The 42,341-nt window shown below is 58.6% G+C and carries 45 protein-coding genes; 31 read left to right on the top strand and 14 right to left on the bottom strand.

Features of this window, described 5'->3' with window-relative positions; all coding sequences use genetic code 11:
* Positions 1-493: 493 nt before the first annotated feature.
* Both AC1RO5_RS06905 and AC1RO5_RS06900 read right to left on the bottom strand, forming a co-directional pair.
* A complete protein-coding gene (locus AC1RO5_RS06905; RefSeq protein WP_493173827.1) occupies positions 494-1,714 on the bottom strand; it encodes a CaiB/BaiF CoA transferase family protein in 1,221 nt (406 codons plus the stop codon).
* Between the two features lie 13 nt (positions 1,715-1,727).
* The gene (locus tag AC1RO5_RS06900) at positions 1,728-2,909 is read right to left on the bottom strand and encodes an acyl-CoA dehydrogenase (RefSeq protein WP_493173825.1); all 1,182 of its coding nucleotides are present in this window, start codon (positions 2,907-2,909) and stop codon (positions 1,728-1,730) included.
* 157 nt (positions 2,910-3,066) lie between these two features.
* Between AC1RO5_RS06900 and AC1RO5_RS06895 the strand changes: the two genes are divergently transcribed.
* From AC1RO5_RS06895 to AC1RO5_RS06850, 10 genes are all read left to right on the top strand, one after another.
* Complete coding sequence (locus AC1RO5_RS06895) at positions 3,067-3,966, top strand: LysR family transcriptional regulator (protein ID WP_493173823.1); 900 nt, start codon at positions 3,067-3,069, stop codon at positions 3,964-3,966.
* A 434-nt stretch (positions 3,967-4,400) separates the two neighbouring features.
* Complete coding sequence (locus AC1RO5_RS06890) at positions 4,401-5,522, top strand: Re/Si-specific NAD(P)(+) transhydrogenase subunit alpha (protein WP_007940761.1); 1,122 nt, start codon at positions 4,401-4,403, stop codon at positions 5,520-5,522.
* 15 nt (positions 5,523-5,537) lie between these two features.
* Positions 5,538-5,861 carry an NAD(P) transhydrogenase subunit alpha part 2 gene (locus AC1RO5_RS06885; protein ID WP_007940759.1) on the top strand — a complete coding sequence of 108 codons (324 nt, stop codon included), beginning with the start codon at positions 5,538-5,540 and terminating at the stop codon, positions 5,859-5,861.
* Entirely contained in the window at positions 5,861-7,309 is a 1,449-nt protein-coding gene (locus AC1RO5_RS06880; RefSeq protein ID WP_493173816.1) for an NAD(P)(+) transhydrogenase (Re/Si-specific) subunit beta, read from the top strand. Before AC1RO5_RS06885 ends, AC1RO5_RS06880 begins: the two co-directional genes overlap by 1 nt.
* A 188-nt stretch (positions 7,310-7,497) precedes the next feature.
* Positions 7,498-8,991, top strand: a complete 1,494-nt coding sequence (gene scpC / locus AC1RO5_RS06875) for a succinyl-CoA:acetate CoA-transferase ScpC (protein ID WP_493173813.1) — start codon at positions 7,498-7,500, stop codon at positions 8,989-8,991.
* Positions 8,992-9,316: 325 nt separating this feature from the next.
* Complete coding sequence (locus AC1RO5_RS06870; protein ID WP_018927231.1) at positions 9,317-9,532, top strand: DUF1127 domain-containing protein; 216 nt, start codon at positions 9,317-9,319, stop codon at positions 9,530-9,532.
* A 337-nt stretch (positions 9,533-9,869) separates the two neighbouring features.
* Positions 9,870-10,187 (top strand): DUF2388 domain-containing protein, encoded by a 318-nt coding sequence (locus tag AC1RO5_RS06865; RefSeq protein ID WP_493173811.1) that lies wholly within the window; start codon positions 9,870-9,872, stop codon positions 10,185-10,187.
* Positions 10,188-10,294: 107 nt separating this feature from the next.
* Positions 10,295-10,612 (top strand): DUF2388 domain-containing protein, encoded by a 318-nt coding sequence (locus AC1RO5_RS06860; protein ID WP_493173809.1) that lies wholly within the window; start codon positions 10,295-10,297, stop codon positions 10,610-10,612.
* 27 nt (positions 10,613-10,639) lie between these two features.
* Positions 10,640-10,960, top strand: a complete 321-nt coding sequence (locus AC1RO5_RS06855; protein WP_018927234.1) for a DUF2388 domain-containing protein — start codon at positions 10,640-10,642, stop codon at positions 10,958-10,960.
* Complete coding sequence (locus AC1RO5_RS06850; RefSeq protein WP_493173807.1) at positions 10,957-12,918, top strand: DUF7844 domain-containing protein; 1,962 nt, start codon at positions 10,957-10,959, stop codon at positions 12,916-12,918. Before AC1RO5_RS06855 ends, AC1RO5_RS06850 begins: the two co-directional genes overlap by 4 nt.
* 289 nt (positions 12,919-13,207) lie before the next feature.
* Here the strand turns inward: AC1RO5_RS06850 and trpA are convergent, their stop codons facing one another.
* Together trpA and trpB are read right to left on the bottom strand one after the other, a co-directional pair.
* Positions 13,208-14,020 carry a tryptophan synthase subunit alpha gene (trpA, locus tag AC1RO5_RS06845; protein ID WP_493173805.1) on the bottom strand — a complete coding sequence of 271 codons (813 nt, stop codon included), beginning with the start codon at positions 14,018-14,020 and terminating at the stop codon, positions 13,208-13,210.
* Entirely contained in the window at positions 14,020-15,255 is a 1,236-nt protein-coding gene (trpB, locus tag AC1RO5_RS06840; protein ID WP_007940749.1) for a tryptophan synthase subunit beta, read from the bottom strand. The genes trpA and trpB overlap by 1 nt, the downstream gene beginning before the upstream one ends.
* A gap of 112 nt (positions 15,256-15,367) precedes the next feature.
* On the opposite strand from trpB, the gene AC1RO5_RS06835 reads away from it, so the two are divergent.
* On the top strand, positions 15,368-16,261 hold the full coding sequence (locus AC1RO5_RS06835) for a LysR family transcriptional regulator (RefSeq protein ID WP_493173803.1): 894 nt from the start codon (positions 15,368-15,370) through the stop codon (positions 16,259-16,261).
* On the opposite strand, the gene AC1RO5_RS06830 is transcribed toward AC1RO5_RS06835, so the two are convergent.
* Entirely contained in the window at positions 16,258-16,584 is a 327-nt protein-coding gene (locus AC1RO5_RS06830) for an ElaB/YgaM/YqjD family protein (protein WP_493173801.1), read from the bottom strand. The genes AC1RO5_RS06835 and AC1RO5_RS06830 overlap by 4 nt on opposite strands.
* 156 nt (positions 16,585-16,740) lie before the next feature.
* On the opposite strand from AC1RO5_RS06830, the gene AC1RO5_RS06825 reads away from it, so the two are divergent.
* Together AC1RO5_RS06825 and AC1RO5_RS06820 are read left to right on the top strand one after the other, a co-directional pair.
* Positions 16,741-16,956 carry a dodecin gene (locus tag AC1RO5_RS06825; RefSeq protein WP_018927240.1) on the top strand — a complete coding sequence of 72 codons (216 nt, stop codon included), beginning with the start codon at positions 16,741-16,743 and terminating at the stop codon, positions 16,954-16,956.
* 129 nt (positions 16,957-17,085) lie between these two features.
* On the top strand, positions 17,086-17,310 hold the full coding sequence (locus AC1RO5_RS06820; protein ID WP_018927241.1) for a DUF1161 domain-containing protein: 225 nt from the start codon (positions 17,086-17,088) through the stop codon (positions 17,308-17,310).
* Between the two features lie 64 nt (positions 17,311-17,374).
* On the opposite strand, the gene AC1RO5_RS06815 is transcribed toward AC1RO5_RS06820, so the two are convergent.
* Positions 17,375-18,376 carry an LLM class flavin-dependent oxidoreductase gene (locus AC1RO5_RS06815; protein WP_064615703.1) on the bottom strand — a complete coding sequence of 334 codons (1,002 nt, stop codon included), beginning with the start codon at positions 18,374-18,376 and terminating at the stop codon, positions 17,375-17,377.
* A 240-nt stretch (positions 18,377-18,616) separates the two neighbouring features.
* Between AC1RO5_RS06815 and AC1RO5_RS06810 the strand changes: the two genes are divergently transcribed.
* Both AC1RO5_RS06810 and AC1RO5_RS06805 read left to right on the top strand, forming a co-directional pair.
* On the top strand, positions 18,617-19,048 hold the full coding sequence (locus AC1RO5_RS06810; protein WP_493173799.1) for an OsmC family protein: 432 nt from the start codon (positions 18,617-18,619) through the stop codon (positions 19,046-19,048).
* A 174-nt stretch (positions 19,049-19,222) separates the two neighbouring features.
* Entirely contained in the window at positions 19,223-19,456 is a 234-nt protein-coding gene (locus AC1RO5_RS06805; protein ID WP_493173797.1) for a DUF1161 domain-containing protein, read from the top strand.
* Positions 19,457-19,462: 6 nt separating this feature from the next.
* Here AC1RO5_RS06805 and AC1RO5_RS06800 read toward each other — a convergent pair whose 3' ends face one another.
* Together AC1RO5_RS06800 and AC1RO5_RS06795 are read right to left on the bottom strand one after the other, a co-directional pair.
* Complete coding sequence (locus AC1RO5_RS06800) at positions 19,463-19,882, bottom strand: PA0061/PA0062 family lipoprotein (RefSeq protein ID WP_493173795.1); 420 nt, start codon at positions 19,880-19,882, stop codon at positions 19,463-19,465.
* A gap of 40 nt (positions 19,883-19,922) precedes the next feature.
* Complete coding sequence (locus AC1RO5_RS06795; protein WP_019651186.1) at positions 19,923-20,339, bottom strand: PA0061/PA0062 family lipoprotein; 417 nt, start codon at positions 20,337-20,339, stop codon at positions 19,923-19,925.
* 59 nt (positions 20,340-20,398) lie between these two features.
* Between AC1RO5_RS06795 and AC1RO5_RS06790 the strand changes: the two genes are divergently transcribed.
* Positions 20,399-21,490, top strand: coding sequence for an aminopeptidase (locus AC1RO5_RS06790; RefSeq protein WP_493173793.1), 1,092 nt, complete (start codon positions 20,399-20,401; stop codon positions 21,488-21,490).
* Positions 21,491-21,528: 38 nt separating this feature from the next.
* Here the strand turns inward: AC1RO5_RS06790 and AC1RO5_RS06785 are convergent, their stop codons facing one another.
* Positions 21,529-22,179, bottom strand: coding sequence for an HAD family hydrolase (locus AC1RO5_RS06785; RefSeq protein WP_493173792.1), 651 nt, complete (start codon positions 22,177-22,179; stop codon positions 21,529-21,531).
* Positions 22,180-22,224: 45 nt separating this feature from the next.
* Positions 22,225-22,770, bottom strand: a complete 546-nt coding sequence (locus AC1RO5_RS06780) for a gamma carbonic anhydrase family protein (RefSeq protein ID WP_493173790.1) — start codon at positions 22,768-22,770, stop codon at positions 22,225-22,227.
* A gap of 62 nt (positions 22,771-22,832) precedes the next feature.
* On the opposite strand from AC1RO5_RS06780, the gene prlC reads away from it, so the two are divergent.
* The 3 genes from prlC to AC1RO5_RS06765 all read left to right on the top strand — a co-directional run bounded on the left by prlC (position 22,833) and on the right by AC1RO5_RS06765 (position 27,348).
* Entirely contained in the window at positions 22,833-24,923 is a 2,091-nt protein-coding gene (gene prlC / locus AC1RO5_RS06775; RefSeq protein WP_493173788.1) for an oligopeptidase A, read from the top strand.
* Complete coding sequence (locus AC1RO5_RS06770) at positions 24,920-25,207, top strand: YheV family putative zinc ribbon protein (protein WP_493173786.1); 288 nt, start codon at positions 24,920-24,922, stop codon at positions 25,205-25,207. Before prlC ends, AC1RO5_RS06770 begins: the two co-directional genes overlap by 4 nt.
* 107 nt (positions 25,208-25,314) lie before the next feature.
* Entirely contained in the window at positions 25,315-27,348 is a 2,034-nt protein-coding gene (locus tag AC1RO5_RS06765; protein ID WP_493173784.1) for a M3 family metallopeptidase, read from the top strand.
* A gap of 7 nt (positions 27,349-27,355) precedes the next feature.
* On the opposite strand, the gene AC1RO5_RS06760 is transcribed toward AC1RO5_RS06765, so the two are convergent.
* Together AC1RO5_RS06760 and AC1RO5_RS06755 are read right to left on the bottom strand one after the other, a co-directional pair.
* On the bottom strand, positions 27,356-28,003 hold the full coding sequence (locus AC1RO5_RS06760) for a dual specificity protein phosphatase family protein (RefSeq protein ID WP_493173782.1): 648 nt from the start codon (positions 28,001-28,003) through the stop codon (positions 27,356-27,358).
* A gap of 255 nt (positions 28,004-28,258) precedes the next feature.
* Positions 28,259-28,564: a hypothetical protein gene (locus AC1RO5_RS06755; protein ID WP_493173780.1), complete on the bottom strand. Its 306-nt coding sequence runs from the start codon at positions 28,562-28,564 to the stop codon at positions 28,259-28,261.
* A gap of 242 nt (positions 28,565-28,806) precedes the next feature.
* Between AC1RO5_RS06755 and AC1RO5_RS06750 the strand changes: the two genes are divergently transcribed.
* The 3 genes from AC1RO5_RS06750 (at position 28,807) to AC1RO5_RS06740 (ending at position 32,499) form a co-directional block, all read left to right on the top strand.
* A complete protein-coding gene (locus tag AC1RO5_RS06750) occupies positions 28,807-29,865 on the top strand; it encodes a PA0069 family radical SAM protein (protein WP_493173778.1) in 1,059 nt (352 codons plus the stop codon).
* Positions 29,866-30,109: 244 nt separating this feature from the next.
* On the top strand, positions 30,110-30,841 hold the full coding sequence (locus AC1RO5_RS06745) for a carbonic anhydrase (RefSeq protein WP_493173776.1): 732 nt from the start codon (positions 30,110-30,112) through the stop codon (positions 30,839-30,841).
* Between the two features lie 131 nt (positions 30,842-30,972).
* Positions 30,973-32,499, top strand: a complete 1,527-nt coding sequence (locus AC1RO5_RS06740; RefSeq protein ID WP_493173774.1) for a SulP family inorganic anion transporter — start codon at positions 30,973-30,975, stop codon at positions 32,497-32,499.
* 112 nt (positions 32,500-32,611) lie between these two features.
* Here the strand turns inward: AC1RO5_RS06740 and AC1RO5_RS06735 are convergent, their stop codons facing one another.
* Positions 32,612-33,262: a hypothetical protein gene (locus AC1RO5_RS06735; protein WP_493173772.1), complete on the bottom strand. Its 651-nt coding sequence runs from the start codon at positions 33,260-33,262 to the stop codon at positions 32,612-32,614.
* Positions 33,263-33,634: 372 nt separating this feature from the next.
* On the opposite strand from AC1RO5_RS06735, the gene coxB reads away from it, so the two are divergent.
* The 4 genes from coxB to AC1RO5_RS06715 all read left to right on the top strand — a co-directional run bounded on the left by coxB (position 33,635) and on the right by AC1RO5_RS06715 (position 38,081).
* On the top strand, positions 33,635-34,762 hold the full coding sequence (gene coxB / locus AC1RO5_RS06730) for a cytochrome c oxidase subunit II (protein ID WP_493173770.1): 1,128 nt from the start codon (positions 33,635-33,637) through the stop codon (positions 34,760-34,762).
* 82 nt (positions 34,763-34,844) lie between these two features.
* A complete protein-coding gene (gene ctaD, locus AC1RO5_RS06725; RefSeq protein WP_493173768.1) occupies positions 34,845-36,437 on the top strand; it encodes a cytochrome c oxidase subunit I in 1,593 nt (530 codons plus the stop codon).
* 165 nt (positions 36,438-36,602) lie between these two features.
* Positions 36,603-37,160, top strand: coding sequence for a cytochrome c oxidase assembly protein (locus tag AC1RO5_RS06720; protein WP_493173766.1), 558 nt, complete (start codon positions 36,603-36,605; stop codon positions 37,158-37,160).
* Between the two features lie 33 nt (positions 37,161-37,193).
* Positions 37,194-38,081, top strand: a complete 888-nt coding sequence (locus AC1RO5_RS06715; protein ID WP_493173764.1) for a cytochrome c oxidase subunit 3 — start codon at positions 37,194-37,196, stop codon at positions 38,079-38,081.
* 15 nt (positions 38,082-38,096) lie between these two features.
* On the opposite strand, the gene AC1RO5_RS06710 is transcribed toward AC1RO5_RS06715, so the two are convergent.
* Positions 38,097-38,300: a twin transmembrane helix small protein gene (locus AC1RO5_RS06710; RefSeq protein ID WP_019651201.1), complete on the bottom strand. Its 204-nt coding sequence runs from the start codon at positions 38,298-38,300 to the stop codon at positions 38,097-38,099.
* A gap of 70 nt (positions 38,301-38,370) precedes the next feature.
* On the opposite strand from AC1RO5_RS06710, the gene AC1RO5_RS06705 reads away from it, so the two are divergent.
* Genes AC1RO5_RS06705 through AC1RO5_RS06685 form a run of 5 tightly spaced genes read left to right on the top strand, consistent with a single transcriptional unit; the run spans position 38,371 to position 42,279 of the window.
* Positions 38,371-39,111, top strand: coding sequence for an SURF1 family protein (locus AC1RO5_RS06705; protein ID WP_493173762.1), 741 nt, complete (start codon positions 38,371-38,373; stop codon positions 39,109-39,111).
* On the top strand, positions 39,077-39,670 hold the full coding sequence (locus tag AC1RO5_RS06700) for a PA_0111/PP_0108 family redox-active disulfide protein (protein WP_493173760.1): 594 nt from the start codon (positions 39,077-39,079) through the stop codon (positions 39,668-39,670). The genes AC1RO5_RS06705 and AC1RO5_RS06700 overlap by 35 nt, the downstream gene beginning before the upstream one ends.
* A gap of 10 nt (positions 39,671-39,680) precedes the next feature.
* Positions 39,681-40,760, top strand: a complete 1,080-nt coding sequence (locus tag AC1RO5_RS06695) for a COX15/CtaA family protein (protein ID WP_493173758.1) — start codon at positions 39,681-39,683, stop codon at positions 40,758-40,760.
* Positions 40,748-41,647 (top strand): heme o synthase, encoded by a 900-nt coding sequence (gene cyoE / locus AC1RO5_RS06690; protein WP_493173756.1) that lies wholly within the window; start codon positions 40,748-40,750, stop codon positions 41,645-41,647. The genes AC1RO5_RS06695 and cyoE overlap by 13 nt, the downstream gene beginning before the upstream one ends.
* Positions 41,644-42,279, top strand: coding sequence for an SCO family protein (locus tag AC1RO5_RS06685; protein ID WP_493173754.1), 636 nt, complete (start codon positions 41,644-41,646; stop codon positions 42,277-42,279). The genes cyoE and AC1RO5_RS06685 overlap by 4 nt, the downstream gene beginning before the upstream one ends.
* The last annotated feature ends 62 nt before the right edge of the window (positions 42,280-42,341 follow it).

Below are 42,341 nucleotides of genomic sequence, written 5' to 3'. Positions count from 1 at the left end.
TTGTTAAAGAGCGGTTGGTTAAGATCTTTCGTCTCAACCGAGGCGCGCATTCTACAGCAGCCTCTGTTGCTGTCAAGCGGTTATTTTCAGAAGCTTTCAAAGTTTCCTTTGCAACTTCAACCACTTGCGCTTCCGATCTCTCGTTAGCGGGAGGCGAATTCTACAGCGTTAGTCGCTGCTGTCAACACCTCTTTTTCTCCGCTTTCGACCGAGAAGATCGAACCGTCAATAAGGCGACAACACTCTGCCTTACCAACTCCTTCAGGCTTCGATGATCTGAAGCGTAACCGCTGCCGAAAACTGCGTAACTCATTGTTTACCAAGGAGTTTTTCGTTTCTACTGCGCCGGAAGTGGGGCGAATTATAGACGTCCAGAATCTGCCGTCAACCTCTAATTTGGCTTTTCTATCAATAGGTTGCAGAAAACCGGAAAACCGCCCGTTTTCCTCCTATATAGGAGAGCAAAACCACTCCATCTATATAGAAGAGGACTTCAGAGCACCCCCGCCTCTTTGAAAGCAGCGACTGCACCAGCATCCAGACCCAATACCCGCTGCAAAACCTCCAGCGTATGCTCACCCAATAAAGGAGGTGCACTACGGTACTCCACTGGCGTCTCGGACAGGCGTATCGGGCTCGCAACTTGCGGTACGATCCCGGCCAAAGCATGCGGCAGCTCAATAGCCAACCCACGAGCCTGAACCTGAGGGTCGGCAAACACCTGAGCCAGATCATTGATCGGCCCACACGGCACGCCTGCCTGCTCCAACCGCATCACCCATTCAGCAGTGGTCTTGAACACGGTCGCCTGGCGGATCAGCGGGATCAGCACCGCCCGATTTGCCACCCTTAACTTATTGGTCGCAAAACGCGGATCATCCGCCCACTGCGGCTGCCCGGCCACCTCCGCAAATTTGCGGAACTGCCCATCATTACCCACAGTGAGGATGAAATCGCCATCGGCTGTAGGAAAGTCCTGATAAGGCACGATATTCGGATGGGCGTTGCCCAGGCGTTTAGGCGCAATGCCCGTAGTCAGGTAGTTCATAGCCTGGTTCGCCAGACACGCCACCTGAACGTCCAGCAATGCCATATCAATGTGCTGACCGCCACCGCCATGATCCCGATGAGCCAGCGCAGCCAGGATCGCTACTGTTGAATAGAGCCCAGTCAGAATGTCTGTCAGCGCCACGCCGACTTTCACCGGGCCTGCACCTTCATCACCTTCGGGGCGACCGGTCAAACTCATCAGACCGCCCAAGCCCTGGATCATGAAGTCATAACCCGCACGCTTGGCATACGGGCCGGTCTGACCGAACCCGGTGATCGAGCAATAGATCAGCTTCGGATTGGCCACCTTTAGCGACTCGTAGTCCAGCCCATATGCCGCAAGACCACCGACCTTGAAGTTCTCGATGAGGATGTCCGACTTCGCCGCCAACTCACGCACCAGCTGCTGACCCTCTGGCCGCGTGAAGTCGATGGTCACCGATTGCTTGTTGCGGTTGGCGGACAAGTAATAGGCCGCCTCGCTGGTGTTCTCGCCATAGGCGTCTTTAAGGAACGGAGGTCCCCAGGCGCGCGTGTCATCGCCATTACCCGGACGCTCGACCTTGATGACGTCAGCGCCAAGGTCCGCAAGGATCTGCCCGGCCCAAGGCCCGGCGAGCACCCGCGACAAATCCAGTACCCGTAGATGCGAAAGCGCGCCCATGGCCGTTCTCCTGTTAATAGAACGCCTGGATGCCGGTCTGCGCGCGACCGAGGATCAACGCGTGGACGTCATGCGTACCTTCATAGGTATTCACCACTTCCAGGTTGACCAAGTGGCGAGCCACACCGAACTCATCGGAGATACCGTTGCCACCCAGCATGTCGCGAGCCATGCGAGCGATGTCGAGGGACTTGCCGCAGGAGTTGCGCTTCATCATCGAAGTGATCTCGACCGCGGCAGTACCTTCATCTTTCATACGCCCCAGACGCAGGCAGCCTTGCAGCGCCAGAGTGATTTCGGTCTGCATGTCGGCCAGCTTCTTCTGGATCAACTGAGTGGCCGCCAATGGACGACCAAACTGCTGACGATCCAGGGTGTACTGACGAGCGGTGTGCCAGCAGAACTCGGCAGCGCCCAGTGCGCCCCAGGAAATGCCGTAACGCGCCGAGTTAAGGCAGGTAAAAGGGCCCTTCAAACCACGGACATCCGGGAAGATGTTCTCTTCAGGAACAAACACGTTGTCCATGACGATCTCGCCGGTGATAGATGCTCGCAGGCCAACCTTGCCATGAATCGCCGGGGCGCTCAGACCTTTCCAGCCCTTCTCCAATACAAAGCCGCGAATATCGCCCGCATCGTCCTTGGCCCAAACCACGAATACATCAGCGATCGGGCTGTTGGTGATCCACATCTTGCTGCCGGTGAGGCTGTAGCCACCTTCCACTTTGCGTGCACGAGTAATCATCGCACCCGGGTCGGAACCGTGGTTGGGCTCGGTCAGACCGAAGCAACCAATCCATTCACCCGTGGCCAGCTTCGGCAAGTATTTCTGCTTCTGTGCTTCAGTACCGAATTCATTGATCGGAACCATGACCAGAGAGGACTGCACGCTCATCATCGAGCGATAGCCGGAGTCGACACGCTCGACCTCACGGGCAATCAGGCCGTAGCTGACGTAGTTCAAGCCACTGCCACCGTATTGCTCAGGGATGGTCGCACCCAGCAGACCCATTTCACCCATCTCACGGAAAATCGCCGGGTCAGTCTTCTCATGACGGAAAGCTTCGAGAACACGCGGTGCGAGCTTCTGCTGAGCGAATTGCTCGGCCGTGTCGCGAATCATGCGCTCTTCTTCAGTGAGCTGTTGATCCAGCAGCAGGGGATCGATCCAATTGAAGCTAGCTTTACCGCCCATGAGTGAGCCCTCTCGAATCGGGTCAAATAACGTGGATTGATCCTAGGCCGGGTTCGGCGTCCCGGCAAACGAGGATTTTGCATACTGTTGTGCTAATTTCTCACTTCGAAATGTCGCAGAATCGACTTTATGCGATGCATTAGTGAGGTTGACGTACATGCGCAGGAAGATCCCCAGCACAACAGCCCTGATCAGCTTTGAAGCGGCAGCGCGCCACGAGAGCTTTACCAAGGCTGCCCAGGAGCTTTCTCTCACTCAGGGAGCGATTTGCCGACAGATCGCCAGCCTCGAGGAGTTCCTCAATGTCGAACTGTTCCGACGTTCGCGGCGCGGAGTGAAGCTGACAGAAGCCGGGCTTTCCTACAGCCGCAGGGTGGCCACCCAACTCGACGCGGTTGAACGGGACACCTTGTCAGTGATGGGCCAGCAAGGTGCCAATGCGATCGAACTGGCGGTGGTTCCGACCTTCGGCACTCAATGGCTGCTGCCACGACTCAAGGACTTCCAGCACAAACACCCGGAGGTGACGGTCAACCTTACAAACCGTACGCGCCCCTTCCTGTTTGCCGACACAGACTTCGATGCCGCCATTTATTTCGGCGACGCCGACTGGCCGGGTACCGAGTCCCACAGGCTAATGGGCGAGAATCCGATGCCAGTGTGCAGCCCCACGTTGCTGGGCCAAAAAACCAACCTGAGCCCCGGTGAAATCGCCGAGTTGCCCTTGCTGCAACAGACCACCCGCCCTTATGCCTGGCGCCAATGGTTCAACTCCCAGAACCTGAATGTCCCGCGAGACATGACAGGACCGCGTTACGAGCTATTCTCCATGCTCGCCCAAGCGGCGATGCATGACATGGGGATCGCGCTGATTCCGCCATTCCTGATTCAGCGCGAATTGGCGGAGAAGCGTCTGGTCATTGCCAATGCTCAAGCACTATCGAGCATCAAGGCCTACTACCTGATGATTCCTGATCGAAAGGTCGAATCAGCCTCTTTGAAGGCATTTCGCGACTGGCTGGTGAATCAGGCACACAGCTACAACCTAGAAGGATAAAGGCTTACACCCATTAGTTGACTACGTAGTCAGCAATACAAAAGCACTACAGATATAAGTATTTGTCGCATATTGACAGACTGTACCGACAAACAGCACAAACGTCCCACAAGCGTTTGAGTACGTGGCTTTGAGCCTCTATTGGCAAGCAATGACAACCTATTCACCGTGCGGATGTGTAAATTCTTGAATTTTGGCAAAAATCCTTAGAGGCCACGGCCTGCAAGGGATTTAACGGAAAGGTGCGACATTCAGTCACGGGGTGACTTGTAGTTAATTTTCCGTCACCCGTCATAATCCCTTGAAGGGCACAAAGTTCGCCTGCAAAATGCCGCGCCCCGCCCTGATTTGGCGGGATCGTGCTGATCGGCCGCCCCAGCCGCACCATCCGAAGTGCCTGGGTTTACTCAATAAGATCACGCAGGAGATTTGACGTGCACATTGGTGTTCCTCTCGAAACCCAGACGGGTGAAACACGGGTTGCTGCAACCCCGGAAACCATCAAGAAGCTGATCGGCCAGGGTCATAAGGTCACTGTACAAAGCGGCGCCGGCATTAACGCCAGCGTTGTCGACAGTGCTTATGAAGCGGCAGGCGCAACCATTGGCAGCGCCAACGATGCGTTTGGTGCCGAGCTGATTCTCAAGGTGGTCGCCCCCAGCGACAGCGAACTGACGCTGATCAAGAGCGGCACCGTCGTGGTGGGCATGCTCAACCCGTTCAGCAATGAAACCATCGCCAAACTGGCCGAATGCGGTATTACCGCGTTTGCGCTGGAAGCTGCGCCACGCACCTCCCGCGCCCAGAGCCTGGATGTGCTGTCCTCCCAAGCGAACATCGCCGGTTATAAGTCCGTGCTGCTGGCCGCTCACTACTACCCACGCTTCATGCCGATGCTGATGACCGCCGCGGGTACCGTGAAAGCGGCGCGCGTGCTGATTCTCGGCGCCGGTGTGGCCGGTTTGCAGGCGATTGCCACTGCAAAACGTCTGGGTGCCGTGATCGAAGCGTCCGATGTGCGTCCTGCGGTGAAGGAGCAGATTGAATCCCTGGGTGCGAAATTCGTCGACGTACCGTACGAAACCGATGAAGAGCGCGAATGCGCCGTCGGTGTCGGCGGTTATGCGCGCCCCATGCCGGCCAGCTGGATGCAGCGTCAGGCCCTGGCCGTACACGAACGCGCCAAGCAGGCTGACATCGTCATCACCACGGCACTGATCCCGGGCCGCAAGGCGCCGACGCTATTGAGCGCCGAAACCGTGGCGCAGATGAAGCCAGGCTCGGTGGTTATCGACCTCGCCGCAGCCCAGGGCGGCAACTGTCCGCTGACCGTGGCGGATCAGGTCGTGGTCTCGAATGGCGTGACCATTGTCGGCCCGACCAACCTGGCCGGTGCGGTCGCGGCAGACGCTTCGGCGCTGTACGCACGCAACCTGCTGGACTTCCTGAAGCTGGTCTTCAACAAGGAAGGCCAGTTCGAAGTGAACCTAGAAGACGACATCGTCGCCGCGTGCCTGATGTGCCGCGACGGCCAAGTCATCCGCAAAAACGCCTAAGCAGGGATTCAGACGATGGAAGAGCTTATCTCCCCCGGTATCTACAACCTGATCATCTTCGTGCTGGCGATTTATGTCGGTTATCACGTGGTCTGGAACGTTACACCTGCACTGCACACGCCGTTGATGGCAGTGACCAACGCCATTTCGGCGATTGTGATCGTCGGCGCGATGCTGGCGGCCGCTTTGACCGTAACACCACTGGGCAAAACCATGGGCACCCTGGCGGTGGCTCTGGCGGCCGTGAACGTGTTCGGTGGTTTCCTGGTCACCCGTCGCATGCTTGAGATGTTCAAGAAAAAAGCCCCGAAAGCCGTACAAGAAGAGGCGCCCAAGTAATGAGCATGAATCTGGTAACGACGCTGTATCTGATCGCGTCGATCTGCTTCATCCAGGCCCTCAAAGGCCTGTCGCACCCGACCACGTCGCGGCGCGGCAACGTGTACGGCATGCTTGGCATGGCCCTGGCAATCCTCACCACCATCGGTCTCATCTATAAGCTGGCGGCGCTCTCTATTGAGCAAGGCGGTGCTACCGCCGGCATCGGCTACGTCATCGTCGGCCTGCTGGTAGGCGGCACCGCCGGTTCGATCATGGCCAAGCGCGTTGAAATGACCAAGATGCCGGAGCTGGTCGCCTTCATGCACAGCATGATCGGCCTGGCAGCGGTGTTCATCGCCATTGCAGCCGTCGTCGAACCGCAGTCGCTGGGCATCGTCAAACAGCTGGGCGATTCGATTCCGGCGGGTAACCGTCTGGAGCTGTTCCTCGGCGCGGCCATCGGTGCAATCACCTTCTCCGGTTCGGTGATCGCATTTGGCAAGCTGTCGGGCAAGTACAAGTTCCGCCTGTTCCAGGGCGCACCAGTACAGTTCAGCGGTCAGCACAAACTGAACCTGCTGCTGGGTCTGGCGACGCTGGCGCTGGGCGTCACGTTCATGCTGACCGGCAACTTCAGCGCCTTTGCGCTGATGCTGATCCTGGCCTTCGTGATGGGCGTACTGATCATCATCCCGATCGGCGGCGCCGACATGCCCGTCGTGGTGTCGATGCTCAACAGCTACTCCGGCTGGGCAGCAGCGGGTATCGGCTTCTCGCTGAACAACTCGATGCTGATCATTGCCGGCTCGCTGGTGGGTTCGTCCGGTGCGATCCTCTCGTACATCATGTGCAAGGCGATGAACCGTTCGTTCTTCAACGTGCTGCTCGGCGGTTTCGGCAACACCGCGGACGCTGGCCCGGCGGGCTCCAAAGAAGCCCGTCCGGTGAAATCCGGCTCGGCGGACGACGCCACCTTCCTGCTGACCAACGCCGACACCGTGATCATCGTTCCAGGCTACGGCCTGGCGGTAGCACGGGCGCAGCACGCGCTTAAAGAGCTGACCGAGAAGCTGACCCATCGTGGCGTGACCGTGAAGTATGCGATTCACCCGGTTGCCGGCCGGATGCCCGGCCACATGAACGTCTTGCTGGCCGAGGCCGAAGTGCCTTACGACCAGGTGTTCGAGATGGAAGACATCAACTCCGAGTTTGGCCAGGCCGACGTGGTGCTGGTGCTCGGCGCCAACGACGTGGTGAACCCGGCGGCCAAGAACGACCCGAAATCGCCGATTGCCGGCATGCCGATTCTCGAAGCGTTCAAGGCCAAGACCATCATCGTCAACAAGCGCTCGATGGCCAGCGGCTATGCCGGCCTGGACAACGAGCTGTTCTATCTGGACAAGACCATGATGGTTTTCGGCGACGCCAAGAAAGTCATCGAAGACATGGTTAAAGCCGTCGAATAAAACCCTTCGGCAACCTGAACGCCCCGACTCGTCGGGGCGTTTTTGTTTGCGTCTGTTACCGATCCTGTAAAGGTGTTTTGCCTGAAAGCACCGGAATAGACGCCTCGAATGCGACCTTGGTAGCGGGACGGGCATCGCTCGAATTCACTAGACTGCGCACCTTGCTTCCGTTGCCCGAGATAACAATCATGTACCGTGACCGTATTCGCTTTCCTTCATTGTTGGACAAGGTAATGAGCGCCGCCGACGCTGCCGCTCTGATTCAGGACGGCATGACCGTCGGCATGAGCGGCTTTACCCGAGCCGGCGAAGCCAAGGCCGTGCCTCATGCACTGGCCGAGCGCGCCAAGGTCACGCCACTGAAAATAAGCTTGATGACCGGCGCCAGCCTGGGCAACGACCTCGACAAACAGCTGACTGAAGCCGGTGTACTGTCGCGACGCATGCCGTTCCAGGTGGACAGCACTCTGCGCAAGGCGATCAATGCCGGCGAAGTCATGTTCATCGACCAGCACCTGTCGGAAACCGTAGAGCAGCTGCGTAACCAGCAACTCAAGCTGCCGGACATCGCGGTGATCGAAGCCGTGGCGATCACCGAGCAGGGCCATATCGTGCCGACCACCTCGGTGGGCAACTCGGCCAGCTTCGCGATTTTCGCCAAACACGTGATCGTCGAGATCAATCTGGCGCACAACCCGAATCTCGAAGGCTTGCACGACATCTATATCCCTACCTACCGGCCGACCCGCACGCCTATTCCACTGGTGAAGGTCGATGACCGCATCGGCAGTACCGCCATTCCGATACCACCGGAAAAAATCGTCGCGATCGTGATCACTAATCAATCCGACTCGCCCTCTACTGTGCTGCCGCCGGACGCAGACACCCAGGCCATCGCCGACCACCTGATCGACTTCTTCAAGCAAGAAGTGGCTGCCGGGCGCATGACCAACAAGCTCGGCCCGCTGCAAGCCGGCATCGGCAGTATCGCTAACGCGGTGATGTGCGGCTTGATCGACTCGCCATTCGAAGACCTGACCATGTACTCCGAAGTGCTGCAGGATTCGACTTTCGATTTGATCGACGCCGGCAAGCTGAGCTTTGCTTCGGGCAGTTCGATCACCCTGTCGAGCCGGCGCAATGCCGATGTATTCGGAAATCTGGAGCACTATAAGGACAAGCTGGTACTGCGCCCCCAGGAAATCTCCAATCACCCCGAAGTGGTGCGGCGCCTGGGCATCATCGGCATCAACACCGCGCTGGAGTTCGATCTGTACGGCAACGTCAACTCCACCCACGTCTGCGGCACGCGGATGATGAATGGCATCGGCGGCTCGGGCGACTTCGCACGCAATGCGCATCTGGCGATCTTTGTCACCAAGTCGATCGCCAAGGGCGGCGCGATTTCCAGCGTGGTCCCCATGGTCAGCCACGTCGATCACACAGAACATGACGTCGACATTCTCGTGACCGAGATCGGCTTGGCCGACCTCCGAGGCCTGGCGCCGCGTGAGCGTGCCCGCGTCATCATCGACAACTGTGTTCACCCGGACTATCGCCCAGCCCTGAATGACTACTTCACTGCTGCTTGCGCGGTCGGCGGGCACACCCCGCATATCCTGCGTGACGCACTGAGCTGGCACATGAACCTGGAAGAAACCGGGCGCATGCTGGCGGTGTAATTGATACAGATAGCAGCTGACGCAAACACAGTTTCGTCAGCTCGCTGTTGCAGCATTCTTTTCAATCAAAAACTGTACTGCTGTACCGGTCTTTTCCTACCGTAATTGCCTACCTTTTCCAGCCAAACGCCTATTGATGCACCATAATGGTGCTGATAGGTACAGTTGCCTCAATTTAGACCAGTACACCACCGTTTAACAGTTAACTGGTCTCTCACAATACAGGTGAACTGTATCTACAGAGACTGGCCAAACGAGAGGATCATTGGCATCAGTCAAAGTTAAACCACTACCTAATCCCGCCATAAGCGGAAGGATGTCAACCATGGAACGTACACTCAGTTCCGAGCTGTTCTTCGAAGACACTGCTGCAAAAACCCAGGCTTCCCTGCCTTTGCGCGTTATCGCCAACCTGATGCTGTGGCAGCGCCGCATCTCCAGCCGCCATCAACTGGCTCGCCTGGATTCGCGTCTGCTGGCTGACGCCGGGATTAGCGAAGCACAACGCTACGAAGAGCTGAGCAAGCCGTTCTGGCGCTAAGTTAGCGTCGCTGGCTCTGACCCACCGGGTCCACCGCCAGCAACCCGAATTGAATAAACAAAACCCGTCGTGGGAAACCACGACGGGTTTTGTCGTTTTAGGCTTCATATTGGGTCGTATAGAAGAGAAAATCGCCAACAGGTACAGTTTTCAGGAATATAAGTTATCACCAGTACAGTTTAATCTAAGTGTGTCTGCGCTTGCCTGCGTAACAGACAGGACTGTTCTAACCGACATGCTCAGGCCTAATATCCAGATAGAACGTGGCGAACGCTTTAAGACGACAGGCGTCTGATCCTGTGCCACCTCTCTATCGATCTATCCAAAGGAGCTACTCATGTCCCGTCTTCGTTTGCTCAGCGCTGCCGCCCTGCTTGCCATGGCCGCCAATGCCCACGCCAGCAGTTTTATCGTAACCACCGACTCCATCGTTAATGGCCTGAAGGCTTCCTCCGACGCGACTTCGGATGTTTCGTCCTCCTTTCGTGACGACAAAATCGTCCGTGCTGCCCGTGACGACGCGGCCAGTTTCGTTGCCAGTGAAGGTGCCATCCGTGGCGTGAAGCTGGAAAGCGCACTCGACCATATCCGCCAACAGGCTCCGCAACTGAATGCGACCGACGCACAGCTGGCTCAAGCCATCCTGACGATCTAAGCAACTGCGCCGAACCGGGACACGCCCATCGTGTCCCAATGTTTCGGCGCTGGCTCTAGCCTGGGCATTGCGCTAGCCTTGGGGCTCGCTTTCAGCTATCGAGCCTCATGCATTTTCTTTCAAATCTGTTGATCACCCCGGTTTTTCTCGCGGCCTGCTGGTCGGGTTCGGCCCATGCTTTCGACGCTTTCAACCTGTCTACACAAGGCACCGTAGCCAGTGGTTACGCCACCAGCATGGTGACCTCCGCCCCCTTCGACCATAAACTGCTGATCGCCGCCCGGGATGACGCTGCAGCGTTCATCGCCAGTGACGGCCAACTGCGAGGAGCACAACTGGAATCGGCCTTGATCTATCTGCGCCGGACCCAGCCAAAACTTCATGCCAGCGACCTTGAACTGGCGCAGGCAATTCTCGTCCAATAGTTATCCTTGTTTTTCCGGAGTCACTCCATGCGTAGCCCGCTGATTGCTGCCACCCTTGGCCTGCTGTTGTTGGCCGACGTGGCCCAGGCGCACACCCTGGTAGCCACCAGTAACATGATCATTCGTGCCTCCCAGCGCACGCTTGATTTCACTTCCGATACCACCACGTCCATCCGCGATTCGAAGATCGTCCGTGAAGCCCACGACGATGCGGCCAGTTTCGTCGCCAGCGAGGGTGAAATCCGTGGTGCACACCTGGAAGCGGCCTTCGACACCTTGCGCACCCGCGTACCGGAAGCCCGCGACGCCAGTGATCAGGTTCTCGCCGAAGCCATCCTCGCACTGTGAAATCACTAAGCGCCTGGCTGCTGGCCGGGGTTGTGTTGCTGCTTGGCAACACGGCTCAGGCCAGCCTGCAATTACGCCTCAAGACCGACGGCCTGAGCCCCGCGCAACAGCAGGCCAGTCAGGCGCTGCTCGATGAAGCCATGCAGGCGTTGCCGCCACGCTTCATCGAGAAACTGGACCGGCACATCGATGTCGGCTGGACCGACAAGATGCCGAGCAATGCCTATGGCCAGGCATCGCTGGTGTCCGAACTCGACCTTAATCGCAACCTGCTCGCCAGCCTCACCGACGGCAGCGCCGCGACCAAAAAAACTTATCGTCCCCACGGCACAGTGCGCCAGGAAATGCTCGCCACGGTGTTGCACGAGCTCACCCACATCTACGACCGCGCACGCCTCTGGCCGGACGCCGAGCGCACACTGATCCAGCGCTGCACACAACGTAACAGCAGCTCCGGGCTGATCGGCATCCCGGATCAGTGCCGCGGACAGACCGACCGACGCTGGACCCTCAGCGACGACCCTCGCCTGCTCGATCTGGCCGGCTGGCCGCAATACGTCGGTCGGCGCGGTGAGCGCGAACAGCACAACCGGCAGATTGCCCGCAGCCCGGACATCTACGAGACGAGCAGCCCGAAGGAGTTCGTCGCGGTCAACATGGAGTACTTCCTCCTCGACCCAAGCTATGCCTGCCGTCGGCCTGCGCTGTATCGCTACTACAAAGAACACTTCGGCTGGGCGCCCGCCGCCAAAGACAAATGCGCCCAACCATTCGCCTTCCTCAATGCGGGTAACGATTTCGCCAAACAGCCCTTGGGCCAGGTCGATCCGGAACGGGTGTATGCCGTCGACTATCTGCTGGCAGAAGCCAACCAGAACTGGGTCAGCCGCTGGGGTCACAGCATGCTGCGACTGGTGATCTGCGCGCCCGGTCGGCCTCGCGGGCCGGATTGCCGCCTCGATCTGGATCAACATCTGGTGCTGTCCTACCGCGCTTTCGTCGGTGACGTACAGTTGTCGAGTTGGGATGGGCTGGTGGGCAAATACCCATCGCGCCTGTTTGTGTTGCCGCTGGCCCAGGTGATCGACGAATACACCAAGACTGAACTGCGCAGCCTGGCCTCGGTGCCGCTGAACCTGTCGCGCAGCGAGATCGAAGACGTGGTGGAACACGCCGCCGAGATGCACTGGAGTTACGACGGCAATTACTTCTTCCTGTCCAACAACTGCGCCGTGGAAAGCCTGAAACTGCTGCGCAGCGGCAGCAATAATACCCAACTGACAGGGCTCGACAGCATCATGCCCAACGGCTTGCTGGAAGTGCTCAAGGGCCGCGGACTGGCGGATACCAGCGTGCTCGACGACCCTCGCGAAGCGTTACGCCTGGGCTATCGCTTCGACTCCTTTCGCGAGCGTTATCAAGCGATGTTCGAAGTGCTGAAAAAGCATTTGCCGATCAATCAGGAAAAGGTCGAAGACTGGCTGGCATTGAAAGCTGATGAGCGCCGCAAATGGATTGACCAGGCGGACCTGCGCACCAGCGCGGCATTGCTGTTACTGGAGCAGGCGAGCTTCCGCCAACAATTAGTGTTGGCCCAGGACGAAGTCAAACAGCGCTACCTGGGCGCTCGGGAATTGAACAACGGCGGCATGGATAAAGCCAACGCGACCTTGCAGCAGATTCTCGCCAACAGCGGCTTCCTCAGCCGTCCGGCCGAACTGCTCGGCACTGGTGGCTATGGTTTGCCGCAGCCAAACGAATGGAAACGCCTGGAGTCGGAAAGCAACCTGCGTCAGAAGCAGCTTCAAGTGCTGACCGGGGACCTCGACAAGGAAGTGCGAGCGCTGCTCGAGCCGAGCCGCGCTGCTGAAATGGCCGCCAACGAAGAGAACCTGAAGCAGGTTGGCGAACATTTGAGGAAGTTGCACAAGGCTGCGGGCGGGTTGGAGTTGCCCTGAAGCATAGGACCCCGAAAGAGCAGAATCTCTGTGGCGACGGAGCTTGCTCCCGTTCGGCGGCGAAGCCGTCGTCCTATGGTGTCTGGTCGATTTCGGGGGCCGCTTCGCGCCCCAGCGGGAGCAAGCTCCCTCGCCACAGCCGGTCTCGTGATTGCTAGTTGTGGATCAATACAAGACCCCATCGAGACATACAGCAAAAAGGGCTTCAGAACGTAGTCCTGAAGCCCTCGGTCTTGCTGTTTAGTCTGTCCCGCGAGGCGCTAATTGCTCGGTCTCAGGAACTTTACCTTCAGCTGACCCGCGCCTTACGCACGCCATCGGACAAGGCCGCACACAGGCTGAGTACGCCCTCTACAGCCTGATCCGGAGTTGAGGCATTGGCGATGTGATCGATCAGCGCCGATCCCACCACCACACCATCGGCCAGACGCGCGATGGACGCTGCCTGTTCCGGTGTGCGAATACCGAAGCCGATGCTGATCGGCAGATCGGTATGGCGACGCAGACGGGTGACGGCTTCTTCGACATGTTCCAGAGTCGCCGCGCCCGCACCGGTCACACCCGCCACCGACACGTAGTAAACAAATCCGGAACTGCCATTCAGAACGGTCGGCAGACGCACATCGTCAGTCGTCGGAGTGGTCAGACGGATAAAGTCCAGGCCCGCCGCCTGTGCCGGGTCGCACAATTCAGCGTTATGTTCCGGCGGCATGTCGACCACGATCAGGCCATCGACACCGGCTTCTTTGGCTTCGGCAATGAAACGTGGCACGCCGTACATGTGAATCGGGTTGAAGTAGCCCATCAGCACCAGCGGAGTCTCGCTGTTGCCTTCACGGAACTCGCGAACCATTTGCAGGGTTTTCGCCAGGTTCTGTTTGGCGCCCAAGGCACGGATGTTGGCCAGCTGGATCGCCGGGCCGTCGGCCATCGGATCGGTGAAGGGCATGCCCAACTCGATCACGTCAGCGCCAGCACCGGGCAAACCTTTAAGGATCGCCAGGGACGTTTCATAGCTTGGGTCGCCGGCGGTCACAAAGGTCACCAGGGCGGCGCGGTTCTGTTCCTTGAGTTCGGCAAAACGCGTTTGCAGGCGGCTCATCAGTGTTTCTCCTGCTTGGACTGCACTTGTTGAGAGTTTTCCATGTGGTGCATCACGGTTTGCATGTCTTTGTCGCCACGGCCGGACAGGTTGACCACCATCAGGTGATCTTTCGGCAGGGTCGGTGCGCGCTTGAACACTTCGGCCAGGGCATGGGCGCTTTCCAGTGCAGGAATAATCCCTTCCAGGCGGCAGCATTTATGGAATGCGTCGAGGGCTTCGTCATCGGTCACCGAGGTGTACTGGACGCGGCCGATGTCATGCAACCAGGCATGTTCCGGGCCGATGCCTGGATAGTCGAGACCGGCTGAAATCGAGTGCGCGTCAATGATCTGGCCGTCATCGTCCTGCAGCAGGAACGTACGGTTGCCGTGCAGCACGCCCGGTACTCCGCCGTTCAGGCTGGCCGCGTGCTTGCCGGTTTCGATACCGTAGCCGGCCGCTTCGACTCCGATGATCTCGACGCTCTTGTCATCGAGGAACGGATGGAACAGGCCCATGGCATTGGAACCACCGCCGATGCACGCCACCAGGCTGTCTGGCAGACGGCCTTCCTGAGCTTGCAACTGCTCACGGGTTTCCTTGCCGATAACGGCCTGGAAGTCGCGAACCATGGCCGGATACGGGTGCGGGCCGGCCACGGTGCCGATCAGGTAAAAGGTGCTGTCGACGTTGGTCACCCAGTCACGCAGTGCTTCGTTCATTGCGTCTTTGAGGGTGCCGGTGCCAGCGACCACCGGGATCACTTCGGCGCCCAGCAGCTTCATGCGAAACACGTTGGCTTGCTGACGTTCGATGTCAGTGGTACCCATGTAGATCACGCAATCGAGGCCGAAACGCGCGGCCACGGTGGCGGTCGCCACGCCGTGCATGCCGGCGCCGGTCTCGGCAATGATGCGTTTCTTGCCCATGCGCCGCGCCAGCAGGATCTGGCCGATGCAGTTGTTGATCTTGTGCGCGCCGGTGTGGTTCAGCTCTTCGCGCTTGAGGTAAATCTTCGCGCCGCCGCAGAACTCTGTCAGGCGCTCGGCGAAATACAACGGGCTTGGACGTCCGACGTAATCACGCTGGAAGTAGGCCAATTCTTCTTTGAATGCCGGATCTTCCTTGGCCGCTTCGTATTCGCGGGCCAGATCGAGGATCAACGGCATCAGGGTTTCGGCGACGTAGCGGCCACCGAACGCGCCAAACAGGCCGTTGGCGTCGGGGCCGTTGCGCAGATTTGTCTGGGTCATGGGGCGCTCCAGTTGTATTCGAGAGGTGATGATGGGGTTCACTCTACCCCTGACATCCCACGCTGAAAACCGATAAGATCGCCACAACCTGTCAGGAAAACTCACAGATCCCATGAGCCATGACCTCCCCCCGCTGAATGCGCTTCGCGCCTTCGAAGCCACTGCCCGTCTGAACAGCGTCAGTCAGGCTGCCGAACAGCTGCACGTCACCCATGGCGCGGTAAGCCGGCAACTCAAGGTGCTGGAAGAACACCTCGGCGTGAGCCTGTTCATCAAGGATGGACGCGGCCTTAAACTCACAGATGCCGGCGTTCGTTTGCGCGATGCCAGCGGCGAAGCCTTCGAGCGTTTGCGCAGCGTTTGCGCCGAGTTGACCCAAAGCACCGCCGATGCGCCGTTCGTGCTCGGCTGCTCGGGCAGTCTTTTGGCGCGCTGGTTCATTCCGCGTTTGGGGCGGCTGAATGCGGACCTGCCGGATCTGCGCTTGCACCTGTCGGCTGGCGAAGGCGATCTTGATCCACGACGACCCGGTCTGGATGCCCTGCTGGTATTTGCCGAGCCGCCATGGCCGGCGGATATGCAGGTCTACGAATTGGCCAGCGAACGAATCGGCCCGGTCATGAGCCCGCGATTTGCCGGTTATGAAAGGCTACGAGACGCACCGGCAAGCACACTGTTGAGCGAACCCTTGCTGCACACCACCTCACGCCCGCAAGCCTGGCCGAGCTGGGCACAGCAAAGCGGCCTCGACGACAAGACGCTGAAGTACGGTCAGGGCTTCGAGCATTTGTATTATTTGCTGGAAGCGGCAGTGGCCGGGCTGGGCGTCGCCATCGCGCCCGAGCCGCTGGTGGCCGAAGACGTGAAGGCCGGTCGCCTGGTTGCGCCATGGGGCTTCCGTGAAACCCCGGCGCAACTGGCGTTGTGGCTCCCCAAGCGCGCCGCGGACGGGCGCGCTCGGCAGTTGGCGCAGTGGCTTAAAAACGAACTGCGCCAGACACCTTAATGACCGCGCCTGAACAATAAGTAGGCCGCGAGCAATCCCAGCGCACCAACGGCAACACCGGCTGTAGTCCAAGGGTGTTCCTGGGCGTAGTCACGTGTCGCGATCCCGGTTTCACGGGTTTTGACCTTGACCTCTTCATAGGCATCGGCGAGCAGATGGCGCGAGTGTTTCAGCGCGTTCTCGGCGTTGCTTTTCAATGTCTTGAGAGTTTTACGCGACTCGTCCGAGGCGTCGTCCTTCAGGTTTTCCAACGATTTCAACAGACTCTCGATCTCGGCTTCCATGCTTTGCAATGAGGCGTTGCGTAACGACGTGTTGGCCATGATGGCTCTCCTGCATTGTTGATGAGTGACGTGTGTTGGTTGGGACTTCAGGGGTTCGAGAAAGTGCAGTAAATCTGAACGTCACTACGGATTGGTCGACAGAAGAAATAAGAAAAATCACTGCTAGGCTGTATTTCACACCTCAAGGAGAACGCCATGTCTGACCATCACACCTACAAGAAAGTCGAACTGGTTGGCTCGTCCACCAGCAGCATTGAAGACGCCATCAACAACGCCCTGGCCGAAGCCAACAAAAGCCTCAAGTACATGGAATGGTTTGAAGTGACCGAAACCCGCGGGCATATCAAGGACGGCAAAGCTGCACACTTCCAGGTGACACTCAAAGTCGGTTTCCGGATTGCCAGCAGCTGAGTTTGAGCCAGCCGTCTGAACTTGCGCGCCGACCGCATGCCATAGGAAACAGCAAAGCGCTACAGGGAGAGCGCATCCAGTCGATAGCTGGATGCCCTCCCTCTATTGATCCGACCAAGGAGTGCACCCATGAAGAAGTTTATTCTGGCGGTAGGTTTGTTGAGCCTTGCGGGAACAGCCTTTGCCCAGGTCAAGTCGTGTGAAGAGCTGAAAGCCGAAATCGCTGCAAAACTGGACGCCAAGGGTGTTTCCAATTACACGCTGGAGATCGTCGACAAAGGCACTGCTGCCGGTGGGAAAGTCGTCGGAAAATGTGAGAAGGGCTCCAAGGTCATCGTTTACAAGCAAGGCTGACCGCCCTTAAAAATGAAAAAGCCGACGCAATGGCGTCGGCTTTTTTGTGGGTGCCGTTTAGATGTCAGCCCTTCATGACCTGCGCCAACAGTTCATAGGAGTGCACGCGATCGGCATGTTCATACAGGTCACAGGTGAAAATCAGTTCATCCGCCTGAGTCTGTTCGATCAGCACCTCAAGCTTGGCGCGGATTTTCTGCGGGCTGCCGACCATGGCCAGCCCCAGGAAATCACCGACCGCTTCTTTCTCATGGGGTAGCCACAAGCCGTCCATGGTCTTCACGGGTGGGCGTTGCACCAGGCTCTGGCCACGCATCAACGCGAGAATCCGTTGGTACACCGAAGTGGCCAGATAATCGGCCTGCTCATCGGTATCTGCCGCCACCAGCGGCACACCGAGCATCACGTAAGGCTTATCCAACACCGCTGAAGGCTTGAAGTGGTTGCGGTAGACGCGAATCGCTTCATGCATGAAGCGCGGTGCGAAATGTGAAGCGAATGCGTAGGGCAAACCGCGCTCACCGGCCAGCTGCGCACTGAACAGGCTCGAACCCAGTAACCAGACCGGGACATTGGTGCCGGTACCCGGCATGGCAATGATCCGCTGATCCGGCGTGCGTGGGCCGAGGTAGCGCATCAATTCGGCCACGTCTTCCGGGAAATCGTCGGCGCTGCCGGAACGCTCGCGACGCAAGGCGCGGGCGGTCATTTGATCGGAGCCGGGCGCGCGCCCCAGGCCCAGGTCGATCCGGCCTGGATACAGGCTTTCGAGGGTGCCAAACTGCTCGGCGATCACCAGCGGCGCATGGTTGGGCAGCATCACGCCACCCGAACCGACACGAATGGTCGAAGTACCGCCGGCCAGATAACCCAGCAGGACCGAGGTCGCCGAACTGGCGATCCCGTCCATATTGTGGTGTTCGGCGACCCAAAAACGGTTATAGCCGAACTTTTCGACGTGCTGCGCCAGGTCCAGGGAATTGCGCAGAGACTGGGCCGCACTGCCGTTCTCACGCACGGGCACCAGATCGAGGGTCGAAAACTTGATCTCAGACAGTCGTTTCATAAACCTGCTTCTCCAATGGGTAAGCAGGTTTTTTCACCAACGAAAACCTGCCGAGGCTATAAGCGTGTTCTATGCAATGAGGGCATATACCCGAGTTTCAATAGAAGATACAAAATTCCCGTGCCATGAGAGGCCTGATCAGATGAGGTGAACTTTGCCTGACGGTCTATCCTCAGAACCCTGGTAACCGAAAACCACGAAGGCGTGACGGTTCGCGCCGGATCTTGAGGAGGCAGAGACATGGCTATCACAAAGAAAGCATCGGCTCATTGGGAAGGTGATCTGAAAACCGGCATCGGCTCGATTTCCACGGAAACCGGTGTACTCAGAGAAGCGCCCTACGGCTTCAAGGCCCGTTTCGAAGGCGGTAAGGGCACCAATCCGGAAGAGTTGATCGGCGCGGCCCACGCTGGCTGTTTCTCCATGGCGTTTTCAATGATTCTCGGTGAGGCCGGCCTCAAGGCCGACAGCATCGACACCAACGCCGAAGTCACCCTGGACCAGGTGGACGGCGGCTTTGCAATCACCGCGGTAAAACTGACCCTCAAGGCGAAAATCCCCGGGGCGACCCAGGCGCAATTCGAGGAGCTGAGCAACAAGGCCAAAGAGGGCTGCCCGGTGTCCAAGGTGTTGAATGCGAAAATCAGCCTGGATGCGACGTTGGTCAGCTAAACCGATAAAAGATCGCAGCCTTCAACAGCGCCTACATTGATCGACCGGTAGTCGCTGCCGAAGGCTGCGATCTTTTTTGCGTTGAAACAAAACCTGGCTGGCGTAATTGTGGTCGAATAAATGACAGCAGCTTTAGCGCATCACCGTGCGCGCTGCCTCAAGGGAGCTTCAACCATGAAACGTTTTGCCTTGGCGGTTATCTGTTGCACGCTAGCCACATCGGCCCTCGCGGCACCGAAATCCTGTGAGGAGCTCAAGGCCGAGATCGAAGCCAAGATCCAGGCCAATAACGTCTCGTCCTATACCCTGGAAATCGTCACCAACGACGAAGTGCACGATCAGAACATGGTGGTCGGCACGTGCGAAGGCGGCACGAAGAAAATCATCTACCAAAAAAATGACAGTTGATTCGCCTCACATGAGGCAGTAGCTCTCGCGATCTTCGGCGACAATCTCCCGCTTGGCGTTATACAGCCGGGCGCTGGGGGTGAACGCTATGGAGCGAGCTTCCAGCAGATAGCGCTGGCCGGCCTCGAAATGGTCGTAATTGATGGTCAGGTAGCACAACCGCTCGAGCGGACCGTTCATCAAGCCCAAGCCCCCGCTAAATACTTCAAAATCGAAACGCACTATCAGCTCATGGCTACCCGGGGTGACCTGGAAGTAACGACCATCGCGCAACCGCTGGTTGTCCAGCCGTTCGGCCATCAGTAGTTTCCCGCCGGGGCTCGGCGTGGCGAAGTCGACCCAGGCCATCTGCGGATCGACCGCAGGCAACGGACTCGTGCAGCCGACAAAGGCACCTGCAGCGAGCAACAGCAACAACCTGCGCATGATGAATATCCCAAGGACTGGTCATTCAGCATAGCGCCGATCAGGTACGTTGGCAGCCCGCGGGCTTACCCTGCCCAATCACTTTTCGCTGCTGGTCATAGAGCTTTGCCCACGGCCGAAAGCCGATATTCCCCGCTTGCAGCTGATACCGCTGCCCGGCGTTGAAGTCCTTGAATTTCACATTCAACTGGCAGTCGCGCCACAGCGGCTCGGCGTCGGGGCCAATGTTGGTCGGCTGGACCGCGAACAAGTAGCGAACCTTCAGCTCATGGCTGCCGGGCTGCACCTGGAAGTAGCGCTTGTCGATGGAAGTCTTGTTATCGACTTCCAGCGCTTGCAGCGCGGTATCTTCCTGCCGTGAGTCCAGATCGATCCAGGCCTGGGAAGGATCAGGGGTAGGCAATCCGGCACAGCCGGCCAGCATCAGCAGGCCTCCCGTCAGCATCAATTTGCGCATAGCGGAGCTCCAATAGGCGGGATAGTCTTGCGGGCAGACTTTCCAGGGATTTTTTTATTTTGATCAGGCCGCGTCCAAGCCTTGGGTTACTTGATCGCGTTTTACGCATTTTGTTTCCGGGTGTGATTCTTTTGTTGCTCAACGGCTGCGCGAGCATCAGCTATTACGGCCAATTGGCCAGTGGTCAGCTGCACTTGCTGCGGGCTCGGGAGCCGGTTGCCAGTGTGATTGCCGACCCTGCCCGCGATCGGCAATTGCGTGCGCATCTGGCCCAGTCACAAAAGGCCCGAACGTTCGCCAGCCAACACCTGCATCTGCCGGACAACCAGAGCTACCGCTTGTACGCCGACATCGGCCGACCGTTTGTAGTCTGGAATGTCTTCGCCACGCCGGAGTTTTCACTGAAGCCGCAGAACCATTGCTTCCCTGTCGCCGGCTGCGTCGCTTATCGCGGCTTTTACAGTCAGAGCGCTGCCCGCGGTGAGGCCGCCTTGCAACGCCTGCAAGGTATGGACGTGTCGATCGGCGGCGTCGAGGCCTATTCGACGCTCGGTTGGTTCAACGACCCGATCATTAGCTCGATGATGGGTTGGGGCGACGAACGGTTGGCCACGCTGATATTCCACGAACTCTCCCACCAACGTTTTTATGTGAAAGACGACACCGAGTTCAACGAGTCCTTCGCCACGTTCGTCGAACAGGAAGGCACTCGCCAATGGCGCGCATTCCGAGACATGCCGCCGGATAATGGAGCGTTGGTACGCCAACGCGACCAGTTCATCCAGTTGATTCTGGACACCCGCACCCGGCTTGAACGGCTTTATGCCCTGCCGCTGCCGGCCGACCAAATGCGTGAGCGAAAAGCGGCGGAGTTCGAACAACTGCGCCGTGAGTACAGGACCCTGCGCAGCAGCCAATGGGCTGGCAACAATCGCTACGATGCGTGGATCAACGCCCCGATGAACAACGCCCGATTATTGCCGTTTGGTTTGTATGACCAGTGGGTACCAGCGTTTGCCGCACTGTTCAGGCAGGTCGATGGCGATTGGGTGAGGTTTTATGCGGCAGTGGAGAAGGTGGGCGCGTTGCCGGTTGGAGAGCGCAAGGCGGCGTTGAGGGCGTTGGCAGGATCAGCAAATTCCGGTGGATGAACAGGCCCCTTCGCGGGCTTGCCCGCGAAGGGATTTGATCAACGCTGCAGAAACGCCTGATGCAACTCATCCAGCGTCTCGAAGTGATACGCCGGTGCTTCGGCGCTCAATTCTTCCCGGCTGCCAAACCCATAACCCACCGCTGCCGCGTCCAGCCCATTGCTACGAGCACCGATCAGATCGTGCTTACGGTCGCCGATCATCAGCGTATTAGCCGGGTCCAAACCTTCTTCGACCATCAAGTGTGCAATCAGCTCGACCTTGTTGGTCCGCGTGCCATCCAGCTCACTGCCATAAATCATCTTGAAATGCTTGGCGAAGTCGAAGTGCCGGGCAATTTCCCGGGCGAAAACCCATGGTTTGGAGGTCGCGATGTACAGTTGCCGCCCTTGCCCACCGAGGGTTTCCAATAGCGGTGTAACCCCGTCGAACACGCGGTTTTCATACAGGCCGGTAACCTTGAAGCGTTCACGATAGAAGTTCACTGCTTCCCAGGCCTTGGGCTCGTCGAAGTCATAGAACTGCATGAACGCCTGTAACAACGGCGGGCCAATGAAATGTTCGAGCCTGGTCAAGTCCGATTCATCGATACCCAGTTTGCTCAGGGCGAACTGGATGGAGCGGGTGATGCCTTCGCGCGGGTCGGTCAGCGTGCCATCGAGGTCGAACAATACGGTTTGGTAATGCATGGAAATTCCTGAGCAATGGCCAGACGCTTTTCGTTATCAAGAGGTTTAGAGCTGGTCGTAGCCTTCGACCAGATGCAGATCCTTGAGCTTCACGTAATTCGCCGCGCTGTAGGTGAAAAAGGCTTTTTCCTTGTCCGTCAGCGGCCGGACCTGCTTCACCGGGCTCCCGACATAAAGGAAACCGCTTTCCAGGCGCTTACCCGGTGGCACCAGGCTACCGGCGCCGATGATCACATCGTCCTCGACTACCGCACCGTCCATGACGATGCTGCCCATGCCAATCAGAATCCGGTTGCCCACGGCGCAACCATGAAGCATGACTTTATGCGCGATGGTTACATCGTCACCGATCAGTAACGGAAAGCCATCGGGGTTGAATGGCCCTGCATGGGTGATGTGCAGCACGCAGCCGTCCTGCACGCTGGTGCGCGCACCGATCCGGATGCGATGCATGTCGCCGCGGATCACCGTCAGCGGCCAGACGGAGCTGTCTTCGCCGATTTCGACGTCGCCGATCACCACTGCCGAGCCGTCGACAAAAGCGCCTTTGCCCAGCAGCGGCGTGTAGTTCTGATACTTGCGAAGGGTCACGATAGGGTTTCTCTCTGTTGCCGATAGCTGCGGTGAGCTTCGATTGTAATTAAGATGGGCGCATGTTTCTTCCCGCATGTTTTCCAGCCAAGGTGCCAACCGTGAGCGTGAACAACCCTCTTCTGCAGTCCTACGACCTGCCGCCGTTCTCGGCGATCCGTGCCGAACACGTGCAACCGGCCATTGAAAAGATCCTGGCTGACAACCGCGCCGCCATCGTCGACATCCTCAAAACCCAGGGCAAACAGCCAACCTGGGCTGGCCTGGTGCTGGCGATGGACGAACTCAACGATCGTCTGGGCGCCGCATGGAGCCCGGTCAGCCACCTCAATGCCGTGTGCAACAGTGCTGAACTGCGCGAGGCTTACGAGTCCTGCCTGCCGGCCCTGAGCGCCTACGCCACCGAGCTGGGCCAGAACCGTGAACTGTTTCAGGCCTATGAAGCGCTGGCGAACAGCCCTGAGGCCGCCGGTTTCGACGTGGCGCAGAAAACCATCCTGGAGCATGCCCTGCGTGACTTCCGCCTGTCGGGTATCGACTTGCCTGAAGCCGAACAAAAACGTTACGCCGACGTGCAGAGCAAACTGTCGGAGCTGGGCAGTCGCTTCTCCAACCAGTTGCTCGACGCCACTCAGGCCTGGACCAAGCACGTCACCGACGAAGCCGCCCTCGCCGGCCTGACCGATTCGGCCAAGGCGCAAATGGCCGCCGCCGCGCAAGCCAAGGACCTGGACGGCTGGCTGATCACCCTGGAATTCCCGAGTTACTACGCGGTGATGACCTACGCCCAGGACCGTACCCTGCGCGAAGAAGTCTACGCCGCCTACTGCACCCGTGCGTCGGACCAAGGCCCGAATGCCGGGCAGAATGACAACAGCCCGGTCATGGAAGAAATCCTCGACCTGCGTCAGGAGCTGGCAAAACTGTTGGGCTTCGCCAGCTTCTCGGAGCTGAGCCTGGCGACCAAAATGGCCGAGTCCAACGATCAGGTGCTGAGTTTCCTGCGCGACTTGGCCAAACGCAGCAAACCGTTTGCCGCCCAGGATCTGCAACAGCTCAAGGCCTACGCCGCCGAACAGGGTTGCCCGGACCTGCAAAGCTGGGACAGCGGTTTCTACGGTGAAAAACTCCGCGAGCAGCGCTACAGCGTTGCCCAGGAAACCCTTCGCGCGTACTTCCCGATCGACAAGGTTTTGGGTGGTCTGTTCGCGATAGTCCAGCGCCTGTACGGCATCGAGATCGCCGAGCTGAAAGGCTTCGATACCTGGCACCCGGACGTTCGCCTGTTCGAAATCAAGGAAAACGGCCAGCACGTCGGCCGCTTCTTCTTCGACCTCTATGCCCGCGCCAACAAGCGTGGCGGTGCCTGGATGGACGGCGCCCGCGATCACCGCCGCACGATCAATGGCGTGCTGCAAAGCCCGGTGGCGAACCTGGTGTGCAACTTCACCCCGGCCGACAGCGGTAAACCAGCCCTGCTGACCCACGACGAAGTGACCACCCTGTTCCACGAGTTCGGTCACGGCCTGCACCACCTGCTGACCCGCGTCGAGCACGCTGGCGTGTCCGGCATCAACGGCGTGGCCTGGGATGCGGTCGAGCTGCCAAGCCAGTTCATGGAAAACTGGTGCTGGGAGCCGGAAGGTCTGGCACTGATTTCCGGTCACTACGAAACCGGCGAGCCGCTGCCTCAGGATCTGCTGGAGAAGATGCTCGCAGCGAAGAACTTCCAGTCCGGCCTGATGATGGTCCGCCAACTGGAGTTTTCGCTGTTCGACTTCGAGCTGCACGCCACTCACGGTGACGGCCGCAGCGTACTGCAAGTGCTCGAAGGCGTACGTGATGAGGTTTCGGTCATGCGTCCGCCGGCCTACAACCGTTTCCCCAACAGCTTCGCCCACATCTTTGCCGGTGGTTACGCGGCGGGTTACTACAGCTATAAGTGGGCAGAGGTATTGTCGGCCGATGCCTTCTCGAAATTCGAAGAAGACGGCGTGCTCAATGCCCAGACCGGTCGTGCGTTCCGCGAAGCGATCCTGGCTCGAGGTGGTTCCCAGGAACCGATGGTGCTGTTCGTCGACTTCCGTGGCCGGGCGCCATCGATTGACGCACTCTTGCGCCACAGCGGCCTGACCGAGGACGCGGCAGCATGAGTGAGGGACCTGTGATTACCAAAAAACGCTTTATCGCCGGGGCGGTCTGCCCGGCCTGCAGCGAGCCCGACAAGTTGATGATGTGGAACGAAGACTCCGTTCCGCATCGCGAATGCGTGGCCTGCGGTTATTCCGACACGCTGAATGAACAAGGCCTGTCGGTGCCCAAGGAATTGGGCACCCGGGTTAACACCTCAGCACTCAAGGTGCCGGACGCCAAGGTTCAGGCCGTGCAGTTCTTCCCGAACCCGAAGCTGAAGAAAAAGCCTGACGAGCAAAACTGACTGGAACACCACCTTTCACTCCCGTGGAAGGTGGTATCTATCTACCACCTTTCCCCTGCGCTTCCTTTTAGGCTGACCACATTCAGCCTCCAGTCAAGGAAGACACCATGCCAGATACCAATCCGCTTCTGCAGTACTGGGACCTGCCGCCCTATTCGCACGTTCGCGCCGAGCATCTCGTGCCGGCCATCGAAAAAATCGTCAGCGACAACCGTCAGGCCATTTTCGACATTATCGCCAGCCAATCAACATTCCCGACCTGGGACGACCTTGTGCTGGCGATCGATGAAAGCGATGCACGCCTGGCTGAAACCATGGGAATCATCGAAACCCTCGCGATGGTGAAGCACGACGGTGACACCTGGGAGTTGGCAAGCGGTACATGTCGCGATGCCGTGGCGCAGTACAAAACCGAAAAAATGAGCAATCAGGCGCTGTTCCGGGCCTATCAAAAGCTTGCACAAAGCCCGATCGCCGCAAGTTTCGATGAGTCTCGCAAAGCCGTGCTGAACAAGATTCTACGCAGGTTTCGTTTCTCCGGAATCGAGTTGCCCCTCGATCAACAGCAACAACTTGCTCACCTGAATCGCGAAATCAGCGCGCTCGAGAGCCTGTTCTTAATGCACCTGGAGAATGCAAGCTCGGCCTGGAGCAAGCGTATCGACAATGTCGCTCAACTCAACGGTTTACCCCTGGCGACCAAAGATCGTCTGGCACTCAACGCACGGCAGGCTGGGCATGAGTGCTGGCTGATAACCCTGGATCAGGACACCTACAATCAAGTCATGGCCTACGCCGAAGACCGCCCCCTGCGTGAAGAGTATTTCGTTGCCTTCAGCACTCGAGCCTCCGATCAGGGCCCGCACGCCGGACAATTCGATAATGGACCGGTATTGAAATCGCTGTTGGTTCAGCGTCATCGCAAAGCCCAACTGCTAGGGTATGAAAACTTTGCCCAATTGAGCCTGGCGAACCGGATGGCGGACTCAACCGCACAGGTCAGCGGATTCCTGCGTCGACAAGTGGCGCTTAAAACATCGAGTTTCGAGGAGGATGCGCAAACGCTCAAGACTTTCGCGGCCAGCCAGGGTATCGCTGAGGTACAGCCCTGGGACCACGAGTTTCTCGCCGAAAAGCTGCGTCAACAATACCTGGATACGCCCCTGAAAAGCCTGCGCGATTATTTTCCCCTGGACGCAACCCTGCGCCGAATCTGCCTGTTCAGCGAGCGCATGTTCGGAATCCGGATCGTTGAACAAACAACGTTCAGTCGCTGGCATGACAGCGTCCGTCTGTTTGAAGTCAGCGAGCACGGGCAGGTGGTCGGGCATATTTACCTCGACCCGTTCCATCGCAAGGAGGCCCCTGACTTTCCATGGACCGCAACACCGCGCAACCGGCGAGTGGACGCCGAAGGCCGGTTGACCCTGCCAATTGCCGTTATTCACGCCAACTTCACTGAGGCCTTGGCTGATCAACCTTGTTTGCTGACCCATCTGGATCTGCGGGTACTTTTCCATGAATTTGGCCACTGCCTGCACCACACCCTGACTCGTTCACCGCATTACACCCTTTCAGGCATCTCCCAGCTGGGACGCGACACGGCGGAATTTGCCGGCCAACTATTCGAACGCTGGTGTTTCTCACGAGAGTTTCTACAGTGGCTGGCGGTCCACCACCGCACCGGTGAACGCTTGACCGAGGCTCAAATCGATAAAGCACTGACATCGCTTCAAGCCCATGGCAACTGGCAGACAGCCCGATTGCTGATGGCTGGCTTATTTGATTTCCAATTGCACCGATCTCAAGGTGATGGCCGTAGCGTTCAGCGGGTATTCGAAGACGTACAGCGGGAAATTCCTCACTTGAAACTGTCTTCCTATAGCCGGCTCGCCAACAGTTTCGATTATATGGTGACCGGTTACGGCGCCTCGGTTTACGCCTACAACTGGTCAGATGTATTAGCCACCGAAGCCTTCAAACGCTTTGAGCGGGATTGGGTTTTCAATATCCAAACAGGTAAGGCCTTTCGCGAAGCCATTTTTTCACCTGGGGATTCACACTCTCTGTTGTTATCTCTAGAGGCGTTTCTGGAACGGCCGCTTGCCGAGGATCTTTTCCCAGTCGCAGTAGGTAGCTGAGGCACGATTACTCGATGTGAGCCGAGTTGAACCAACTCTTCATCGAACACATGGCAAACGGGCTTGTGCTGCAATCACCATTGGCCAGCGCCGTACGAAGTTTGTCGACATCGGCCTGCATCATGTAGCGAATGCCGTCCTTGAAGTGGGTGCTATCGCCAAAACCGCCCTGAGTCATTTCACTCAGCGCATCTTCCTTACTCCAGCCCTGCACCACCACCCGGTACATCGCCGCCATCAGGCCGGTGCGATCCGAGCCGTGTTTGCAGTGCATAAGCACAGGCCCTTTGGCCTCGGCGGTCTGAATCGTGCGAAGGGCCTTGAGCACATCACTGTCATCCACATGATTGGTGCGGTAGGGCAGCTGTATCTGGGTGATTCCGGGTTTGGACAACCAGCTTGAGTCCGGTTCAGGCAGGAAGTTGATGACGGTGGCGACCTTGAGTTTCTCCAACAACGGCACCGCCCCCTTGTCCGGCAATGCACTTCGATAGAGGGTCGGGGACATCTGATAGAGGTTGTACTGAACCTCCACCGATTGAGCCCAGTCCGCAGGCCGGGATAGAACAGCGTCGTCAGCGTGAGCCAGCGTCAGGTTGAAAAGTGCGGCCAGCGACAAAAGAAACGTCGCAGGTAGAAGGCGCAGTAGGGACATGCTCAGGCGACCGTGAAGTGGTGGATAAGTGATCGATAGCCTGAACTCGGGACAGTCAAAGACCTGTGAGGCCGCTGTCAAAGAATCGTGAATAGAACAGCAAATGCCAGAGGCTGGTTGTCATTCGGGTCAGCCGGACTGTCCGACATCGCTAATTGACTGAGAGACACTATCCGGCAAAGGCTTGAGTTAATAGACGCAGATAAAACCAGGCCTGCCTGGAGTCTCATGCAGGCCTGGCAACAACTATCAACTTCAGGGATTTACGATACTGGAATAAGCCTTGGCCAAGGCCAGCAGTTTGGCCTTGTCGTCACCATCGATATCGCCATCACCGTCCACATCGCTGTTAATGGTCTTGATCGTGAAGGACTGACCACTATCGCTGGAAACCGCTGTCACATAGACGGAATCGACCAGTGCCTCTGTCTGCACTTCATTTACCGCATCCCACTCCAGCTCTTTACGGGCAAGCTGCATCGATACTCGTGCTTCGCGAGGATTGGTTATGCTGGGGGCCAACAGTTGTAAAAAAATACCGCGCTGATTTAAAAACGACATTACTAATTCCTTTTAATGATTAATCCACGACAACTTCGTGTGGCATGGATAGTACTGTCAGTCTTTGTGATCACGCTACTTGGCACATGTTTCCAGCGGTGACTGTTGCGAAACTATCTTGATCCAGAAACTTATCTCGTTAGTTTGTTTATATCATCTCGGACATTCAGTTGCCGAACGGTACTGGCTTGTTGCCTTACCCCTTGATACTGTATGCACGTACAGCCACCAGGCCTTTATCGATGAACACGCCTCTGCCACCCCGCGGTCGTGGTACCGCCACCAACCCACACAACCGTTTCGCGCCGATCCGTTCGGTGGCCGAGGATGACGGCTGGTATCAGGAAGTGCCTATCACCCAAGGAACCGAGGTGCGCATCGAGACGGCGAAAACCATCATTACTCGCAACAACTCGCCGGACTTGCCCTTCGACCGTTCGATCAATCCCTATCGCGGCTGCGAGCATGGCTGCATCTATTGCTACGCACGGCCCAGTCACGCCTACTGGGATATGTCACCAGGGCTGGATTTCGAAACCAAACTGATCGCCAAGACCAACGCCGCCGATGTGCTGGAAGAACAACTGTCCAGGCGCGGCTATCAATGCGCGCCGATCAACCTGGGCTCCAACACCGACCCTTATCAGCCGATCGAGCGTGAACACAGAATCACCCGCAAGACGCTCGAGGTACTGCTGCGCTACCGCCACCCGGTGACCATCATCACCAAGGGCTCGCTGATTCTGCGCGATCTGGACTTGCTGGCCGAACTCGCCGGGCAACGGCTGGTGGCGGTAATGATCAGCCTCACCACCCTGGACGATGAGCTCAAACGCATCCTCGAACCCCGTGCTGCTGCGCCCAAGGCGCGACTTCGGGCGATCCGGGTGATGCGCGAAGCCGGGATTCCGGTGGGCGTTTTGTGTTCACCGATGATTCCGATGATCAACGACAACGAGCTCGAAAGCCTGCTGACCGAAGCTCATGCGGCCGGAGCGCAAAGTGCGGCCTACATGATGTTGCGATTGCCACTGGAAGTGGCACCCTTGTTCGAAGAGTGGCTGGCAGCCCACTATCCTCAGCGTGCAGCTCATGTCCTAAGCCTGATCCGTCAGAGCCGTGGTGGCGAGCTTTACGACAGTCGGTTTGGCGCCCGTATGCGCGGTGAAGGGCCGTTTGCCGATTTGCTGGCGCAGCGTTTTGCCAAAACCATCAAGCGCCTGGGGCTCAACCGTCGGGAAGGTTTCGATCTGGACTGCAAAGCCTTTTGTCCGCCGGGTCGCCAGATGTCATTGATTTAAGGACAACTGGACCTATGGTGGAGTAGTGAAAAAAGCATGTCGTGTTCAAGCTGGTCATATTTCTTATGACCTGGAACGCACGTTCTAGAGCATTTGATTCAGTTTGAGTTAAGCTTCGGTCGCTACCTTGTTCATCGAGTGACTGACGGGTCTGATTTCTTGACCTGGATGTTTTTTAAACAGCCACTGGCTTCACATCGGACAAAACGGGAAAATTCCCTGACTCCGCCAAAGAGGATGAATCATGAGTGACAAGGATAAACAGCCGTTGGCTGCGTCGGCTTCAGCCCAACCCGAGGCGGAAACCGCCGATGCAGCGCTACAGCATATCGTTGACGGCTTTTTGCACTTCCATCACGAGATCTTTCCGCAGCAGGAAGAACTCTTCAAAAAACTCGCCACGGCCCAGCGGCCTCGGGCGATGTTCATCGCGTGCGCCGATTCGCGCATTGTTCCCGAACTGATTACCCAAAGCGCCCCCGGCGACCTGTTCGTCACCCGTAACGTCGGCAACGTCGTGCCACCTTATGGGCAAATGAACGGTGGTGTTTCCACAGCCATCGAATACGCAGTGCTGGCGCTCGGCGTGCAGCACATCATCATCTGCGGCCACTCCGACTGTGGCGCCATGCGCGCGGTACTAAACCCGCAGAGCCTGGAGAAGATGCCGACGGTCAAAGCCTGGCTGCGCCATGCGGAAGTGGCAAAAACCATGGTTCAGGACAACTGCCATTGCACCAACGAAAACGAGAGCATGCACATCCTCACCGAAGAGAATGTGATCGCTCAGTTGCAGCATTTGCGCACGCACCCGTCGGTGGCCTCGCGCATGGCCAACGGTCAGCTGTTTATCCATGGTTGGGTGTACAACATCGAAACCAGCGAAATCAAAGCCTACGACGCGGATCAGGGTTGTTTCCTGCCGCTCGACGGCAGTCATCCAATTCCGGTGGCGACGCCCAAAGCGCGCTTCTAAATCCTCTTCGTAGCCTGTCTCACAACTTACGTTTGCGAGACAGGTCACCAGGTCCCTGTGTGGTTTAGCCGAGGCTGCTGATCAAGCAGCCCGGCTTCGCCATGCCTGAAGAAAACTTCGGGAGAGTCACCATGCCTGCCGCTCAATTAAAAGCTGTTCTGCCACGGGAGCTACTGGCTTCGGTGGTTGTGTTTCTGGTTGCCCTGCCTTTGTGCATGGGCATCGCCATCGCCTCAGGGCTGCCACCGGCCAAAGGCCTGATCACCGGCATCATCGGTGGGCTGGTGGTTGGCTGGCTTGCCGGTTCACCGCTGCAAGTCAGTGGCCCGGCGGCGGGTCTGGCGGTATTGGTGTTCGAATTGGTGCGCCAGCATGGTATCGCCATGCTCGGGCCGATTCTCTTGCTGGCAGGTTTTCTGCAATTGGTGGCCGGGCGCTTGAAACTGGGTTGCTGGTTTCGGGTCACGGCGCCGGCTGTGGTGTACGGCATGCTCGCCGGTATCGGTGTGTTGATCGTGCTGTCACAGGTGCACGTGATGCTCGATGCCGTGCCCAAGCCCTCGGGGCTGGATAACCTGGCGGCTTTCCCCGCTGCGGTGATTCAGGCTTTGCCTTCGTTTGGCTGGCAAGCGGGTTTGCTCGGGCTGTCGAACATTGCCGTGATGTGGCTGTGGGAAAAATTCCGCCCGCACTCCCTGCGTTTCGTTCCCGGTGCATTGCTCGGGGTCGGTCTGGCAACGATCGCCAGCCTGGCGCTTGCCTTGCAGGTCAAACGTGTGGAGGTTCCGGCCAACCTGGCGGAGGCCATCGACTGGCTACGTCCGGCGGATCTGCTCAACCTGGCTGACCCAACCCTGCTGATCGCCGCCTTCGCCGTGGCCTTTATCGCCAGCGCCGAAACCCTGCTCTCGGCCGCCGCCGTGGATCGCATGCACAGCGGTCAACGCTCGGACTTCGACCGCGAATTATCGGCACAAGGTGTGGGCAACATGTTGTGTGGTCTACTCGGCGCGCTGCCGATGACCGGGGTGATCGTGCGCAGCTCGGCCAACGTTCAAGCCGGCGCCACCACCCGCCTGTCGACAGTGTTCCATGGCCTGTGGTTGTTGGCTTTCGTGCTGCTGCTATCGAGCGTGCTGCAAAGCATTCCGGTGGCGAGTCTGGCGGGCGTGCTGGTTTACACCGGCTTCAAACTGGTAGACCTCAAAGCCTTTCGCGGCTTGGGCCGTTATGGCCGGATGCCGATGTTCACCTATGCGGCGACCGCACTGGCAATCATCTTCACCGACCTGCTGACCGGTGTGCTGATCGGCTTCGGCCTGACGCTGGCCAAACTGGCCTGGAAGGCTTCGCGCCTGAAAATCAGCCTGATCGATCTGCCGGCGGACGGCGAGATGGAGCTTCGACTGGTGGGGGCGGCGACCTTCCTCAAGGTACCGGCGTTGACCCAGGTGCTGGGGAGCATCCCGGCAGGCGCGACGGTGCATGTGCCGCTCAATAACCTGAGCTACATCGATCACTCGTGCCTTGAGTTGCTGGAGGAGTGGGGCCGGGCCAATGCGGCCAAGGGTTCGAAGCTGTTAATTGAAGCGCGGGGGTTGAAGCGCAGGCTTGAAGGGCGGTTGCGTACCACGACGGGCGTAGGTTCCGCCGGTTAAACCACTTGTAGGAGCGAGGCTTGCCCGCGAAGGCGGTGTGTCAGTCGACATCAATGTTGAATGTCAGGCAGCCTTCGCGGGCAAGCCTCGCTCCTACAGGGGTTGCATAGACTTACGCAGCTGGTTGATCCAGCTCCAACTCCACGCCCAATTGGCGCGACAGGCACGGCCAGCGCTTCCACGCGGCGCCGGTGTCCGGGCTGTTGAGTTTCTCGCGGTAGGCCTCCACCGACTCCAGCGCGAAACTTTCATCATTAAGCATCTCGTCCACCGCGTGATGCACCGCCTCATCCAGTTGATTGGCAAACTCCTCGCCAATCAGTTGGTGGGCAATCAGGTTGGCAACAGTCATGTCCAAGGGGATCAATGGCTGGCCAAAATGCTTGATGTACAGGTCGTTGACCTCTTCGACCAGGCGGTGCGCCAGATAAGCTTCGTCCAGCAGGCTGTCCAGGCCGACGTGACCGGCCATGATCGCCGGCGGCTGGAGGAAAAACTGCTCGGCGATTTTCAATACCGGCTTGATCTGCGATTCGATACCCGCTTCCCTGGCAACTTCATTGGCTGCATCCAGCAGGTCTGGCACTTGTTCAATATACGCGGCCACAAAACGCGTCATCACGCCGTTGGCGTCGACATCCGGCAATTGGATGGCGGAGTGAAGGTGCGGCAGTTGGGTTTCCAGCTGACGAGTCAGTTGGCCGGTCTCGGCCTCATGTTGTTGGGCTTGTTGGATCTGCTCGCGCAATGCGGCGGTGTTCATGAAAACTCCAGGAAACAAAGGCAATGAAATAGGGAAGACATAACTTAGCTGGCTTAAGAAAAAGGCTAAGACGCATTTGTCATAATTATTTCATCCTTGAGACATCATAGTTATATCGATTTGCCACCACTCGTCTACATCCTTCTCCATTCGTGACCTGGAACGCAAGTCCGGGCTGTTTCAGTTGATTTACGCCGTCGCGTTGCGAGGTGGCAGTCGCTGTCTATACTCGGTTCTGAATGGAGTTAGCTGATGACACCCGACTGCATATGCAGCAAGGCTCGGCGATTCAAGTTCGTGGTCTGAAAAAGCCGCTCCCTTGCCGCAGGCGTTACGCCTACGGGATAACAAGAACGATAAGGGGAACCCGCAATGATGCGACATCCACATGTCTGGATGGGCCTCCTGTTGTGGTCGATTTTCAGTCAGGCGCAAGCGGCCTGGACTGTCAATATGGCGCCTGGAGCGACTGAGATCAGTCACGCAGTATTCGATCTGCACATGACCATTTTCTGGATCTGTGTGGTGATCGGCATCATCGTCTTCGGCGCCATGTTCTGGTCGATGATGATCCACCGCCGCTCGACCGGGCAGGTGGCCGCTAAATTTCATGAAAGCACCACCGTTGAAATCCTCTGGACCATCGTGCCCCTGCTTATCCTGGTGGCCATGGCGGTTCCCGCAACCGCCACACTGATCAAGATGTACGACAACACCGAGTCGGATATCGATATCCAGGTCACCGGATATCAGTGGAAATGGCATTACAAATACCTGGGTCAGGACGTCGAATTTTTCAGCAACCTGACCACCCCCGCCGATCAGATCCACAACAAAGAAGCCAAGGGCGAACATTACCTGCTGGAGGTCGACAAGCCGCTGGTGCTGCCGATCGGTGCCAAGGTGCGCTTTCTGGTGACCTCCGCCGACGTCATCCACTCCTGGTGGGTGCCGGCCTTCGCGGTCAAGCGCGACGCGATTCCGGGCTTCGTCAATGAATCCTGGACCCGTGTCGACAAACCCGGCATCTACCGTGGCCAGTGCGCCGAGCTGTGCGGCAAGGACCACGGCTTCATGCCGATCGTGGTCGAGGTCAAGGAAAAGGCCGACTACGAAAAATGGCTCGGTGAGCGCAAGGCGGAAGCCGCGCAACTCAAAGAGCTGACCAGCAAGGAATGGACCCTCGACGAGCTCAAGGAGCGCGGCGACAAGATCTATCACACCACCTGCGTGGCCTGTCACCAGGCCGAAGGCCAGGGCCTGCCGCCGATGTTCCCGGCACTCAAGGGCTCGAAAATCGCCACCGGGCCGAAAGAGGCTCACCTGAGCCTGGTCTTCCACGGCAAGCCCGGCACCGCGATGGCGGCGTTCGGCAAGCAACTCTCGGAAGTCGATATCGCGGCAGTCGTGACCTATGAACGTAATGCCTGGGGTAACAACAAGGGCGACATGGTCACGCCTAAAGAAGTGCTGGAGATGAAACAGGCGGAAAGCAAATGACCCGGTCTATTGCGCACGTACGGAACCGGTCGGGGCTACGCACCCCGACTTGCCCAGCCCATCTGTTTGCAGGAGACAGGACATGACTGCTGTAATCGATGAACATGTTCATACCGCCACCGACCACGCCCACGGCCCCGCCAAAGGCCTGATGCGCTGGGTGCTGACCACTAACCACAAGGACATCGGCACGCTGTACCTGTGGTTTGCGTTCACCATGTTTCTGCTGGGCGGCTCGTTCGCCATGGTGATTCGTGCCGAGCTGTTCCAGCCGGGACTGCAAATCGTCCAGCCTGAGTTCTTCAACCAGATGACCACCATGCACGGCCTGGTGATGGTGTTCGGTGCGGTGATGCCGGCCTTCGTCGGCCTCGCCAACTGGATGATCCCGTTGATGATCGGCGCGCCGGACATGGCCCTGCCGCGAATGAACAACTTCAGTTTCTGGCTGTTGCCGGCCGCGTTCCTGCTGCTGGTATCGACCCTGTTCACCCCCGGCGGCGGGCCGAACTTCGGCTGGACCTTCTATGCACCGCTGTCGACCACCTACGCGCCGGAAAGCGTGACGTTCTTCATCTTCGCCATCCACTTGATGGGGATCAGTTCGATCATGGGGGCGATCAACGTGATCGCGACCATCCTCAACCTGCGCGCCCCCGGCATGACGCTGATGAAAATGCCGCTGTTCGTCTGGACCTGGCTGATCACCGCGTTTCTGCTGATCGCGGTGATGCCGGTGCTGGCCGGTTGCGTGACCATGATGCTGATGGACATCCACTTCGGCACCAGTTTCTTCAGTGCCGCCGGTGGCGGTGATCCGGTGCTGTTCCAGCACGTGTTCTGGTTCTTCGGTCACCCCGAGGTGTACATCATGATCCTGCCGGCCTTCGGTGCCGTCAGCTCGATCATTCCGGCCTTTTCGCGCAAGCCGCTGTTTGGCTACACCTCGATGGTCTATGCCACGGCCAGTATTGCCTTCCTGTCATTCATCGTCTGGGCGCACCACATGTTCGTGGTCGGCATTCCGCTGGTGGGCGAGTTGTTCTTCATGTACGCCACGCTGCTGATCGCAGTGCCGACCGGCGTGAAGGTGTTCAACTGGGCCAGCACCATGTGGCAAGGCTCGCTGACCTTCGAGACGCCGATGCTGTTCGCCGTGGCGTTCGTGATCCTGTTCTCCATTGGCGGATTCTCCGGGTTGATGCTGGCCATCGCCCCGGCGGACTTCCAGTACCAGGACACCTACTTCGTGGTCGCGCACTTCCATTACGTGCTGGTGCCGGGGGCGATCTTCGGGATCTTCGCCTCGGCTTACTTCTGGCTGCCGAAATGGACCGGCCACATGTACGACGAAACCCTCGGCAAGCTGCACTTCTGGCTGTCTTTCATCGGCATGAACATGGCGTTCTTCCCTATGCACTTCGTGGGCCTGGCGGGCATGCCGCGGCGGATTCCGGACTACAACCTGCAATTCGCCGACTTCAACATGGTGTCGTCGATCGGCGCGTTCATGTTTGGTGCCACGCAGATCTTCTTCCTGTTCATCGTGATCAAGACCATTCGCGGCGGCGAGCCGGCACCGGCCAAGCCGTGGGATGGTGCCGAAGGCCTGGAATGGAGCATTCCGTCGCCCGCGCCGTATCACACGTTCACCACACCGCCGGAAGTGAAATGAACGCCCTGGCCTTTGTGGGAGCGAGCTTTTGTGGCGAGGGAGCTTGCTCCCGCTCGGCTGCGAAGCAGACGCAAAACTTTTGGGGCCGCTTCGCGACCCAGCGGGAGCAAGCTCCCTCGCCACAAGGGCCTGCTCCTAGCGGGTTATGCGTAAAGGTTAGAAATCATGGCTGACTCGATCTCGATGAAGAAACTGGTCACCCGCCTGTTGCTGGTGGTGGCGGCGATGTTTGTCTTCGGCTTTGCCCTGGTGCCGATCTACGACGTGATGTGCAAGGCATTCGGCATCAATGGCAAAACCGCCGGGCAATATGAAGGCGAGCAAACGGTCGACGCCTCGCGGCAGGTTCGCGTGCAGTTTCTGTCGACCAACGCCGCTGACATGCCCTGGGACTTCTATCCCAAGACGGATGAGCTGACCGCTCACCCCGGGGCGGTGAACGAGATGATTTTTATCGCTCACAACCCCACCGACCGGCCAATGAGCGCCCAGGCGGTGCCGAGTATCGCGCCGAGTAATGCGGCCGCGTACTTCCACAAGACCGAATGTTTCTGCTTTACCCAGCAAGTGCTGCAGCCCGGTCAACGCATCGAGATGCCAGTACGGTTCATCGTTGACCGCGACATGCCCAAGGATGTGAAGCACCTGACGCTGTCCTACACGCTGTTCGATATCACCGCACGTCATCCGCCCGTGGCTGTTGCAGCAAGCACGGGTGGCTAGGCGTTAAAGCGTGCCCGATAAGGAGAACAATAAATGGCAACTCATGAACATTATTACGTTCCAGCCCAGAGCAAATGGCCGATCATCGCCACGGTCGGCATGCTGGTCACGGTGTTCGGCCTGGGCACCTGGTTCAATGACCTGAAGGCTGCGCGGCCGGAATCCCATGGCCCGCTGATCTTTTTCGTCGGCGGACTGCTGCTGGCCTACATGCTGTTCGGCTGGTTCGGGACGGTGGTCAAGGAGAGTCGCGCGGGGTTGTACAGCCCGCAACTCGACCGCTCGTTCCGCTGGGGCATGAGCTGGTTCATTTTCTCGGAAGTGATGTTCTTTCTGGCCTTTTTCGGTGCGCTGTTTTATGTGCGCAACATCGCGGGCCCGGCACTGGGAGGTGAAGGCACCAAAGGCATCGCCCACATGCTGTGGCCGACGTTCGAATTCACCTGGCCACTGTTGAACAACCCGGACTCGAAACTCTTTCCTCCCCCCAAGGAAGTCATCAGCCCCTGGGGCCTGCCGCTGCTCAACACCGTGCTGTTGGTAAGTTCCAGCGTCACCGTGACCATCGCTCACCACGCCTTGAAGAATGGCCATCGCGGCGCACTGAAAATCTGGCTGCTGCTGACGGTGTTGCTCGGTTGCGGGTTCCTTGGCTTTCAAGCCAAAGAATACCTGCACGCCTACCACGAGCTGGGCCTGACCCTGGGTTCCGGCATCTACGGCGCGACCTTCTTCATGCTCACCGGTTTCCACGGCGCCCACGTGACCATCGGCACCATCATCCTGTTCGTGATGCTGATGCGCATCATGCGCGGGCACTTCAATGCCGACCACCATTTCGGCTTCGAGGCGGCGACCTGGTACTGGCACTTTGTGGATGTGGTGTGGATCGGGTTGTTCGTTTTCGTCTACGTACTTTGAGCCTGGTACTCATGACTACCAAGGCACGTGGGACACCAACTGGCCGCTGAAAAAACCCCAGGCAATCAAGCCGACAGTGGCAGCGGCCAGCGCAACACGAATACTCAAGGCGATGACCAGACGATTCGAGCTGCTGTCGTCCTTGACCAGAAAAAACAGGCCGCTGAACAGGCTGACAACCGTGGCAATCAGCATCAGGACGATGGCTGCTTTGAGCATGGTGACACTCCGGGGGACAGGCGATGCATGTGAGTATAGCTATCGCGACGACCGACTTTTTGGCGACGCCATGAAGCGCTTCCGGCCGGGCCTCGTGCCGACTCTGGTGGTCGCGGTGCTGCTGCCCTTGCTGGTGTCGCTCGGCTTCTGGCAGTTGAGCCGGGGCGCGGAGAAAAGCGCGCTGCTGCAAAATTACGCCGAGCGCCGGGCAGCCGAACCGATGGCCAGCACTGAGCTGCAACACACCGCAGATCCGGCCTTCCGCCGGGTTCGCCTGCACGGCCAGTTCGATGCCGACCACAGCCTGCTGCTGGATAACCGGCAGCGCGACGGCAAGGTCGGGGTCGAGCTGTTGCAACCGTTTCAGGATCAGGCCACCGGGCTCTGGCTGCTGGTCAATCGCGGCTGGCTGCCGTGGCCGGATCGGCGCACACCGCCATCATTCACCACACCGATTGAGGCATTGAGCCTCGACGCCTGGGTCTACGTCTCCCCCGGCGCAACGTTCCAGTTGCACGCCGACCCCAACACCACGACCTGGCCACAACTGATCACTGCCGTTGAACCGGCCAGGCTGTGGACGGCGCTTGAGCGTGACGGTTTCGCCTACGAATTACGCGCGCAAAGTGGCCCTGCGACCTACCGGGCCGATTGGCCGGTGGTGGCCATGGGGCCGGAAAAGCATCTGGCTTACGCCGTGCAGTGGTTCGCCCTGGCGATCGCACTGTTCGGCCTCTATTTCTATCTCGGATGGCACAACGCAAAGGAGAACAATAATGGGAGTGGCCATGAATCCACCCGGCATGTCTGAGGCGAAAACACCGGTGAATCGACGGCGCGGACGCTTGCAGTTGTTGCTGATTTTATTGGGGGTGATCGGTCCGATGATCCTCGCCACCGGCATGTACAAATTGCAGTTCTGGGTGCCCGAAGGCCGCAGTTATCACGGTGAACTGATCGGCAACGGCCAGACCCGCGCCGACATTGGCGTACAGGCGCAAGAAGAACGCTGGCAGTTGCTGGTGACAGCGCCGAAGGACTGTTCGGTGGACTGCCAGCAGCTGGTTTATCTGGCGCGGCAACTCCAGATCGGCCTTGGTCGCGATGCTGCCCGCGCCAGCCATGCGCTGGCCATCGCTCAGCCGCTGAACAGCGATTACGAGACTAAACTTCAACGCGAGTACCCGCAGTTGCAACGCTATGCATTGGACCTGCCGACCTACACCAAAGGCGCTCAGGGCAATGAGACGCCGCACCTGTGGATCATCGACCCTCACGGCAATCTGGTGCTGCGTTACGACCCGACGGTGAAGGGCAAGGACCTGCTCAACGACCTGCGCCACCTGCTGAAACTGTCGAACATCGGATAAGGGCATCGTCATGGCCAAACCTGGATTTCGCCTCGCGCTGTTTGCCACCTTGCTGGCACTGATTGTGGTGTTGCTCGGCGCTTACACACGCCTGACCCACGCCGGCCTCGGCTGCCCGGACTGGCCCGGCTGCTACGGTTTTATCAGCGTGCCGCAAAGCGAAGCCCAGCTGGCTCATGCCGAACTGCATTTTCCAGACACTCCGGTGGAAGCCCACAAGGGCTGGAACGAAATGGTCCATCGCTACTTCGCCGGCACGCTGGGGCTACTGATCGCGGTGCTGGCGGGCCGCGCCTGGGTCCATCGTCATCATCCGGGGCAGCCGGTGAAGTTGCCGCTGTTCCTGCTGGCATTGGTCATTGGCCAAGCGGCTTTCGGCATGTGGACGGTGACGCTCAAGCTTTGGCCGCAAGTGGTCACCGGGCATTTGCTCGGCGGTTTTGCGACCTTGAGCCTGTTGTTTCTGCTGACCTTGCGCCTGTCCGGCGTATTGCCGGCGCTGACTGTGCCTCGGCGCTTGCAATACTGGGCAACCGCCGGCTTGCTGCTGGTGATCGGGCAGATCGCCCTCGGTGGCTGGGTCAGCTCTAATTACGCAGCAGTAGCCTGCATTGACTTTCCGACCTGCCACGGCCAATGGCTGCCACCGGCTGATTTCGCCAACGGCTTTCACCTGACCCAACACATCGGCCCGAATTATCTGGGCGGGCAACTGGACAGCGATGCCCGCACTGCGATTCACCTGACTCACCGCATCGGCGCGTTACTGGTCACCTTTGTTCTGCTCGGTCTGGCCTGGCAACTGAAGGTCGTCGGCATGACGCGCCTGGCCGCCATGGTGCTGATCGCCCTGGCCGCACAAATTACCCTGGGCATCAGCAACGTGGTGTTCCACTTGCCGCTGCCGTTGGCCGTCGCCCACAACGCCGGCGGTGCAGCGCTGTTGCTGACAATGGTGCTGGTCAATTATCACGCGCGAACCAGCCTTGTTCGGGTCAAGCATCAGCCCCCTCGGCGCTGGCGTCTAAGCCTGCGTAAACACTCGGCCGGGCCCATAACAATAAAAGGAGAGATGCCATGGCGACTCTGATCGGCGAACGTCACAGTCAGGCCATTTGGCGAGACTACCTGGAACTGACCAAGCCGAAAGTGGTGGTGCTGATGCTCATCACCTCGCTGGTCGGCATGTTCCTCGCGACCCGCGCCGGGGTGCCGTGGACGGTGTTGGTGTTCGGCAATCTGGGGATTGCCTTGTGTGCCGGCGGTGCCGCGGCGGTCAACCACGTGGTGGATCGACGCATCGACGCGGTCATGGCCCGGACCCACAAACGGCCTCTGGCCGAAGGCCGGGTGTCTCCAGCCGCTGCGCTAACCTTCGCCCTGGTGCTGGCGGTGCTCGGCCAGGCCTTGCTACTGACTTTCACCAACCCGTTGACGGCGTGGCTGACCCTCGCCTCCTTGCTCGGTTATGCCGTGGTCTACACCGGTTTCCTGAAACGCGCGACGCCGCAGAACATCGTCATCGGCGGCCTCGCCGGAGCTGCCCCGCCACTGCTCGGCTGGACCGCCGCCACCGGTCATGTCGGCGCCGAACCGTTGTTGCTGGTGCTGATCATCTTCGCCTGGACCCCGCCGCACTTCTGGGCGCTGGCGATTCACCGCAAGGAGGAATACGCCAAGGCTGACATTCCGATGCTGCCGGTGACCCATGGCGAGCACTACACCAAAGTCCACATCCTGCTTTATACCTTTGCGTTGCTGGCCGTCAGCCTGATGCCCTACGTGATCCACATGAGCGGCGTGCTCTACCTGATGTGCGCCCTTTTACTGGGCGCAAGGTTTCTGCAATGGGCCGTGGTGCTGTACCGTGGCACTCGGCCGCACGCGGCGATCAACACGTTCAAGTACTCTATCTACTACTTGTTCCTGCTGTTCATCGCGCTGCTCGTAGACCACTACTTACTGTTGATCCTATGACTCGAACCCAGAAAACCGTCTTCATCCTCGTTGCCCTGATCGCGCTGATCCTGGGCCTGACCGTCAATAAAGTACTGACCGGAAAAAACCAGGGCGACCCGACGGCGCTGATCGATGCAGGGATCATCCTGCTACCCCAAAGCCGTAACCTGCCGGACGTGAAGATGACCGATCAGGACGGCAAGCCAGTGGCAGTCAACGAACTGAAAGGCAAGTGGAGTCTGCTGTTCTTCGGCTACACCTTCTGCCCGGACATCTGCCCGACCACCCTCGCCCAGCTGCGGCAGATCAAGAGCGAACTGCCAGCGGATGCGCTGGATAAATTGCAGATCATCCTGGTCAGCGTCGACCCGAACCGCGACACGCCCAAGCAACTCAAGCAGTACCTGGGCTACTTCGATCCGCAATTCATCGGGCTGACCGCGTCCTCGGTCGAAGACATTCAGAAAATGGCCAACGCGGTGAGCATTCCGTTCATTCCGGCGGACACCAGCAAGCCGAACTACACCGTCGACCACAGCGGTAACCTCGCGGTGATCGGGCCGGACGGGACTCAACGCGGGTTCATTCGTGCACCGCTGAACAACCAGAAACTGGTGGCGCAGCTGCCGGTGATGCTCAACCGCCAATAAGCACCACACTCTTTGTAGGAGCCAGGCTTGGGGGGGGGGGGGGGGGGGGGGGGGGGGGGGGG

The organism is Pseudomonas sp. GW822-FHT02G04 (assembly GCF_058802085.1).
This window is presented reverse-complemented; position numbering and strand designations above follow the sequence as displayed.

Excerpts from the sequence above, each read along its gene's own strand:
- AC1RO5_RS06760 (WP_493173782.1), bottom strand. The coding sequence starts at position 28,003 with ATGTCCCTACTGCGCCTTCTACCTGCGACGTTTCTTTTGTCGCTGGCC.
- AC1RO5_RS06695 (WP_493173758.1), top strand. The coding sequence starts at position 39,681 with ATGGCCAAACCTGGATTTCGCCTCGCGCTGTTTGCCACCTTGCTGGCA.
- AC1RO5_RS06750 (WP_493173778.1), top strand. The coding sequence starts at position 28,807 with ATGAACACGCCTCTGCCACCCCGCGGTCGTGGTACCGCCACCAACCCA.
- AC1RO5_RS06870 (WP_018927231.1), top strand. The coding sequence starts at position 9,317 with ATGGAACGTACACTCAGTTCCGAGCTGTTCTTCGAAGACACTGCTGCA.
- trpB (WP_007940749.1), bottom strand. The coding sequence starts at position 15,255 with ATGACCCAGACAAATCTGCGCAACGGCCCCGACGCCAACGGCCTGTTT.
- AC1RO5_RS06700 (WP_493173760.1), top strand. The coding sequence starts at position 39,077 with ATGGGAGTGGCCATGAATCCACCCGGCATGTCTGAGGCGAAAACACCG.
- AC1RO5_RS06835 (WP_493173803.1), top strand. The coding sequence starts at position 15,368 with ATGAGCCATGACCTCCCCCCGCTGAATGCGCTTCGCGCCTTCGAAGCC.
- AC1RO5_RS06720 (WP_493173766.1), top strand. The coding sequence starts at position 36,603 with ATGGCTGACTCGATCTCGATGAAGAAACTGGTCACCCGCCTGTTGCTG.
- cyoE (WP_493173756.1), top strand. The coding sequence starts at position 40,748 with ATGGCGACTCTGATCGGCGAACGTCACAGTCAGGCCATTTGGCGAGAC.
- AC1RO5_RS06710 (WP_019651201.1), bottom strand. The coding sequence starts at position 38,300 with ATGCTCAAAGCAGCCATCGTCCTGATGCTGATTGCCACGGTTGTCAGC.
- AC1RO5_RS06795 (WP_019651186.1), bottom strand. The coding sequence starts at position 20,339 with ATGCGCAAATTGATGCTGACGGGAGGCCTGCTGATGCTGGCCGGCTGT.
- AC1RO5_RS06895 (WP_493173823.1), top strand. The coding sequence starts at position 3,067 with ATGCGCAGGAAGATCCCCAGCACAACAGCCCTGATCAGCTTTGAAGCG.
- AC1RO5_RS06900 (WP_493173825.1), bottom strand. The coding sequence starts at position 2,909 with ATGGGCGGTAAAGCTAGCTTCAATTGGATCGATCCCCTGCTGCTGGAT.
- AC1RO5_RS06740 (WP_493173774.1), top strand. The coding sequence starts at position 30,973 with ATGCCTGCCGCTCAATTAAAAGCTGTTCTGCCACGGGAGCTACTGGCT.
- AC1RO5_RS06810 (WP_493173799.1), top strand. The coding sequence starts at position 18,617 with ATGGCTATCACAAAGAAAGCATCGGCTCATTGGGAAGGTGATCTGAAA.
- AC1RO5_RS06905 (WP_493173827.1), bottom strand. The coding sequence starts at position 1,714 with ATGGGCGCGCTTTCGCATCTACGGGTACTGGATTTGTCGCGGGTGCTC.
- AC1RO5_RS06770 (WP_493173786.1), top strand. The coding sequence starts at position 24,920 with ATGAGTGAGGGACCTGTGATTACCAAAAAACGCTTTATCGCCGGGGCG.
- AC1RO5_RS06815 (WP_064615703.1), bottom strand. The coding sequence starts at position 18,376 with ATGAAACGACTGTCTGAGATCAAGTTTTCGACCCTCGATCTGGTGCCC.
- AC1RO5_RS06785 (WP_493173792.1), bottom strand. The coding sequence starts at position 22,179 with ATGCATTACCAAACCGTATTGTTCGACCTCGATGGCACGCTGACCGAC.
- AC1RO5_RS06855 (WP_018927234.1), top strand. The coding sequence starts at position 10,640 with ATGCGTAGCCCGCTGATTGCTGCCACCCTTGGCCTGCTGTTGTTGGCC.
- coxB (WP_493173770.1), top strand. The coding sequence starts at position 33,635 with ATGATGCGACATCCACATGTCTGGATGGGCCTCCTGTTGTGGTCGATT.
- AC1RO5_RS06805 (WP_493173797.1), top strand. The coding sequence starts at position 19,223 with ATGAAACGTTTTGCCTTGGCGGTTATCTGTTGCACGCTAGCCACATCG.
- AC1RO5_RS06885 (WP_007940759.1), top strand. The coding sequence starts at position 5,538 with ATGGAAGAGCTTATCTCCCCCGGTATCTACAACCTGATCATCTTCGTG.
- ctaD (WP_493173768.1), top strand. The coding sequence starts at position 34,845 with ATGACTGCTGTAATCGATGAACATGTTCATACCGCCACCGACCACGCC.
- scpC (WP_493173813.1), top strand. The coding sequence starts at position 7,498 with ATGTACCGTGACCGTATTCGCTTTCCTTCATTGTTGGACAAGGTAATG.
- AC1RO5_RS06755 (WP_493173780.1), bottom strand. The coding sequence starts at position 28,564 with ATGTCGTTTTTAAATCAGCGCGGTATTTTTTTACAACTGTTGGCCCCC.
- AC1RO5_RS06715 (WP_493173764.1), top strand. The coding sequence starts at position 37,194 with ATGGCAACTCATGAACATTATTACGTTCCAGCCCAGAGCAAATGGCCG.
- AC1RO5_RS06860 (WP_493173809.1), top strand. The coding sequence starts at position 10,295 with ATGCATTTTCTTTCAAATCTGTTGATCACCCCGGTTTTTCTCGCGGCC.
- AC1RO5_RS06820 (WP_018927241.1), top strand. The coding sequence starts at position 17,086 with ATGAAGAAGTTTATTCTGGCGGTAGGTTTGTTGAGCCTTGCGGGAACA.
- AC1RO5_RS06865 (WP_493173811.1), top strand. The coding sequence starts at position 9,870 with ATGTCCCGTCTTCGTTTGCTCAGCGCTGCCGCCCTGCTTGCCATGGCC.
- prlC (WP_493173788.1), top strand. The coding sequence starts at position 22,833 with ATGTTTCTTCCCGCATGTTTTCCAGCCAAGGTGCCAACCGTGAGCGTG.
- AC1RO5_RS06800 (WP_493173795.1), bottom strand. The coding sequence starts at position 19,882 with ATGCGCAGGTTGTTGCTGTTGCTCGCTGCAGGTGCCTTTGTCGGCTGC.
- AC1RO5_RS06745 (WP_493173776.1), top strand. The coding sequence starts at position 30,110 with ATGAGTGACAAGGATAAACAGCCGTTGGCTGCGTCGGCTTCAGCCCAA.
- AC1RO5_RS06825 (WP_018927240.1), top strand. The coding sequence starts at position 16,741 with ATGTCTGACCATCACACCTACAAGAAAGTCGAACTGGTTGGCTCGTCC.
- AC1RO5_RS06685 (WP_493173754.1), top strand. The coding sequence starts at position 41,644 with ATGACTCGAACCCAGAAAACCGTCTTCATCCTCGTTGCCCTGATCGCG.
- AC1RO5_RS06735 (WP_493173772.1), bottom strand. The coding sequence starts at position 33,262 with ATGAACACCGCCGCATTGCGCGAGCAGATCCAACAAGCCCAACAACAT.
- AC1RO5_RS06880 (WP_493173816.1), top strand. The coding sequence starts at position 5,861 with ATGAGCATGAATCTGGTAACGACGCTGTATCTGATCGCGTCGATCTGC.
- AC1RO5_RS06765 (WP_493173784.1), top strand. The coding sequence starts at position 25,315 with ATGCCAGATACCAATCCGCTTCTGCAGTACTGGGACCTGCCGCCCTAT.
- AC1RO5_RS06830 (WP_493173801.1), bottom strand. The coding sequence starts at position 16,584 with ATGGCCAACACGTCGTTACGCAACGCCTCATTGCAAAGCATGGAAGCC.
- trpA (WP_493173805.1), bottom strand. The coding sequence starts at position 14,020 with ATGAGCCGCCTGCAAACGCGTTTTGCCGAACTCAAGGAACAGAACCGC.
- AC1RO5_RS06705 (WP_493173762.1), top strand. The coding sequence starts at position 38,371 with ATGAAGCGCTTCCGGCCGGGCCTCGTGCCGACTCTGGTGGTCGCGGTG.